General features: G+C 47.1%; 53 protein-coding genes (1 of these 53 cut by a window edge). 26 read left to right on the top strand and 27 right to left on the bottom strand.

The genetic code is table 11. The annotated features are described in order from the left end of the window. The first annotated feature begins 82 nt into the window (after nucleotides 1-82). From FJ444_RS10635 to FJ444_RS10625, 3 genes are all read left to right on the top strand, one after another. The gene (locus tag FJ444_RS10635; RefSeq protein WP_140958264.1) at nucleotides 83-499 is read left to right on the top strand and encodes a LexA family transcriptional regulator; all 417 of its coding nucleotides are present in this window, start codon (nucleotides 83-85) and stop codon (nucleotides 497-499) included. Beyond that, on the top strand, nucleotides 487-1,743 hold the full coding sequence (locus tag FJ444_RS10630; protein WP_140958263.1) for a Y-family DNA polymerase: 1,257 nt from the start codon (nucleotides 487-489) through the stop codon (nucleotides 1,741-1,743). The genes FJ444_RS10635 and FJ444_RS10630 overlap by 13 nt, the downstream gene beginning before the upstream one ends. A 179-nt stretch (nucleotides 1,744-1,922) precedes the next feature. Next, a complete protein-coding gene (locus tag FJ444_RS10625) occupies nucleotides 1,923-2,438 on the top strand; it encodes a hypothetical protein (protein ID WP_140958262.1) in 516 nt (171 codons plus the stop codon). A gap of 122 nt (nucleotides 2,439-2,560) precedes the next feature. On the opposite strand, the gene FJ444_RS10620 is transcribed toward FJ444_RS10625, so the two are convergent. After that, nucleotides 2,561-4,840 (bottom strand): serine/threonine-protein kinase, encoded by a 2,280-nt coding sequence (locus FJ444_RS10620; RefSeq protein WP_140958261.1) that lies wholly within the window; start codon nucleotides 4,838-4,840, stop codon nucleotides 2,561-2,563. A gap of 1,566 nt (nucleotides 4,841-6,406) precedes the next feature. Between FJ444_RS10620 and FJ444_RS10615 the strand changes: the two genes are divergently transcribed. Continuing rightward, on the top strand, nucleotides 6,407-9,424 hold the full coding sequence (locus tag FJ444_RS10615; RefSeq protein WP_181405128.1) for a response regulator: 3,018 nt from the start codon (nucleotides 6,407-6,409) through the stop codon (nucleotides 9,422-9,424). 21 nt (nucleotides 9,425-9,445) lie between these two features. Here the strand turns inward: FJ444_RS10615 and FJ444_RS10610 are convergent, their stop codons facing one another. Further along, a complete protein-coding gene (locus FJ444_RS10610; protein ID WP_140958259.1) occupies nucleotides 9,446-10,168 on the bottom strand; it encodes an ABC transporter substrate-binding protein in 723 nt (240 codons plus the stop codon). A 98-nt stretch (nucleotides 10,169-10,266) separates the two neighbouring features. Then, entirely contained in the window at nucleotides 10,267-10,650 is a 384-nt protein-coding gene (locus FJ444_RS10605) for a hypothetical protein (protein ID WP_140958258.1), read from the bottom strand. A 156-nt stretch (nucleotides 10,651-10,806) separates the two neighbouring features. Here FJ444_RS10605 and FJ444_RS10600 point away from each other — a divergent pair, with 156 nt between their 5' ends. Next, the gene (locus FJ444_RS10600; RefSeq protein WP_140958257.1) at nucleotides 10,807-11,145 is read left to right on the top strand and encodes a P-II family nitrogen regulator; all 339 of its coding nucleotides are present in this window, start codon (nucleotides 10,807-10,809) and stop codon (nucleotides 11,143-11,145) included. A gap of 116 nt (nucleotides 11,146-11,261) precedes the next feature. Continuing rightward, the gene (locus FJ444_RS10595; protein WP_370298040.1) at nucleotides 11,262-11,981 is read left to right on the top strand and encodes a sugar-binding protein; all 720 of its coding nucleotides are present in this window, start codon (nucleotides 11,262-11,264) and stop codon (nucleotides 11,979-11,981) included. Here the strand turns inward: FJ444_RS10595 and FJ444_RS10590 are convergent. Further along, the gene (locus FJ444_RS10590; RefSeq protein WP_140958256.1) at nucleotides 11,971-13,485 is read right to left on the bottom strand and encodes a diguanylate cyclase; all 1,515 of its coding nucleotides are present in this window, start codon (nucleotides 13,483-13,485) and stop codon (nucleotides 11,971-11,973) included. The two genes, FJ444_RS10595 and FJ444_RS10590, sit on opposite strands and share 11 nt — an antisense overlap. Before the next feature lie 156 nt (nucleotides 13,486-13,641). Beyond that, the gene (locus tag FJ444_RS10585; RefSeq protein WP_140958255.1) at nucleotides 13,642-15,861 is read right to left on the bottom strand and encodes a GspE/PulE family protein; all 2,220 of its coding nucleotides are present in this window, start codon (nucleotides 15,859-15,861) and stop codon (nucleotides 13,642-13,644) included. Nucleotides 15,862-16,237: 376 nt separating this feature from the next. Between FJ444_RS10585 and FJ444_RS10580 the strand changes: the two genes are divergently transcribed. Then, complete coding sequence (locus FJ444_RS10580; RefSeq protein WP_140958254.1) at nucleotides 16,238-18,097, top strand: tetratricopeptide repeat-containing diguanylate cyclase; 1,860 nt, start codon at nucleotides 16,238-16,240, stop codon at nucleotides 18,095-18,097. A 329-nt stretch (nucleotides 18,098-18,426) separates the two neighbouring features. Here the strand turns inward: FJ444_RS10580 and FJ444_RS10575 are convergent, their stop codons facing one another. Continuing rightward, nucleotides 18,427-20,187: a DUF4153 domain-containing protein gene (locus FJ444_RS10575; protein ID WP_140958253.1), complete on the bottom strand. Its 1,761-nt coding sequence runs from the start codon at nucleotides 20,185-20,187 to the stop codon at nucleotides 18,427-18,429. Nucleotides 20,188-20,298: 111 nt separating this feature from the next. Here FJ444_RS10575 and FJ444_RS10570 point away from each other — a divergent pair, with 111 nt between their 5' ends. Continuing rightward, a complete protein-coding gene (locus tag FJ444_RS10570) occupies nucleotides 20,299-20,781 on the top strand; it encodes an acyl-CoA thioesterase (RefSeq protein WP_140958252.1) in 483 nt (160 codons plus the stop codon). Nucleotides 20,782-21,118: 337 nt separating this feature from the next. Here the strand turns inward: FJ444_RS10570 and FJ444_RS10565 are convergent, their stop codons facing one another. The 3 genes from FJ444_RS10565 to FJ444_RS10555 all read right to left on the bottom strand — a co-directional run bounded on the left by FJ444_RS10565 (nucleotide 21,119) and on the right by FJ444_RS10555 (nucleotide 21,778). Then, nucleotides 21,119-21,298, bottom strand: a complete 180-nt coding sequence (locus FJ444_RS10565) for a hypothetical protein (RefSeq protein ID WP_140958251.1) — start codon at nucleotides 21,296-21,298, stop codon at nucleotides 21,119-21,121. A gap of 3 nt (nucleotides 21,299-21,301) precedes the next feature. Then, the gene (locus FJ444_RS10560) at nucleotides 21,302-21,481 is read right to left on the bottom strand and encodes a hypothetical protein (RefSeq protein ID WP_140958250.1); all 180 of its coding nucleotides are present in this window, start codon (nucleotides 21,479-21,481) and stop codon (nucleotides 21,302-21,304) included. Nucleotides 21,482-21,574: 93 nt separating this feature from the next. Then, entirely contained in the window at nucleotides 21,575-21,778 is a 204-nt protein-coding gene (locus tag FJ444_RS10555; protein WP_140958249.1) for a hypothetical protein, read from the bottom strand. Between the two features lie 401 nt (nucleotides 21,779-22,179). Between FJ444_RS10555 and rpsJ the strand changes: the two genes are divergently transcribed. Genes rpsJ through rpsQ form a run of 11 tightly spaced genes read left to right on the top strand, consistent with a single transcriptional unit; the run spans nucleotide 22,180 to nucleotide 27,119 of the window. After that, nucleotides 22,180-22,491, top strand: coding sequence for a 30S ribosomal protein S10 (gene rpsJ / locus FJ444_RS10550; RefSeq protein ID WP_010179497.1), 312 nt, complete (start codon nucleotides 22,180-22,182; stop codon nucleotides 22,489-22,491). 18 nt (nucleotides 22,492-22,509) lie between these two features. Continuing rightward, nucleotides 22,510-23,148 (top strand): 50S ribosomal protein L3, encoded by a 639-nt coding sequence (gene rplC, locus FJ444_RS10545; protein WP_140958248.1) that lies wholly within the window; start codon nucleotides 22,510-22,512, stop codon nucleotides 23,146-23,148. Nucleotides 23,149-23,166: 18 nt separating this feature from the next. Next, nucleotides 23,167-23,772, top strand: a complete 606-nt coding sequence (gene rplD, locus FJ444_RS10540; protein ID WP_140958247.1) for a 50S ribosomal protein L4 — start codon at nucleotides 23,167-23,169, stop codon at nucleotides 23,770-23,772. After that, entirely contained in the window at nucleotides 23,769-24,068 is a 300-nt protein-coding gene (rplW, locus tag FJ444_RS10535; protein ID WP_073324251.1) for a 50S ribosomal protein L23, read from the top strand. Before rplD ends, rplW begins: the two co-directional genes overlap by 4 nt. A gap of 14 nt (nucleotides 24,069-24,082) precedes the next feature. Then, a complete protein-coding gene (gene rplB, locus FJ444_RS10530; protein ID WP_140958246.1) occupies nucleotides 24,083-24,907 on the top strand; it encodes a 50S ribosomal protein L2 in 825 nt (274 codons plus the stop codon). 15 nt (nucleotides 24,908-24,922) lie between these two features. Beyond that, nucleotides 24,923-25,198 carry a 30S ribosomal protein S19 gene (gene rpsS, locus FJ444_RS10525; protein WP_119499832.1) on the top strand — a complete coding sequence of 92 codons (276 nt, stop codon included), beginning with the start codon at nucleotides 24,923-24,925 and terminating at the stop codon, nucleotides 25,196-25,198. A 10-nt stretch (nucleotides 25,199-25,208) separates the two neighbouring features. Then, on the top strand, nucleotides 25,209-25,541 hold the full coding sequence (gene rplV / locus FJ444_RS10520; RefSeq protein WP_140958245.1) for a 50S ribosomal protein L22: 333 nt from the start codon (nucleotides 25,209-25,211) through the stop codon (nucleotides 25,539-25,541). A 9-nt stretch (nucleotides 25,542-25,550) separates the two neighbouring features. After that, on the top strand, nucleotides 25,551-26,258 hold the full coding sequence (rpsC, locus tag FJ444_RS10515; protein ID WP_140958244.1) for a 30S ribosomal protein S3: 708 nt from the start codon (nucleotides 25,551-25,553) through the stop codon (nucleotides 26,256-26,258). Between the two features lie 2 nt (nucleotides 26,259-26,260). Next, nucleotides 26,261-26,671 (top strand): 50S ribosomal protein L16, encoded by a 411-nt coding sequence (rplP, locus tag FJ444_RS10510; RefSeq protein WP_140958243.1) that lies wholly within the window; start codon nucleotides 26,261-26,263, stop codon nucleotides 26,669-26,671. Then, nucleotides 26,671-26,862 (top strand): 50S ribosomal protein L29, encoded by a 192-nt coding sequence (rpmC, locus tag FJ444_RS10505; RefSeq protein WP_140958242.1) that lies wholly within the window; start codon nucleotides 26,671-26,673, stop codon nucleotides 26,860-26,862. The genes rplP and rpmC overlap by 1 nt, the downstream gene beginning before the upstream one ends. Further along, nucleotides 26,862-27,119, top strand: a complete 258-nt coding sequence (gene rpsQ / locus FJ444_RS10500; protein ID WP_140958241.1) for a 30S ribosomal protein S17 — start codon at nucleotides 26,862-26,864, stop codon at nucleotides 27,117-27,119. The genes rpmC and rpsQ overlap by 1 nt, the downstream gene beginning before the upstream one ends. Before the next feature lie 561 nt (nucleotides 27,120-27,680). Here rpsQ and FJ444_RS10495 read toward each other — a convergent pair. The 3 genes from FJ444_RS10495 to FJ444_RS10485 all read right to left on the bottom strand — a co-directional run bounded on the left by FJ444_RS10495 (nucleotide 27,681) and on the right by FJ444_RS10485 (nucleotide 30,957). Beyond that, nucleotides 27,681-28,736 carry an NAD(P)-dependent alcohol dehydrogenase gene (locus FJ444_RS10495; RefSeq protein WP_140958240.1) on the bottom strand — a complete coding sequence of 352 codons (1,056 nt, stop codon included), beginning with the start codon at nucleotides 28,734-28,736 and terminating at the stop codon, nucleotides 27,681-27,683. A 171-nt stretch (nucleotides 28,737-28,907) separates the two neighbouring features. After that, on the bottom strand, nucleotides 28,908-29,990 hold the full coding sequence (locus tag FJ444_RS10490; RefSeq protein WP_255439123.1) for a glycosyltransferase: 1,083 nt from the start codon (nucleotides 29,988-29,990) through the stop codon (nucleotides 28,908-28,910). Then, the gene (locus FJ444_RS10485; RefSeq protein WP_255439121.1) at nucleotides 29,971-30,957 is read right to left on the bottom strand and encodes a glycosyltransferase family 9 protein; all 987 of its coding nucleotides are present in this window, start codon (nucleotides 30,955-30,957) and stop codon (nucleotides 29,971-29,973) included. The genes FJ444_RS10490 and FJ444_RS10485 overlap by 20 nt, the downstream gene beginning before the upstream one ends. Nucleotides 30,958-31,120: 163 nt before the next feature. Here FJ444_RS10485 and waaA point away from each other — a divergent pair, with 163 nt between their 5' ends. Further along, a complete protein-coding gene (waaA, locus tag FJ444_RS10480; protein ID WP_140958238.1) occupies nucleotides 31,121-32,428 on the top strand; it encodes a lipid IV(A) 3-deoxy-D-manno-octulosonic acid transferase in 1,308 nt (435 codons plus the stop codon). Nucleotides 32,429-32,741: 313 nt separating this feature from the next. Here waaA and FJ444_RS10475 read toward each other — a convergent pair whose 3' ends face one another. Next, nucleotides 32,742-34,568 carry a sodium:proton antiporter gene (locus FJ444_RS10475; RefSeq protein WP_140958237.1) on the bottom strand — a complete coding sequence of 609 codons (1,827 nt, stop codon included), beginning with the start codon at nucleotides 34,566-34,568 and terminating at the stop codon, nucleotides 32,742-32,744. A 271-nt stretch (nucleotides 34,569-34,839) separates the two neighbouring features. Between FJ444_RS10475 and FJ444_RS10470 the strand changes: the two genes are divergently transcribed. Together FJ444_RS10470 and FJ444_RS10465 are read left to right on the top strand one after the other, a co-directional pair. Further along, on the top strand, nucleotides 34,840-35,628 hold the full coding sequence (locus FJ444_RS10470; RefSeq protein ID WP_140958236.1) for a vWA domain-containing protein: 789 nt from the start codon (nucleotides 34,840-34,842) through the stop codon (nucleotides 35,626-35,628). A gap of 154 nt (nucleotides 35,629-35,782) precedes the next feature. Further along, on the top strand, nucleotides 35,783-36,700 hold the full coding sequence (locus FJ444_RS10465) for a hypothetical protein (RefSeq protein WP_140958235.1): 918 nt from the start codon (nucleotides 35,783-35,785) through the stop codon (nucleotides 36,698-36,700). Nucleotides 36,701-36,763: 63 nt separating this feature from the next. Here FJ444_RS10465 and FJ444_RS10460 read toward each other — a convergent pair whose 3' ends face one another. From FJ444_RS10460 to thpR, 6 genes are all read right to left on the bottom strand, one after another. Further along, the gene (locus FJ444_RS10460) at nucleotides 36,764-38,266 is read right to left on the bottom strand and encodes a S41 family peptidase (protein ID WP_140958234.1); all 1,503 of its coding nucleotides are present in this window, start codon (nucleotides 38,264-38,266) and stop codon (nucleotides 36,764-36,766) included. Between the two features lie 185 nt (nucleotides 38,267-38,451). After that, nucleotides 38,452-39,006 (bottom strand): nucleotidyltransferase family protein, encoded by a 555-nt coding sequence (locus FJ444_RS10455; protein WP_219993892.1) that lies wholly within the window; start codon nucleotides 39,004-39,006, stop codon nucleotides 38,452-38,454. Nucleotides 39,007-39,016: 10 nt separating this feature from the next. Next, nucleotides 39,017-39,856 (bottom strand): class II glutamine amidotransferase, encoded by an 840-nt coding sequence (locus FJ444_RS10450; protein WP_140958233.1) that lies wholly within the window; start codon nucleotides 39,854-39,856, stop codon nucleotides 39,017-39,019. Between the two features lie 189 nt (nucleotides 39,857-40,045). After that, nucleotides 40,046-42,220 (bottom strand): M3 family metallopeptidase, encoded by a 2,175-nt coding sequence (locus FJ444_RS10445; protein ID WP_140958232.1) that lies wholly within the window; start codon nucleotides 42,218-42,220, stop codon nucleotides 40,046-40,048. Between the two features lie 172 nt (nucleotides 42,221-42,392). After that, nucleotides 42,393-43,247: a formyltetrahydrofolate deformylase gene (gene purU, locus FJ444_RS10440; RefSeq protein ID WP_140958231.1), complete on the bottom strand. Its 855-nt coding sequence runs from the start codon at nucleotides 43,245-43,247 to the stop codon at nucleotides 42,393-42,395. Nucleotides 43,248-43,316: 69 nt separating this feature from the next. Continuing rightward, complete coding sequence (thpR, locus tag FJ444_RS10435; protein ID WP_255439120.1) at nucleotides 43,317-43,928, bottom strand: RNA 2',3'-cyclic phosphodiesterase; 612 nt, start codon at nucleotides 43,926-43,928, stop codon at nucleotides 43,317-43,319. Nucleotides 43,929-44,089: 161 nt separating this feature from the next. Here thpR and hrpB point away from each other — a divergent pair, with 161 nt between their 5' ends. Together hrpB and phbB are read left to right on the top strand one after the other, a co-directional pair. Further along, nucleotides 44,090-46,558 (top strand): ATP-dependent helicase HrpB, encoded by a 2,469-nt coding sequence (gene hrpB / locus FJ444_RS10430; protein WP_140958230.1) that lies wholly within the window; start codon nucleotides 44,090-44,092, stop codon nucleotides 46,556-46,558. Nucleotides 46,559-46,717: 159 nt separating this feature from the next. Then, a complete protein-coding gene (phbB, locus tag FJ444_RS10425; protein WP_140958229.1) occupies nucleotides 46,718-47,440 on the top strand; it encodes an acetoacetyl-CoA reductase in 723 nt (240 codons plus the stop codon). A gap of 85 nt (nucleotides 47,441-47,525) precedes the next feature. Here phbB and FJ444_RS10420 read toward each other — a convergent pair whose 3' ends face one another. From FJ444_RS10420 to FJ444_RS10390, 7 genes are all read right to left on the bottom strand, one after another. Beyond that, nucleotides 47,526-48,770 carry a lytic murein transglycosylase gene (locus FJ444_RS10420; RefSeq protein WP_140958228.1) on the bottom strand — a complete coding sequence of 415 codons (1,245 nt, stop codon included), beginning with the start codon at nucleotides 48,768-48,770 and terminating at the stop codon, nucleotides 47,526-47,528. A gap of 64 nt (nucleotides 48,771-48,834) precedes the next feature. After that, nucleotides 48,835-50,052 (bottom strand): polyhydroxyalkanoate depolymerase, encoded by a 1,218-nt coding sequence (locus FJ444_RS10415; protein ID WP_140958227.1) that lies wholly within the window; start codon nucleotides 50,050-50,052, stop codon nucleotides 48,835-48,837. Between the two features lie 145 nt (nucleotides 50,053-50,197). Continuing rightward, nucleotides 50,198-50,536 (bottom strand): phasin family protein, encoded by a 339-nt coding sequence (locus FJ444_RS10410; protein ID WP_140958226.1) that lies wholly within the window; start codon nucleotides 50,534-50,536, stop codon nucleotides 50,198-50,200. Between the two features lie 33 nt (nucleotides 50,537-50,569). Continuing rightward, entirely contained in the window at nucleotides 50,570-51,202 is a 633-nt protein-coding gene (locus tag FJ444_RS10405; protein WP_140958225.1) for a phasin family protein, read from the bottom strand. Between the two features lie 177 nt (nucleotides 51,203-51,379). Then, nucleotides 51,380-51,808 (bottom strand): polyhydroxyalkanoate synthesis repressor PhaR, encoded by a 429-nt coding sequence (phaR, locus tag FJ444_RS10400; protein WP_140958224.1) that lies wholly within the window; start codon nucleotides 51,806-51,808, stop codon nucleotides 51,380-51,382. Between the two features lie 106 nt (nucleotides 51,809-51,914). Then, nucleotides 51,915-53,699, bottom strand: coding sequence for an alpha/beta hydrolase (locus FJ444_RS10395; protein ID WP_140958223.1), 1,785 nt, complete (start codon nucleotides 53,697-53,699; stop codon nucleotides 51,915-51,917). Between the two features lie 18 nt (nucleotides 53,700-53,717). Further along, on the bottom strand, nucleotides 53,718-53,960 hold the full coding sequence (locus FJ444_RS10390; RefSeq protein ID WP_140958222.1) for a DUF6489 family protein: 243 nt from the start codon (nucleotides 53,958-53,960) through the stop codon (nucleotides 53,718-53,720). Nucleotides 53,961-54,244: 284 nt separating this feature from the next. Here FJ444_RS10390 and mrcB point away from each other — a divergent pair, with 284 nt between their 5' ends. Both mrcB and azu read left to right on the top strand, forming a co-directional pair. Next, on the top strand, nucleotides 54,245-56,575 hold the full coding sequence (mrcB, locus tag FJ444_RS10385) for a penicillin-binding protein 1B (protein WP_255439119.1): 2,331 nt from the start codon (nucleotides 54,245-54,247) through the stop codon (nucleotides 56,573-56,575). Between the two features lie 550 nt (nucleotides 56,576-57,125). Continuing rightward, on the top strand, nucleotides 57,126-57,623 hold the full coding sequence (azu, locus tag FJ444_RS10380) for an azurin (protein WP_219993891.1): 498 nt from the start codon (nucleotides 57,126-57,128) through the stop codon (nucleotides 57,621-57,623). Here azu and FJ444_RS10375 read toward each other — a convergent pair. Next, nucleotides 57,610-57,671, bottom strand: the 3' portion of a protein-coding gene (locus tag FJ444_RS10375) for a DUF808 domain-containing protein (RefSeq protein WP_140958220.1). 856 nt of this gene lie beyond the right edge of the window; only the last 62 of its 918 coding nucleotides appear in the window; its start codon lies off the right edge, out of view — the gene reads right to left on this strand; its stop codon occupies nucleotides 57,610-57,612. The two genes, azu and FJ444_RS10375, sit on opposite strands and share 14 nt — an antisense overlap.

The raw sequence follows: 57,671 nt of genomic DNA, 5'->3' as shown, positions 1-57,671 counted from the left end.
TTGTTGTAAAATTCCTTGTCACTTTATCGCAATTTACTGTATAAATAAACAGTATTTTAAAACATTGTGATGGTGTGCATTCATGCTTCAAATTATTCCCGTTGCAGCGCAGGCAGGGATCAGCGGTTTTGAGTCGCCGGCAGTAGAATACCGGCAACTGGCTTTGGATTTGGATGAACTGTTAATTGAACACCCAAATGCTACCTTTATCGGGCAAGCGAAGGGTGATTCTATGACCGGAGTTGGCATTTTCGATGGCGATCTGCTTATTGTGGATCGCGCCGCTTCGGCAACCTCACTGGATGTGATAGTGGCAAATCTGAATGGCAGCTTTGTGTGCAAACTGTACGACAGAAAATCGCAGGTATTGTTATCTGCCGGTCTTGATCATCAGCCCTACGCCTTAGGCGAAGGCGATGTTTTTGAGGTTGAAGGTATTGTGGTGCGCTCAGTGCGAATGCACCGGTATGTAAGGTATTTGAGCCAATGTATGCGTTAGTGGATGCAAACAGCTTTTATGCGTCAGCTGAAAAAGTATTCGACCCGGCCATACGCCACAGGCCGGTTGTTGTGCTCACTAACAACGACGGTTGTATATGCGCGTTATGTGAATACGCTAAGGCGCTTGGCGTAAAGAAATTCGGGCCTTACTACAAAGTAAAAGGGCTGCTAGCAAAGCACAACGCCGTGATCCGCTCATCAAACTATGAGCTTTACGATTATCTGTCTAACAAGATGATGCAGGTAATTGGCGAATTTGCGCCCGACCAGCATATTTACTCTATTGATGAGTGCTTCTTGTACTTTGATAACTGGCAGCCGCCGAGTGGTTGGTTGTCGCATGCATTAGCGATTCAGCAAGCCGTATGGCAACAACTTCGTTTGCCGGTTGGTGTTGGCATGGCGAGCACACCTACGTTGGCTAAAGCAGCCAGCTTTGCGGGTAAGCGTTTGGGCGATAAGCAAGGTATCGCAGTGCTTGACTCACCCGAAAAAACACAAGCAGTGCTGCAGGCTATGCATGTGCAGGACGTATGGGGAGTGGGTAAGCGCATTGCCGCAAGATTAGAAGCCCAGGGAATTCATACTGCCTGGGCGCTGGCAAATACCTGTCCTAAAGCGCTGCGAAAACAGTTTTCAGTAGAATTAGAGCGCACTGTGCGAGAACTCAACGGCACAACATGCATTGAGTGGGACGCCGAGCGCGCCAACAAGAAGCAAATCTATTCAACCAGAGCATTTGGTAAAGCGGTTACAACGCAACAAGCGCTGCGTGAAAGTTTGTGCTGGCATGCCGAAAAAGTGGCAGAAAAGCTCAGGCGTCAAGGCAGTAAGGCCTGCCTGTTAACCCTGTTTACACACGCCAACCCGTTTGCCAATACGCGGCAGTATCACAAGGCAGTGCAACATCGCTTTGCCCAGCCAACTAATGACACCAGGGCGTTAGTGGAAGCAGCGAGTAGGGCGTCGGTGGTTTTATACAAAGCCGGTATTCTGCTGCATAAGTGCGGTGTGGGCGCTATTGAAATAATTGATACCGAGCAGGAGCAACAGGATATGTTTGCACAACTCACACATAACCCCAAAGTTATGCAGTGCATGGATGCCATCAACGCACGGTACGGCAGCCAGACTATTGGCGCTGCGGCTAAGGGGATACATCCGCAATGGTCCATGAAACGCGAGTATCTGTCGCCCCAATACACAACGAATTGGCGGCACCTACCTAAGATTGAGTGTTGAGGGCCGATAGTAAGCTCAATTGTAATTGACTCTACCACTGCATGTTTAACTGGATGCTTAGTGAATTTAACAGTACAAATAATTTCAAGTGCGCGATTTACTTGTCAATCATTTGTATCAAACGTAGTGTAGAGCATTGCAGTGCTAAATTGCCTCCAACATTCAACGAGTAAAACACAATGCGATTTGTTCAAACCTGGCGATCTTCAGGCACGCGCTCAGTGCTTCTGATTTTAGTAATCTGTTTATTCACTTCAGTGTGTTGGGCTGAGTCTCCAAACACAATTATTGCGCTGCATACTGTTGAGCTGAATAACAAGGGCAAACCGATAACTCGAACTTACGCGGAACGCTATAACAGAGTAGTACTTACAAATCAGGAAAGTGATGACGAGAGGGTAGTCGAATATGGGGGACTGGCTACGCAGATTTATTTGGAACCAGGCGTTTATTGTTTTAAGTCTGTCTACATTAATTCGTCTCAGTTTCTGGGTATAGTAAATCCACTGTGTTTTTTGGTAGAAGCTGAAGGCATAACAAATGCTGGTACATGGGTTATTGGGACTAAAGTTACCGGTAGTAACTGGTATGCAGCCATGGTTGATGTAAAAGCGAATTATGACGAATTGGCCGGAATATTGGGCGTCCAGCCAGGTGCGGCTGCCACTGTACTAAAGCCAAAACCAGTACAATAGTCTTCGCCATAAGTGGTTTAAGCGCTTGCCTTATACAATTATCAAAAGCCATTTTGGCTGGGTTAAAAAAGCAAAGGTGTAAGTAGAAAGACGTTCAGACTTCACACTCATATAAGGAGTAATCACTTCAACAGATTTTGTGCGTCGTTAAAAAATCGTTGGTACATTGCTCCTGCTTCGCCCATAGCGTCAAGATCCTGTTTAAATCGCTGTAAACGTTCTCTGGCCGCATCTTTGTCATGATCAACCAGATAGCGAATGGTGAGCGCATGCAACTTAACGTTTACCAATGGGGGTAACGACATATTTTCCAGTTTATTACTGAGAGCGGTAAACACTTGTGTTTGATCCTTGCCCTGTTTTAGCCTTATTTCAATCAATCCAATTTCACTGGAGAGGCTAAGCACGCCATTCTCGCCCTCGGTTTTCTGTGCCATAGATAGCGCATGCTGCATACCCGTTTCTGCTTCATCCAACTGGCCTAATTTCGCCAGTAACGTTGCATGATTGGCAAAACTTGCAGCAGTGGCCGTCCCTTCGCCAACCAACATTAGCTTTAATTGCGCTATTTCACCGATTTCTTTGGCGGCAAGAGCAATATCGCCCTGTTGCAGACGAATAGCAGCTAAAGCCTCCCGGCAGTTGAGCACATCCAGACTCACGCCTAATCCAATTGCATCTGCGGTGGCGATTGCCTCTGTATAGGCCTGCTCTGCTTCAGGCAGCTGGTCAAACTGCCGATAGGCATGCCCCAGAGAGGCTTGTAGCAGCATACGTGTGCGACTTGGATTTGACCAACTGCGACCAAGCTCATCTAAGGTATCCTCCAGTAATCGGACAGACTGCCTGGGATCCTCACCAACGCGAAGTAAACGCGCTTCCAAATCGCGACTGCGTATCAATTCAAGCGCGTACTGTGGATGCTGAGACCAAAAATCCTGAGCCTGTTTGAGGTATTCTGATGCGTCAGATTGTTTGCCTGACAATTGCGATAGCGTGGCAATGCCAAATGCGGCCATTGCACGAATATCCGCAGGCACAGTGTTGCTGTTTAACAGTGCTTCATACATTCGTAAAGCGCCGTTGATGTCTTTTATCAGGTTATAAATTTCGCCTACCTGAAGCACGATAGGTCCAGCTGTATCGGGGTGCTGTTGCAGATTGGTCAGAAGCCTGTCTTCATGGGCAAGCAGTAATTCCCTTGGGTTTAGTTTGGCGTCGGGCTGGCTGGCAAACAGCGTTAACAGAAATTCCGTTACGCCTGCTTGTTTTTGCTCCTCTATAAGTAATCGATCGCGTTCAAGTGCAGCCTGATAACCCTGATGTAATCCCATTACTAAAAACACCAGCGTTAACGCCGCCAGGCCGCTCGAGAACGGATTGCGTTTGAGAAAACACCTGCACCGATAAATCAATCCTCCATAACCACTAACAGGTCGGTCTTCCAGCACAGCCGTGATCTCTGCTCTTAGGGCGTGAACCGAAGGGTAACGAAGCTCTGGGGAGGGATTACTGGCCCGTTGAATGATGGCGCGCAATTCTCCGGGTAACCCGCTGAGTTCGCAAAGTTTAAATGGTGGTTGCTGGAACATGGTACCAACCAGTAAACCAAGATTGGATTGCTGCGCGCCTAAGCATTTACCAGTGAGCAAACTAAACAGTATAAGCCCCAGGCTATATACGTCCTGTGCCGCGCAGGGTGACGCGCCTTGCCATATTTCGGGCGCTGCATAGGCTGGGGTGCCGCCCTCATTGATGTGAGCCTGGCCTAATTCTGCACTTATGCCAAAATCAATTAGCTTCAGGTGCCCGTTGTCTGACACCACCATGTTCTGCGGTTTAATATCCCGGTGCATTAAACCAAAACTATGCAGGTACGCAACAGCATCACAAAGTTGCAGAAATAGCATAAGTTTCGCGCGCACCGACAAAGCATTTTGGTTCACATAGCTAATAGGGTCGGTACCTTTTAAGTACTCAACCACCATATACAAACTGCCATCGGGGGCCTTACCACCGTCAATGAGCCGGGCAATATTGGTATGATTCAGTTTAGCAAGACGACGGCGTTCGAGAGAAAACCCCTGATCAATGCCCTCACTGTTCAGCCGCACCAATTTGAGCGCTGCGGTTTCGTGATGCACCTCGTCATCCCGCTTTACCAGGTAAACCTGCCCGCTGCCGCCTTTGCCTAGCAATGACAACAGCCGCCACACACCCAATACACTGAAAGGCAAGTCGGGAGAGGATTGTTCAGTTCGCAGATCATTCACGGCTAACATGCGTCGCACTTTAGCCAGCGTTTCTGGTGAAACATTGCATTGTGCTATCCAGGCCTCACGTTCCTCATGAGGCATATCCCAGAGCATGTCATGTATTTCCAAAATACTGCTTGATTGCATGGTACATTCCGTTGCTGTTGCATTTTTATGAGCAATAGATTAGCGCTAACTCGCTAAGTTTTCATACAAATAAATGGCAATGACAATCTGTATAGTTGAAATTGTTAATACAACCACAGGTGCCTTCCGCTTTCAGGTTTGTCTAGATTGTGTTAGGGACTTATTTGCAGATAGGTCAGTAAGATTGATACGGAGTTGGAGCAGCAGTGAACCGTTGATAAGAAGTTCAATTGCTCTCAGTTCGAATTGGTAAGGCCTGCACCATACAAACTACGCATTAACGGATATTAGCGTTACAAAATGGTGCTTGTTAGAGTTAGATGTCCACAGGCATTCCAGAAGTGGGTTTCTCCACTTCGTTGGATCTTTGTTCTTTATTTAATGAAAGCAAAAGAAGTAACTCTGTTGAGGGTGAGTAATTTCCCCCCTGTACTAAAAGACAGTCTTGCTCACTAATCTCGAACTTGTTTAAATTGTGTTCTATATTCATACGCATAACCTTTATTTTCGTTTGGATTTCGAAAATAAATGTACAACGAATAAATCAGAGAAGGATCTATGATGGGGACAAGGATGTGCAAATTTGGGACATGGATGATATTTGTCCTAATTGGATTACTTACACATGGAAAATGTACTGCGATAGAGTCGTCATGGCTTGGTAAAGGTACTTTTAGCGACGAGCCTAGTGGAGTGATTCGATCGTTAGTGCTGGAGGATGACCATATTTATGTAGGGGCTGAAAACGGATTTATAGATATCGTTGGTGATTCATCTCTAGTATTCAGTAGAGACAACTCAATTCTTGGTGATGGCTATATTTCAAATTTGACGTTGGCTCCAAATGGGGACATTTGGATGACACAATATGGCACGGGCATTTTCATATATTCTCGATATGAAAAGGTACTTCACAAGCTAGACATACCGCCTAAGATCTCAAAATTCGCTTGGTCTATCGCGGTAAACGAAAAAATTGCAGTTGTTAGCCTGATTTCGCAGTTACTTATATATGACATTGAAACCAAAAAAATCTCCCGCGTTAAAGGACCAGGAGAAGATAGAAATTTTAATCAGCTTTATAGTGTAGAATTTTCAGAAAAATATGGATTTGTAATTTCTGATAAGGATGCTGTGTATTTCTATGACCATGTTACTAAGTCATTTAGTGGTGTATCCAGAGAAGTCCTGTTTCCTCAACTTAAAAAAATTACCTATATAAAACTATATGAGGAAGAAATACTTGTCGGCGGCGTAGGTGGAGTATATCGCTGGAAGCGAGTCAATAATGAACTCGACTTTATTCAGCTAGCCTATCCGAAAGCTTCAAGCCGTGACGTGGACCGAGCACTTCGAGATTCTGACGGTACATTATGGATCGCTGCTGGAGGTCTTTTTCAAGCGAAACCAGGAATGACGACATTTGAATTGGTTCAAATTGGGCAGCCTAGGTATTCCTTTGAGCAAATAAGAACGGTCGGAGATATTCAGGAAACTGATAGCGGACGGATTCTTGTAGCATCGAGTCAACTCGGCCTAACAAGTATCAATCCTGCTGATATGGCAATGGATTACGTTCACGAAACCGACTTTCCTTTTCGCAAAGACATTTATGCAATAGTACCAATAGGCGCTGGGCAGTACTTAGCCAAAACGGCGGAGAGCTGGCGGCTCTTCAACGGTGAATCCGGCAAGCTTAGTTCGCTTTCTGGCGGAGCCTTTGACACGGAGCCTGTTCCTCTGGAATCAGGATTACTGCTCGACCCCGCTACGTGTGCAACCTACGAATACAAAAATGAACGCCTTCAATTACGCGCAAAACTCGAAGATCCCAACAACTACTGCCCGTCTATCCAACCCCTGTCGTTTAAGTTAAATAATCACACTTATTTCTATTATCAAAAAAGCAGCCATGCGGGCTTTATAACCATTCACAATAATTCGCTGGTGTCTTATGCCAATGCCCCAAAAAACGTGAAATACGTTACGGTTAACAGCGAAGACAAAATCATTCTGCTGGATAAGAACAACGTTATTTACGAGAGCGACACAAGGGGCGTTTGGATAAAGCATGAATCAGATTCACTGCAGGGTATATTTGTTTACTGCCTGTATGAAGATAGCCGTTCTAAGTTGTTGTATTTGTGTACTTCTGGTGCGGGTCTGAAGCAGTTTTCTCTGGTCAGCAATACGCTGTCTGAAGCCTTTCCCAGTAGTGGGATTCCGCGATTTATTCGTGACGCGCATATCGATAAGGATGGCAATCACTGGCTAGCAACAAACAAAGGCCTAATGTTGGTAAATCAGGATTTTGCATTTGTTTTTGATAGCAGTGACGGGGTTATTGATACCGACTTTAACTACCAGGGAATGTTGTCGGTAGACGAAGACAAAGTTCTCATTGTAGGTGATCAGTTAAGTTACCTCATTGATACACCAAAAATGGTGAAGTATGTAACCGGTCGGCGCGCTCATCAGTCTTATGCCAAGGTAGTGGATTTACAGAGCCGCACAGCCAGAGGCAAGCTGGTAAACCTGCAAAGTGAAACCTTGTCTGTCGAATTCGAAGATGCGCCCGAAGAACTCACGTTTGCTTTTGCTTCTTCCGATTTTCACTACGCGCATTTACAGCATTTAGAGTACCGGCTTGCGGGCTTTCACAACGAGTGGAGTGCGTTGCCCACCAATTACGGCACCATTACTTACTCAGGTTTACCGTATGGGCAGTACCAATTTGAAATCAGAGTGGCAGAAAAAAAAAGTGTGGCGCAGCAGCCGGTTACGTCGTTTGCGCTTACTATTGCAATGCCCATTTGGCTAACCTGGCAAGCGATATGTTGTTACATCGTTTTGGCATTATTGTGCATAGCGGGCATTGTGTACCTCGCTAAACGGTATGCCGATGAGAAAACTCGCATGCTGGCAGAAATTATACGTCAGAAGCAGTCTTCATTACGTGAGATAAATGCGTCCATCACGGAACTACTCAACAAAAAAGACAAACTCGTTCGCAATCTGGTTCACGAGCTCAGAACGCCGGTTATGTTATTGATGGGGCCATTGCTGGATCTGAAACAAAGGGCAACAAACAAGACAGAGCAGGAAACCTTAGATTCACTTTATCAACAAACCAGTCGAATTCGTTCGATTGTAGAGCAGCTGTCTGAAGTTGAGCGAGTGGAATCCATCTCTCAACATCAGCGTATTGAATACAATTTGGACAAGTCAATTCAATATGTTATTGAATCACTTCGTTCCAGCGCAACTGCCAAGCAGCAGGTATTGTCTTTCGAAAACAGGGTGAAACAACCGGTACTCTTGGTAGAAGATTCGCTGGAAAGTATTGCCCACCAGTTAATAGAAAATGCCATTGCGTATACGCAGGAAGGCGGGTTTATTAAAGTGTTGGCTACTGAAGCAGAAAGCCAAATACACCTTGCTGTCACCGATAATGGCATGGGGCTAACACCTGAAGAGCTTCAGATAGTAACGGAGCGCTTTAGTGAGGGGACCAATAGCCGCGGTAAGCCGCATATGGGTATTGGACTCAATTTGGTAAGTGAATTGGTGCTGGCCAATGATGGCTGGTTTGAAATTCACAGCGAACCGTCCATTGGTACTACCTGCACAGCGCATATACCAGTGGAGCGCGTTACCCCCGAAGATACCGTCTGCACGGAAGACCAAGCCTACGAACATATTCACGCCGAATCTGCGGATTCAGCGTTAGAAACCAGTATTACCGAGCCAGGAGCGGAATATAGCTCAGGGAATCTGCCGCTAATATTGATTGTAGATGGCAACTCAGTGGCAACTGAATACTTAACCGGTGCGCTAAGCGACGCGTTTAGATGCTACGACGTACACAGTGCAAAACAAGCGCTGGCTATGTTGCCCTTACTCAAACCTGACATCATTCTCAGTGATTTAAAAATTCCCGGTATGAATGGGATTGAACTGACTCGTGAGATCCGTCTCATGGCCGACTTTGCTGATATTCCCATTGTTCTGCTTACTGCGGAAACCGATCTCGCTTTTAAGAGAGAGGGCTTCCAGGCAACCGTCAATGATTATCTCATTAAGCCGGTTGAACGACAGGACCTTGTATTGCGGCTTCAGAATCAACTGGCGATTTCAGCGTTAGCTCAACCTAAACAAGTGCCGTCCAGCAAAGCCTTATCAGAGATCCAGTATGACTATGTAAAATCAATTCTGCCTGAATCGCCTTCTGAAAAAGAACGTGTATTTCTGCTGAAGTTGTTGCAAGTAGTTGAAAATAATTATCAAAATGACAGCTTTAGCCGACGCGATGCCGCTTCTGCGTTGGCGGTAAGCGAAAGACAACTAAATCGTACTATGGCTAAACTCATGCCAGATAACTTTACCCAGTTTTTAAAGCGCTTCCGATTAGAAAAGAGCCTGCCAATGTTGGCCGATGGTCAATCGGTTATTCAAATTGCGATGGAAGTGGGGTTTGTGTCAGCGGGTTATTTTAGCAGGTGTTTTAAAACTGAATACGGTTGTTTGCCCAGCCAAATGGAATTCAGCCCCGCTGGGGAAAATACAAAGGACCGACAAGGTTAGTGGGCTAAACTCATCGCGCTGTTATTGAGTTTTAGATGCGTTTTCTGCGATATAGAACTGGTGGCGAATATGAGCAAAGTCGCCGTTGACAACGCCGTCGCGGATGATTTTTTCAAGCTCATCTTTGCGTGTGTACAACCAGGAGTTTTTGTTTATGATCACATGTTGCTCATATTCCTTGGGCGGCTGAAACGTTGCCAGACGAATTTTAGTGTATAAGCCCTGCGAGACCAGCGTGGTAAGGGTACTCTCTTTTACGTGCATAAATGAGTCAATTCTGCCTTTTAGCAGCAAATCTATTTTTTGTTCGATGGATTCAACTGACACGATGCGGCTTTCAGGCACATTCTCTAATACCGACTGACGGCTGGAACTGCGGGTTACTCCTACAATATGTTGCTGAAAACTATTGATGGAATCGATAGAAGACTCATTACCCGCCAACACAAATATAGCGACACTCAGTGATTCATATGCTGGATCAAGACGCAAGGTGTTGTCGCCAATCGGAGCGGTATTCGATACGCCAACCATTATATCTAAGGTACCGTTGTCTACCGATAGCAGTCGTCTTGCGTAAGGCATTGTGCCAATTTCAGACTCTACATCGAGTTTGTTGGCAAGGTAAGCCAAATAGTAGGTATGCAAACCGTCGGGGAAATTGTCTGACACAGCAGAGCGCAACACTTCCTTGCCATACGCGCTCCAAGATAACAACAATAGCAGTAACACCCAGCATCGCATGCGGCTTAAGTCCCTTTGCAAACGAGAGGTTCATAATACGGTAGTCTCATCCACTTGCAAGTAGCACAGCAGAAGGAATTACCTTGTTTGTTATGCCTTTAATCGCAAAGCGGTTTACCCCACCAGGTGCCATCTTCGACATATTTTACGACCAGACCATTGTTGATAAGCAATGCATGGGCGTTATAGCCCGTGTCTTTACCTACCATGTTGCGGTAATTTACGGTCGCACACACCAGATAACCGTAGTAAACGCTATCCAGTTCGTTACCTAGCCAATAGCGACGTGGCTTGCTGATTTTTGCATAGTCAATTGAGTCGGGGTGAGTGAGGTGATAACTGTAGTAGGTTTTTACAATATTCTCGTAGTCAGTGGGATAGCTGCCGTAATCAGCCTCATCAATTTCTTTGTCGGTTGGTAATGTGGTGCATCCACTTAACAGGGCTGCAATCCCTGCTAAACACAACAGCGCTTTGTTCATGATTGTCCTCTAACTGGATTGATTGATTTCGTAAAGCCGATATGGCGATGAATAATAACATTCACAAGCACCAAGCGTGCCGTTTAGGTAAATTCGTTGGTAAATCAGAGATAAATAGTACAGACTGAGCATGTTTAGTACCAGTATTATCCTGTTATGAAAAAAGTCACAGCAATTATAAAACCCTTCCGGCTGGAAGAAGTGCGAGAAGCGCTTGGTCAGGTTGGTATAAACGGGCTAACCATTAGCGAAGTGAATGGTTTTGGACGACAAAAAGGGCACAGCGAATTGTACCGGGGTGCAGAATACGAAGTGGCCTATGTACCTAAATTGAGACTGGAAATTGTTATAGCAGATAACTTACTCGACCAGGTATGTGAAGCCATCATCAATACTGCCCGTACGGGTAAAGTGGGCGATGGGAAGATATTTGTGGCGGATGTAGAAAAAGCCATTCGCATCCGAACCGGTGAAAAAGGCCTGGACGCCCTATAGGGTGAGCATAACAAAAAAAGGAGCACAATCAGGTGTTGAACAACCCATTTTATAGTTTAAGCAAGTTAGGACACACAGTTAAAGCAATATCGGAAACCCTGGTAAAGAGTGTAGCAATAACTGCACTGGCAACATCAGCACTGTACGCAAAAGACATCGAAGTGTCTAAAGCCGTATCGGCAGTGGTTATTGATGGCGTGGCCAATGAATCTGCCTGGGCACAAGCTGAATGGTTGCCAATGACAGAGTTAATGGTGGGTGACATGCCAGCGCCTGAGGATTTTTCAGGCCGCTATAAATTGTTGTGGAACAACGGGCAGCTCTTCCTGATGGCTGAAATTATTGATGACGTGTTGTGGGATAATCATCCCGATCCAATCGATAAATACTGGGATGACGATTGTCTGGAAATCTTTATTGATGCCGATGCGTCAGGTGGCAATCACTTAACCAGTTACAATGCCTTTGCCTATCACATTGCACTGGACGGCAATGTGCTGGACATCGGCCCAAACAAGGGCGATAAGCAGAATTACGTTATTCTGAATGATCATGCATACAGCCGCTGGACTCGTTCAGACAAAGCACCGTTTGCGATTACCTGGGAAATAAGTATTAAAATATTCCCTGATACGTTTACCGAAGATAATCCAGGTGAGCCACTAACATTAAGCGCAGATCAGGTGATCGGTTTTATGCTGGCGTATTGCGACAATGACGGTAGCGAAGAACGCGAACACTTTGTGGGTTCACACGCTGTTGAAGCGGTTAACGGCAGCAAAAACCTGGGATATATCGACGCATCGGTATTCGGCAAAATTGTACTTAAACCATAAGTTTTTGCTGCTTTTGTTCGTACATTAGCATGTCGGTTTGATGCAGGAGTATCGATAAATCGGTGTGGGGCAGGTCGATGATCTGCGCCCCAATACTGGCGGAAACCGGCAAATTGATATCGTCTATGCGCAGTTCCAGGCTAGCCAGCCTGGTTCTTATACGTTCAATCATGCGTTCACCAATATTGCGGCTGTGGCAATGACTCATGATGACAAATTCATCGCCGCCAAGTCGCCCAACAATATCCTGTGGTCGGCATTGCGCATTGAGGATTTTGGCTAAAATAATCAGTGCGTTGTCGCCAACATTGTGTCCATATTTATCGTTAATCTGTTTAAAGTCGTTCATGTCTATAAACAGCATTACCAAAAATCCGCCATCCTTACGGTGTTGCTTTAGCAAGCGGTTGGCCGCTTCTTCCCAGCCTCGCCTGTTTAATACCGGGCAAAGGGTATCACTGGCGGCATTCATATACGCGGTGATTTTATCTTTCTGTAATCGCTTTACTTTTTCAGAGGCGGCGATGGCCAGTAGAAAAGCCTCAATGGTAACGGCAATAATAAGTGCATATCGATGCAGGAACTCACTCACGTGAGGGAAATACACCCTAAAGGCCATTGCAGCCAGCAATAAGAACAGGGCAAGCAGCACCAGGCCAGCACAATGAATCTTGCGTACCATGGCATATACAGTAGCTACCACCAGGGTCAGCATTACAACAATAGTCAGGCTTCCCATCAGCAGGCTGGCGTATTGGTTTAGTGGCGAAGGCACAACCGCGGCCATTCCCCCCAGTGCTAAAACAGCTAGTGCCGCAAATTGAATTATTGCGTATTCCCAGTTCCTAAGTAACAACTTAAACTCCAGCAGCCGGCTAATAAAGCGCTGTGCGGTGTATACGGTTAAGCCTGCAAATACGAGTTTCAAGCCGATGCTGTGTAACCATGCTGCTAGTGGGAAAAGTACTTTGAGCACACCTTCCTGCAACACAAAAAAGAATCCGGCGCTTAGAATGTAAGCACTATAAGCGTAAAAGCCCTCGTTTCGCAGGCTTCTGCCTAAAATGCCCACGTATAAACTCAGTGCAATACAAAGTCCGGCAAAGCCACTAATGGAAAGTAAGTGAAGGCTGTTATGTTGTTGAAACTGAGCGACGGGCTCCAATCGCAATGGCAATTGCCTCGGGCGCACTACGTCCAGTGTTAGCGTAAATGTATAGTCACCGCTTGGAAGTAAGTAGGCAGCTCTTGCGCTACTGAGTGGCACAATGGAGACATCAGGCGGGGTATAAATTCTGGGGCGACTTACAATATCCAGCGGAAAACTCAGCGCCTGGGGCGTATTCAGATTACATTGCAACTGAATGTCCAGTACCCCGAGACTCAGCGAAACCGGCGTGGTGAGAGCTTGCTGAACTGGCTTTTCAATGATGCACTGGGCCAGCACACTACCTGGTAGCCAACAAAGCAAACACATTATGAGTCGCAGCGACATCCTGCACATCTTACATCCGTGAATAGCACTATAAATATAAAACTATAGTACGATTTGCGGATGACTGCGAAAAGAGCCGGCAGATGTATTTGTCGTATTTTACGACTAATATCTTACTGATGCGTAATCAACACAGTTTTTTAAGTTATGCAGTAAGGGGGTGAGTTAGTCACCACCTACAATCTGCACTTGCGCTAAGTCGGTATCCCCTTTTACCACTTTGAAAATGGCGTCCTGTACCAGTGTTCGCATGCCGTCTTTCATCGCTTGTGCCTTCATGTCGGCTACGGAGGCTTCTTTGTACACCATCGAACGCAGCGCCGGGGTCATGCCCAGTAACTCATGCACACCTGTTCGGCCACGATAGCCGGTATCACCGCACTCTTCACAGCCTTTCGCCCGATATAACTCCAAAGGTTCAGGTAGATTTAGTTCACCAATGAGCTCTTCACCATACTGGCGTTTAATAAAGGCGATATCTGTGTCAGTGGCGAGGTATTTTTCCTTACAGTTTGAACAAAGCGTTCTGATTAAGCGCTGCGCCAGAATGCCAACGCAGGCGTCAGAGAAGTTCACCGGATCTAAACCCAAATCCAATAAACGGGTGATGGTTTCAGGTGCCGAGTTGGTGTGAAGCGTAGACAATACAAGGTGCCCAGTGAGCGAAGCTTCGATACCAGCGTGCGCGGTTTCTTTATCACGCATTTCACCAATCAGAATGATATCCGGGTCGGCCCGCAGAAACGCCCGAAGGGCATTCGCAAAGGTAAACCCAATCTTGGGGCTAACCTGAACTTGTTGCAGGCCGGGTTGGGTAATCTCTACCGGGTCTTCGGCAGTCCAGATTTTCTTTTCTGGTGTATTCAAATAACCCAGAATGGCGTGCAGGGTGGTGGTTTTTCCCGACCCCGTTGGTCCCACCACCAGTAAAATACCGTGAGGTTTTTTAATCATTTCCTCTATACGCTGCATATTCGCAGGTGCCAGGTTCATTTTACCTATTGGCATAGCGCCACCTGAGGCCAGAATACGCATTACTACACCTTCACCAGCTACAGTTGGAATGGTAGCTACCCGCACCTCCACTAACTGACCGCTCATGCGAAATGCCAGTTTACCATCTTGCGGTACGCGCTTTTCAGCGATGTTCAGGTTAGACATGATCTTAATGCGGGCAATTACTGCGTTGTGGTGCGATGCCGGAACCTGGTTGATGTCCCGGCACACACCGTCTACACGCATTCGCACGCGCGTCGGAGCGTTCTTTTCCGGGTCAATGTGTATATCTGAGGCATTAAGACGTTTAGCGTCGTGTAGAATTCGGCTCACCAGACGCACAACAGCCGGTGCATCGTCGGATAACTCGTCAAAGTGCTCGTCTGACTCTTCTGCTGACGTGCCTATTTCATCGAGGATTTCGCTCATTTCGCCTGGTGCGCCGCCGCCAACAGAGTCGCCAAGATACTGTAGGATATGATTAGGTAAACCCACTGCTATTTCGTAGCTGTCTATACCCAGGGCACTTTCGATTTCCATTAACAGTGATGCATTATTCGGCTCAGCCATTAACACAGTGGGCTTGTCCCGGGCATCTGCTATTACTGCCACAAAGTTGCGCTTCAGGTAGGAACTGTTTAGCTTGCTTTCGCTCTGAAATAAGTGAAATTTATCAGGATCAAAGGGGATAAAGGGAACCTGATAGTGTATCGACAGCGAGTTACCCAGTTTGGCTTCATTTATGCGGTATTCCGACATGAGACGTTGTACCGTCTGACGCATATCTGTGCTGGATTCCTGTAAATCACTGAGCGCCTTTTCGCTGATCAGTTGTTCGTGCAGCAGTAAGTCGAATGGATTTTTTGTACCGCCCAATTCATAACGGAATTTATTGCCAAGGATCTCGGAAAGCTCCTTGGCAATTGCCATATCGCGGTTGGTGAATGGCCCGTGTTGCTTGTTGATGATTTGCATCACCCCCATCATTACACCCGCGTTGAGAATGGGTACGCAGAGAATATTACGCGTTTTAAAGTCGCTGCTTTTATCGAATCTATCAGCAAAACGCAGGCGTGGGTGAATAGCCGACAATTCTTCAGTGTCATAGGGATTAGAGATGATCAGCGAGCGCTGCGACAGAGCAACATAACCAGCAATCGACAATGGACTGATGGGTACTTTAATTTCGAGAGTTTCTTTGCCGGTTTTAAAACGGGCAACCAAATCCTGATGCTGACGCCGCCGTTGGAAAATACTCATACGCTGGGCGTCGAACAGTCCTAAAATCAGCGGTTCGAGATCTTTGTATGCATCCATTAGCGTAGGGTTGTTCGCCAGGATGGTGTTTATTTCTTCAAATACCCGCGGATTTTTATTTTCTTCTATCATAGTTAGCAACTGCAAGTAGGCCTTAGGCTTTTGTTACACCCTTATATATTCAGGACAAAGAAGGAGAGTAGCACTTTAAATAACGCTTAAAATAACAAAGCACAATTATGGTACCGCGCATTAAAGCTTAATAAACCATAGACACCATATACCGATACTCAGTTCACAGCAATACTACCAAAAGTGTAGCCTAATATTGCATCAGCCTGTGGGTTCAGCTTATTGTTACAGTTAAATATGTGTCATTGTACTAAGTGCTGTCTTGCGGGTCCTGATTCAGATAAATATGGAAATGCGAACTGAACAGTAAAATTTATTCAGATACAGTTTATTTGGAGTATTTAATATTAAATCTGCGATTCCGTACGTAATCGGCTTGCTTACTTATGTTGCCATTGCTTGCCTTACCCTGAGTGCAAATGCAATTGAATTCGACGATGATTTGGCTTCCTTGCGCGCAGATATCAATCAATCCCCAACGGCTGTCATCAAACAAATAACCTCGTTACTGGAGCAAGGCAGATTGCCGTCTGAGCAAATCGAGGCGCAGTACCGATATGTACTAAGTGAGGCGTATTACGCGGCCATTCTGGGTGGGCAGGCGCTGGAACAAAGTCTGCTGGTGGTTTCATTAGCCGAAAAAGCGAAAGATACGCAACTTTTGCAGTGGGCTAATGCTCAAGTGTGCGCAAGTTATGAAATGCAAGGCGATGCCGAAGCAGGTATAACTTATGGATTGAGAGCCCTTGAGTGGGCACAACAGAACAATGATGAAGCGTTGCTGGCTAACAGCCGACTTTCACTGGGGTCGGCGTATATCACGCTGGCGCAATTCGACAAGGCGCTTACCGTGTTGCAAGACGCCTATCTGCAAGCGCAGCGCGACCCTGTTGGCACTAAAATGGACCCTGCCCATGTGGCGTCCTTTATTGCGCTAGTGTATGAATACAAGCACGCCCCCGCACTGACTATTCCTTATTTTATCGAGTCTGTCGACTATTACAGACAGACTCAGAATCAGGTGGAGCTATCTAATTCTCTGTTTGGATTAGGGAAAGCCTATCTGGATTTAAAACAGCCAGAGACGGCCCTCGATTATTTCAACGAAAGTATGGCTATATCACTGTCGCTAGGAGATAAGCAGGGCGAAGCTTACACAGCAGTAGAATTGGTTCGCTTACATATGGATAACCCACAAGTGGCGTCCAAATCAGATACTGAATTGTTGGATTCACTCAATAATGTGCTTAGCGTGTTCGAGTCATCACAAAACCGCTACATGCAATTTAGTACCAATATCATGATTTTGCGATTACTGGAAAGACAGCACAGGCTGGAAGAGGCGCTTGTTGTTGCAGAACGAGCACGGCAACTGGCAGTGAACGAATCCATGCTGAACCAGCGTTATGATGCGCTGATTAAAAAATCTGACATTCTCGCCGGGCTCGGGCGCTTTGAACAGGCTTATCAAGTGCTCTATGAAGCCCACAAGGCATATGAAAGCTACATTAAGCAAACCAATGCCGAGCGGTATCAGCAATCGCGTGCTGAGTTTCAATTGGAACAGGCTGAACTAAACAATCAGGTGCTGGCAGAGAAAAATGCGCGTCAAACTGCTGAATTAACGGTGGCGTCGCGGGAAAAGACCATCGTCTGGCTGGTGGTTGCTGTACTGGCAATTGCGTTCATTGCCATACTGCTGGTGCTTTGGCTGGTGAGAGGGCAGCGCGACTATATGTCCAAACTGGCGCATACCGACGAATTAACCGGAGTGTTTAATCGTCGCCAAACACTGGCGTTACTTTCCAGAGAGCACAAGCTGGCTTTACGATCACAAAAAGCATTACCCGTTGCAGTTGCCGACCTGGACAACTTCAAGCTGATCAACGACAAGTTGGGCCATCACGTTGGTGATATGGTGTTGAAGTTTGTGGCAGACAAGGCAAGGGCGTCGTTGCGCTCAACGGATATTTTTGGGCGCATTGGCGGTGAAGAGTTTTTAATTATTCTACCGGATACCACGGTTGATAATGCACAAGTCGCCATCGGGAAATTGCTGCAAGCGTGTGAAGCTTTACCCAAAGAGTTGCGACAACTCGGATGCAGCAAGGTGACGTTTTCAGTTGGTTTGGTGGACGGGGCGGCCTGTGCAGATGAACATCTGGTGCTCATTGAAGCCGACAAACAAATGTATCAGGCAAAGGCCGCCGGTAAGGCTCGTATTCAGCGTGGCTGAACAGGCAACTTACCGGCCGGTAATATATACCAATTCGCATAGAAGTTTGCTCTCTCAGAGTGATCCCTGAGGGCTAGTCGAAAACGACTTAGATCACGACGCGCACTCTGAGGCATAGTCATTCTATGTCCAGAGGGCGCAACAAAGATATAAGTCGTTTTGGCCACTCCCTTTGGGCAACTCCCTAAGGGCGAACTGGCCGACTTTTTAGCGTTGTTACGCTTGCTTGATTTGGAACCACCAAACCTGTGCAATCAAGCCTAGCTAAAAAGCCTGCTAGTTCACCCTCAGGGGGTTGCTGAGAAGGTAAACTTCTATGTGAATTGGTATTATTGTTCCTCAGCTTGTTTTGAAGTCTGACTGTGGTTGTCATCCAGGTGGGTGCCAATAATCAGGTCGCCAATGCGGATGTGTTTATATTTCGGGGCTTCGTAAAGCACAGTGGCGTTTTCCAGTAGTTTAAGTATGTCACCTTCTGGCGAGTCACCCTTGGTATTTACTGAGTTTACGATCAGCTTTTGCCACTGCTGTTGCCAGGCATACAAATAAAAGGTTGTTCCGCCATACACAGTTTCCTGAATAAGCAGGTACTCGGTTTCGCCGTCTTCATTGGGGTCAACCTGCAGTAAGTACAGATGTTTTATATCTCTCATGACCCAACGGTTAGCGCTCAAATCAATATAAATCTGTTCGAGTAATTCACTGGGAGCAGCACAATCGCGTATGCACTTAACGTTACTCATGAGTAGTGTTTTATCATTTTCACTGTTTATCTCATCCCAATTCATATACAGCTGATTGAGGCGCATCACAAATTCAGGGTGAGTATCGCGGTAAGTTGTCTTCCACTTTTCGATGGCGTCAAATCCGGGCTTTGCCAGGTGGCGCTCAAAATACTGAATGTCGATGTCATCGATTGCGATTTTACCTTCAGCGATGCGGTTCAACTGGTCATTAACCGTGCGCTTTCGCAGGTCTAGCAAAGGGCTGTTTACCGCAACGAGTGTAAGCATAAGTACAACACCCATACCTACATTCACTTTGCCCAGGGTGGCAATCCACGCATCGCGTTTACGCACTATGGCAAGCACGTAGCCAATGGAGAACAAGGCCAACAGAGCCCACACAATGATTCCCCAGAAACGACTCACCGACCAACCATACTGTTCTATGCGCAATGCCAATCCATAAAATACCAGGGCGCTGTAACACGGCAGAAGTGCAATGCCACCATAGATAAATCGGTGAACCGGCAGCGCATAGGGGCGTTCGTTAGCATTGCTCTGGTAAACACTGTTTAACGCAAACAGAATACAGGCTTGCATCCACAGCATTAAATAGCTGCCAGGGCCATTTTCCCAAATGGGTTCCAGGCCAGTAAACGGCAGGGTGACTAAAAAGAGCAGCGACACAAAAATCAGCAATACCAGCAGGTATTTGAGTAACACTTGCTGAAGTCGCTTGATGGTATCCACAATAACAGTAAGGCTGCGGATTAAGATGATGCCAAAGGCAAGGGCCATAGTGAGTATGGGATAATAAAACCACTCTTCGGTAAACAGGTCGTAAAAGAAATCAATGTTGATTACCTTAAACAAGCCTGCCCAAAGCATGAGCACGCCCCAGGTTACCAGAGTAAACGCCAGCCCGAGCCCCAGGGTTAACAGGTTTCGCCAGGAGTAACTGAACAACTTGGGGTAGTCCAGCGGCTCGTCGTCTGCCCACACTTGCAGGTACATCAGCGCTTTAAACGTGAGCAGGCTAATGGCAAAGCAAAACGGGAACAACAGTTCTTCAACATCGGCATGAGGTAGCGGTATTACTTGCAGGCCGGTGTAATAGGCCAGTGCAGCACAAAGCAAGGCAAACCCTACTGCACCGGTGCCTAAGCGAAGGGTGTTGGCATTATTCGCTGCCAGCAAAAACATTGTGGGGCACACTAATACAAACGCATATAAGGTATAGAGCCAGCTCGGCGACGTTGCCGGCCAGAATTCAAATTCGATTGATTCGTGCAGGATTAACAAACAGAAGCCCTGAACCAGGGCAACCAACAACATAAGCAGAGTGGGGTAGCGTGATGTATCCATACAATAACATCCTGAATTGTAATACGCTTCAATGTACAGTACTTTGAATAGACAAATAAAGTCTGTTGCATTGCAGGCTGATAACCACAATAAAAATACGGGACCCTACCTATGCCAGGAACTGAACGTTCGTTAACGCTGCGATTTTTAGCGGAGCCTGCCGATGTGAACTTTGGAGGCAAAGTTCACGGTGGTGCGGTAATGAAATGGATTGACCTGTGTGCTTATGGCTGCGCTGCGGGATGGAGCGGCAGGTATTGCATTACCGCGTATGTAGGCGGTATGCACTTTGTTAAACCCATTCTGGTTGGCAGTATGGTAGAAGTAGACGCCAAAGTAATTTATACCGGCCGAACCTCTATGCATTTACGTATACATGTTCGGGCCGGCGATCCGAAGAACGCAGAGCGCGAATTATGCACCCATTGCATTGCCGTAATGGTGGCCATGGACGAAAACGGCAAACCTGCTCTGGTACCAGAGTGGGAACCTCTAACCGAGCAGGACAGACGACAGCGCGAATCGGCCATTAAGCTGATGGAAATGCGCAACAGCATTCACGAGGAAATGACCACGTATCTGGATGCCGATTAACGCTTGGTGTTTGCTGCATACTTGCGGTAAATACGAATGCTGGTAAACAGCATGGGGATCGGCGCTATCAACAACAGCGCACTTCCGGGCGCAGACCAATCTGCAGTATGGCTACTCGCAAAGGTAATGAGTGAGGCGCTGAGCCAGAGTAGCCAGCATGCTACTGTAGACCCAAGCCAGCAGTATATCCGAGGCATATGCATCAAAAAGCTATTTGCTATCACAGAATTTCTCTTAAATTAACTTAAGAAGAGTTATGAAGCCGGAGAAAGTATCCGGCATAAAATAGGAGTAATTAATATTTGTTCAAACGTTAGTTCAAAGCAAATTCGGCAGTTTATTGATGCAATCCATCATAAAAACCATTACCAAGTCCTGCGCCAAAATTTTCTGCCCAGGTAACCATCATAATATATGTGCCTATATAGCCTGTAACGCCGACAAAAGAACTAAGCGATCCACCTGAAACTAATTCTAGTTCCGAGTCATTAAGTAAAATTTTAGTATCGTTGGTCATAGACTATTCTCCGAGTGTATTGGCAAAGTCATCAATCACGCCATTACTTATCATGACATTGTTGTAAAAATAACCTGCGGCATAACCGACACCGTAACCAACGTCATAAAATAGTTCATTAATAAATTCTGAGAATCCAGCGCCACCAATCTCGTTCATCTGTTCATTTGTTAGTTCATACATAATAATTTCCTTCTAGTTTTTAAATTGACGCAAATTTTGCGCAAAATCAGATTAGAAAATTAATAAGTATTCAGAAACTGAACGAATGAATGTTTATTGGTCAGTATTATCACTGGCTAACATTTTACCCAGTACCATGAAAAGTAAGATCGTATTGGTAATAGGGTTCTCTAGAATTGACACATCGTATACAAACTGAGAGTAAACGATATTCAACATACCTCCACCTACAGCGCAAACAAACATAGTCTTTATAAACAGGTCGAGTTTGCGCTTGTCGCTTTCAGACATCTTCATGGATTTTTCCTTATTTAAGTAACCGTGCTGTGCTAACCGTAAAGCAACCTTGCTGACAAAGTAATGTACTAAGGTACAGTTTGAGTGCAGCGCAGCAGGCAGAAACCAGACCCGGTAAAAAACTAGGGTTAAATCGCAATCAGCAGTTGCATTGGTTTTGTTAATCTGTATAATTCGCGCCCACTTGTCTCCTATATCCTTTATAGATGACATGGTTTCGGCCGCTGCCACACTGCTTTTAGGGTGGACGCCAAAGCAGCATCTTGTCGATGTCGCGGGTGTGTCAGAAACAAAGAACAAGATTCCGATTGGGAATCACTGGTTTATAAGCACATCTTTTCATCCCGTACGAAGGGGAGTGAGAAGATGATTTTTTTGTTCTTTCGATTGGAGCTTAATCGATGCCAAATCAAAGAATTCGTATTCGTTTAAAAGCGTTTGATCACAAGTTGATCGATCAGTCTACGGCTGAAATCGTTGAAACGGCGAAACGTACTGGTGCTCAGGTCAGCGGTCCAATTCCACTGCCTACTCGCAAAGAACGCTATACAGTTCTGATTTCTCCGCACGTTAACAAAGACGCGCGTGATCAATATGAAATCCGTACTCATAAGCGTTTGGTAGACATCATCGAGCCAACTGACAAAACCGTTGATGCTCTGATGCGTCTGGACTTGGCAGCCGGCGTTGATGTTCAAATCAGCCTGGGCTAATAGAAGAGGGTTATAACAATGGCGATTGGTCTAATCGGTCGTAAAGTGGGTATGACTCGCATCTTCACTGAAGATGGCACGTCGATCCCTGTGACTGTTATTGAAGCGACCCCAAACCGTGTTACTCAGTTACGCACTGAAGAAACCGACGGTTATCGCGCACTGCAAGTTACTGCAGGCACCAAAAAAGCGAACCGCGTAAACAAAGCTGCTGCAGGTCACTTTGCAAAAGCTGGCGTTGAAGCTGGTCGTGGTCTTTGGGAATTCCGCCTGGAAGATAACGAAGGTGCAGACATTGAAGTTGGCAGTGAAATCACTGTAGAAATTTTCAATGACACCAAAAGAATTGACGTAACTGGTACGTCTAAAGGTAAAGGTTTTGCTGGTGCTATTAAGCGTTGGAATTTTAATTCTCAACGTAATACACACGGTAACTCTTTGTCTCACCGTGCACCTGGTTCAATTGGTCAGAACCAAACTCCAGGTAAAGTATTCAAAGGCAAGAAAATGGCTGGTCAGCTTGGTAACAAGCAAGTGACTACTCAGTCTTTGGAAGTTGTACGTGTAGACGTAGAGAACAACCTGTTACTGGTTAAAGGTGCCGTACCTGGCGCAACTGGCGGCGACGTGATCGTTAAGCCAGCTGTTAAAGCGTAACGTCTGGGAGTTGAACTGATGGAATTAACATTGAAAGACGCGCAAAGCGCTCTTGAAGTATCCGAAGCGACCTTTGGACGTGAATTCAACGAAGCCCTGGTACACCAGGTAGTTGTTGCTTATGGTAACGCTGCTCGTCAGGGTTCTAAAGCGCAGAAGACACGTGCAGAAGTAAGCGGTGGTGGTAAGAAGCCATGGCGTCAAAAAGGTACTGGCCGTGCTCGTGCTGGTACAATCCGTAGCCCGATTTGGGTTGGCGGTGGCCGTGCATTTGCTGCTAAGCCTCGTAGCTTCGAACAAAAAGTAAACAAGAAAATGTATCGCGGCGCGATCAAGAGCATCCTGTCTGAACTGGTTCGCCAAGACCGTCTGGTTGTGGTTGAGAAGTTCGGTGTTGATACACCTAAGACTAAAGCTCTGCTTGCTAAGCTTAACGAACTGGAACTGAACGATGTATTAATCGTGACTCCAGAGGTTGAAGAAAACCTGTTCCTGGCGGCGCGCAACTTGTACAAAGTTGACGTACGTGACGTTGCAGGTATCGACCCGGTAAGCCTTATCGCGTTTGAAAAAGTGCTGATTACTGCTGAAGCAGTTAAACAGCTTGAGGAGGCGTTAGCATGAACGAAGAACGTCTACTGAAGGTGCTTCGTGCACCTCACGTTTCAGAAAAGTCTACTATGGCTGCTGAAGCGAACAACACTGTAGTATTCAAAGTAGCTAAAGACGCGAACAAAGCTGAAATCAAAGCAGCAGTTGAGAAACTGTTTGAAGTTGAGGTTGAAGGTGTTCGTACTGTAAACGTTAAGGGTAAAACCAAGCGTCACGGTATGTCTTTCGGTAAACGCAGCGACTGGAAAAAAGCCTACGTAGTGCTTAAAGAAGGTCAGGACATCGACTTTGTCGGTGGCGCTGAGTAAGCAGGGGATTAGAAATGCCATTATTGAAAGCTAAGCCAACTTCTGCCGGTCGTCGTCACGTTGTTCAGGTAGTTAACCCTGACCTGCACAAAGGTGCACCTTATGCACCTCTGTTAGAAAAGAACAGCAAAAACGGTGGCCGTAACAACAATGGTCGTATTACTGTTCGTCACATCGGTGGTGGTCACAAGCATCACTATCGTTTGGTTGACTTCAAACGTAATAAAGACGGCATTCCAGCGAAAGTTGAGCGTTTAGAATATGATCCTAACCGTTCTGCAAACATTGCTCTGGTACTGTATGCAGATGGTGAGCGTAAGTACATCCTGGCGCCTAAAGGCATCCAGGCTGGTGACGTCGTTCAATCTGGTTCAAACGCACCAATTAAAGCGGGTAACGCAATGCCTATGCGCAACATGCCAGTAGGTACTGTTGTTCACGCTATCGAAATGAAACCTGGCAAAGGTGCACAAATTGCACGTTCTGCCGGTGCTAACGCTCAGATCCTGGCACGCGACGGTAACTACGTTACTTTACGTCTGCGTTCTGGCGAAATGCGTAAAGTATTGTCTGATTGCCGCGCCACCATTGGTGAAGTAGGCAATGCAGAGCATATGCTGCGTTCACTGGGTAAAGCAGGTGCCAGCCGTTGGCGCGGTGTTCGTCCTACTGTTCGTGGTGTTGCCATGAACCCGGTAGACCACCCGCACGGTGGTGGTGAAGGTCGTACTTCTGGTGGCCGTCACCCAGTAACTCCTTGGGGTGTTCCTACTAAAGGTAAGAAAACCCGAAGCAACAAGCGTACTGATAAGCTTATCGTACGTCGTCGTAACAAGTAATAGCGAGGATTCACCATGCCACGTTCTCTCAAGAAAGGTCCTTTTATTGACCTGCACTTGTTGAAGAAGGTAGAGGCTGCAGTGGAAGCGAACGACCGTAAACCAATTAAAACTTGGTCACGTCGTTCGATGATCATCCCAGATATGATTGGGTTGACCATTGCGGTCCATAACGGTCGCCAACATGTACCTGTCATCGTAAGTGACGAAATGGTCGGCCACAAGTTGGGCGAATTTGCGCCAACGCGTACTTACCGCGGCCATGTCGCGGATAAGAAAGCTAAACGTTAAGGGGTAGGAAATGGAAGCATTAGCTAAACATCGCTTTGCCCGCACGTCGGCTCAAAAAGCACGCTTGGTTGCGGATCAAGTTCGCGGATTGCACGTTGAAAAAGCGCTTGAGCTTTTAACGTACAGCCCGAAGAAAAGCGCTGCGCTGATTAAGAAAGTATTAGAATCAGCCATCGCCAACGCAGAGCATAACGAAGGCGCAGACATTGATGAATTGCGCGTCGCTAAGATCTTCGTTGATGAAGGTCCAACGATGAAACGTATCAAGCCACGTGCCAAAGGCCGTGCTGATCGTATCTTTAAGCGTAGCAGTCACATCACCGTGGTTGTAGCGGATAACTAGGAGTAGATAATGGGACAGAAGGTACATCCTAATGGCATACGCCTGGGTATCAGCAAACCATGGACTTCTACCTGGTACGCTAATACTGCAGACTATGCAAATAACCTGTTTAATGATCATCAGGTACGTCAGTATCTGACTAAACAACTGAAAAACGCTTCACTGTCTAAGATCGTGATCGAGCGTCCTGCTAAGAGCATTCGTGTGACTATTCACACTGCTCGTCCAGGCGTAGTAATCGGTAAGAAAGGTGAAGACGTAGAAAAGCTGCGTAACTATGTGTCTAAGCTGGCCGGTGTGCCTGCTCAGATTAACATTGCAGAAGTACGTAAGCCTGAGTTGGATGCACAGCTAGTAGCTGACAGCATTTCCAGCCAGCTGGAACGTCGTGTTATGTTCCGTCGTGCTATGAAACGCGCAGTACAAAACGCAATGCGTCTCGGCGCCAAAGGTATCAAAGTTGAAGTTAGCGGCCGTTTGGGCGGTGCAGAGATTGCACGTTCTGAATGGTACCGTGAAGGTCGCGTACCTCTGCACACTTTCCGTGCGGACATCGATTACGCAACCTCTGAAGCGTCAACTACTTACGGTATCATCGGCGTTAAAGTATGGATCTTCAAAGGTGAAGTTCTAGGTGGTTTACCTACAACTCAAGAAGCAGCAGCTCCTGCCGCTCAACCTAAGAAGAAAGGCCGCAACGCGAAGCGAGAGGGCTAATCATGTTACAACCAAAACGCATGAAGTTCCGTAAGATGCACAAAGGCCGTAACCGTGGTTTAGCCACTGGTAACACGGTTGCTTTTGGTACTTACGGTCTAAAAGCGATTGGCCGTGGTCGTATGACTGCGCGTCAAATCGAAGCAGCGCGTCGTGCTATGACTCGTCACGTTAAGCGTCAAGGTAAAATCTGGATTCGGGTTTTCCCTGACAAGCCAATTACTGAGAAGCCTCTTGAAGTGCGTCAAGGTAAAGGTAAAGGTAACGTTGAGTACTGGGTATGCCAGATTCAACCGGGTCGCGTACTGTATGAGATGGAAGGTGTTCCTGAGTCTCTGGCACGCGAAGCGTTTGCATTGGCTGCGGCTAAACTGCCATTTAAAACAACCTTTGTAACTCGGACGGTGATGTAATGAAAGCAGCTGAACTGAAAGACAAAAGCGTAGAAGAGCTGAACGCAGAGTTGTTAAACCTGCTACGCGAACAGTTCAACTTACGCATGCAGCATTCAACTGGCCAGCTTGAAAAAACCGACCAGCTGAAGAAAGTGCGTCGTACCATCGCGCGTGTTAAAACCATTTTGACTCAAAAGGCTGATGCGTAATGTCTGAACAAAAAATTCGTACAGTACAAGGTCGTGTGGTTAGCAACAAAATGGATAAAACCATTACTGTTGCAGTAGAGCGTTTCGTAAAACACCCAATCTATGGGAAGTTCATCAAGCGTACTACTAAACTGCACGCTCACGACGAAAGCAACGTGTGCAACGAAGGCGATACAGTAACTGTACGCGAATGTGCACCAATCTCTAAGAGCAAAACTTGGGTATTGGTTGACGTTGTTGAGAAAGCTGGCGTTTAATCGCTGACTTTTGTCAAAGCTAAAAAAGGCCGCTCTTTGAGCGGCCTTTTTGTTTTTAGCGTTTACGAGATTGAGTCTCACGCATCACATTTCAAATTCATATTTTTTGCATGTCTGTATGTAATATAAATGCCATTACCTAAATAATACGTGTTTTATATATTGTTATCGAAAGTTTTTATTCATAACTCACTGATAAAAATTAAAAAACATAAATTATAATTTTGCATAAGATAAGTAATATGTGAGTGATTATAAGCTTTATACTGCTATTTATATTGTGTTTGGTATCCAAATTGGATTGGCTTTGTCTTTTGTATGGTTAAGTAAATGTAATTACATGGGGGTTACGTACTGATGAAATGTAACTTTATGATAATAAATATTTATTTGCTAATATAAACAGTATTTATGGATTGGTTCAAAAATAAACAGCTGTTCAATTTACTTATTTAGCTAAAGATGACTCTGGTAAGGATACTATCTGTTTAATTAAGCGGGAAATGAGGTAAATACAGTAGAAAGATTAGCCAGTGAAGACGTCACTGGCTATTGTAGAGATTAACTTGCTTTGAGAGTCGCCATGTCGATAACAAAGCGATACTTAACATCACCTTTTTTCATTCTTTCGTAAGCTGCGTTGATATCCTGCATATCAAGCATTTCAATGTCACAGGTAATATCGTGTTTTGCACAAAAATCCAACACTTCCTGTGTTTCAGCCAGTCCACCAATCAGAGAACCCATTACAGAGCGACGCTTTAACACCAGAGCAGCTGTGTTCAAGGCAGGTTCCAGCGGCGTAAGCTGACCCACTACGATGTGCACACCATTGTACTTCAGGCAATTTAAGTAAGGATTAAAATCATGCTCTACTGGAATGGTATCCAACAAATAATCGAACTGCTCACTTGCTGCCGCCATCTGAGATTCATCAGTTGAAATGATGACATGATCAGCGCCTTGGCTAATGGCTTCGTCCACTTTGCTAACAGAACGGGTGAAAATGGTCACTTCTGCACCCATTGCTTTCGCAAATTTCACGCCCATGTGACCCAAGCCACCCATACCAAGCACGCCCACTTTATCGCCCTTCTTCACACCCACGTGTTTCAAAGGCGAGTAGGTAGTAATGCCAGCACAAAGAATGGGGGCCGCAGCGGCAGGATCCAGGTTGTCCGGAATAGAGAGTACAAAAGACTCTTTTACAACAATGGCTTCGGAGTAGCCACCGTGATTCGGTGTACCGTCTAGGCGATCTACGCCACCATAGGTGCCGTGTAAACCTTCTGCGCAGAATTGCTCTTCGTCATGTTCGCATGCACCGCAATGACCACATGAATCAACCAGGCAACCCACACCTACGCGATCGCCTACTTTATATTTGGTTACATTCGGACCAATAGCCGTTACGGTACCCACAATTTCATGGCCTGGAACGATAGGGTAAGTTGTGCCGCCCCAATCGTTTTCTACTGTATGCAGGTCGGAATGACATACACCGCAGTAATCAATGGAAATTGCCACATCAGTATCCCGTAAAGCACGGCGTTCAATATTCAATGGATGAACCCCGGAATCTGGTGCCGTTGCACCATATGCTTTTACTGTCGTCATATTACCTCCTTCTTTGAGTTGATATATTTTGACCTAAATAAACAACCAATACAGGTACGATACTCTTCACTATTTGCACGATTCTACTTTTATCAAGCCGCTTACCAAGCGAAATGGATGGTTACCAGCACATTTACACCCAACCTTGATACCGCCCAATACAACATAGGATCACTTAAAGGTTAGAGACTGATAAATATCGGCGTATGCCAAAGTCATACTTTCAATAGAGAATTGGCGTTTTATATGTTCATATAACGCGAGGCCAGTTTGTCTGGTGAGGGAAGGGTTTTCTAAAGCTACACATATTTGTGAAGCAAGATCATTGGGGCTGTTTACCGGTACCAGAAAGCCTGTTTTGTGGTGTTGGATGATTTCTGGTATGCCGCCTGATGGGCAACTAATAACCGGTATTCCGCATGCGCCAGCTTGCAATAAAATTACACCGAGTCCTTCAGCATGTGCAGGATGAACCATTAGATCAATATTGGGTAACAGCCGAGGCACGTCATGTCGGAATCCACATAACCGAACATGTGATGCTAATCCTAGTGAAATAATACGCTCACGATAGGCGTCCAATTGCTTACCTTTGCCAAATAACAAACAGGTAACCTTTGGAAACTGATCCAATACTTGTGGCATAGCGTCAATTAAATCCTGCTGTCCTTTGCGTGGTATTAACTGGGCGAAATTAGCGATGACAGTATGGTCCAACGGAATATTGAATTCGGCATGAAATCGCGCTTTGTCGGGGACGCAGGCGTATTCCTTAAGATCCACAGCTGAATGAATTACATTCTGTAATTGACCCGATTTACATAACGGGGCAATTACGCGTTGAACGCCTTCAGAGATACTGATTACTGCTTTGAAAGGGGCATATTTAAATCGGTTTAATCGGTGTTCCGGATTATCTACTCGCCGAGTGCACACTGTGGGTATACCGGTTCGGATAGCTGCCATGGAACCCCACACATCCGCACCTCTGCGACTGTGAATATGAAGAACATCAGGTTGCAATACTCTTAGCAGTTTAACTAGCCGGAACACAAACGTTATATCCAGTTCCCCTGAATAAGGTAACGCATGTATAGCGCAACCAGGTAAATGCGCACTGGCTATTTCACTGCCTGCAGCACAAATAAGATGTTGTTCGAACCCCTCAAGATTAGCAAGCCCCTCAACCAAATACGTTACTTGTTTGGCACCGCCATACAAGTGTCTGCCTAACTCAACGTGACATATTTTCATGTACATTCCACTGTTTGACCTTCTCGAATACCCGTTCGGGAAGTAAATCTTTCATGCAATCAAAATGTTGGTTACAGCTAGGTCTTCGTTTACACGGTGAGCATGGCTTTGCTTCGAACAAAACCTGCGTGCGTGATGAATCGGTTTGTGTATACGGTATCGTTGAACCGAAAAGAGCGATTGTGTTGGTTAACAGTGCTGTACCCATGTGGGTTAAGCCAGTATCCACACCTATTAGGCCACGTGACAATAGGATAGCAGCCGCACTTTGTCGCATAGACAGTTCACCCGCCAGTACATAGCAATTGGCAATGCCGTTAACTAAATCTGCGGCAAGTAACCGCTCAGCGGGTCCCCCCAGCACCACAATCGATTTACCCTCAGAGGCTATTGAGGTAAGTAGTGCTTTCCAATGTTCAACTGGCCAGTGCTTTTGAGGACGGGTCGTAAACGGCGCAACTGCAATGTAATCTGTTGGAATAGAATGTTGTTGCAAGAGAGAATTAACGTAATCAATATCTTCAGGCAGGATACCCAGTGTCAGTGAGTAATCAGTTGCACCCAGCCATTGTCCGAGATGCCGGTATTCACTGCTGATCTGAGGAGAAAGAGGTTTAACTACGCTTTCGGTAAGCAGCCAGTGACTGCGCTCTTTACTTACAAAACCAATGCGTTGTTTGGCGCCACTTAACCAGGTAAAGAGTGCACTTTTAAGTAACCCCTGAGCGTCTATAGCGATATCAAATTGCTGTATACGCAGAGTGTTTATAAAACGGCGAATGGCGCTAAACAATTGCCAGTATTGGCGGCCTTTCCACAGTGAACGCCAGTGCTGTCTCGGCCATACAATAACGTTATCAATGGCAGGGTGGGTTTCTACCAGTGAAGCGTAGGGTGATTCAACCAACCAGGTTACGTTGGCGTCAGGAAATCGGGATTTTATGTTGGACGGCAGGCCTGAGGCCATTACAATGTCCCCCATTGAACTGAGTCGCACCAATAAAACCGAAGTTGTGGATGAGGGTGGCGAAATCATGGTTGCGGATACTGCCTGAAAATAACGATTCTCCTAATGCGATGGTTGAATAGTTAAGCAACCAAACACGACAATTTGATGACGCAAACAGAATATGACCGAACTCAATAAACCCTATCGCCCGACCTGGTATCAGGATGCCTTTCGCTGGTTCTATTCTTTTATACTGGTGCTGGTGATCCCGTTTGCGTTTATCAATTTAGTACTCCGGGGTTCGACGAGATCGAAAGATTACAATCGCCGGCGATTTGAGCGCTTTGGCTTCGTTGCACACGCACCTAAACAGCAGGGATATTTGTTTCATTGTGTGTCTGTAGGTGAAGTTGTGGCGGCCTCCTGTCTGATTAAGCGCATAATGCAGGAACAGCCTGACGTTCAGATTACCGTCACCACTACTACGCCAACCGGATCAGCAAGAGTCAGAGCTATATTTGGCGATGCGGTGCATCATTTCTATTTACCCTACGATTTACACATGGCGATGGCAGGTATGTTAAAGCGTATCAAGCCGAGCATGGTAATGATCACCGAGGTGGAATTGTGGCCCAATTTGATACATGCCTGTTGGAAACGCAACATCCCGGTTGTCGTTATTAACGCTCGAATGACAGATCGCTCTGCCCGTCGATATAAAAAATTCCCTGCTTTGTTTGAGCCAATGTTACATAAGCTATCCCACGTGTGTGCTCAGGGTGAACGGGACTTCAATAATTACCAGTTTCTGGGTATGGCTGGCGATAAATTAACGCTAACACAAAACATAAAATTTGATCAGGCTGCTGCATTAACATCATCCAAAGCCAATTTTTTGGAGCTTGAGCAGCAAAAGCGGCAAATTCTTATTGGCGGTAGCACGCATGATCCGGAAGAGTCAGTATTGCTTGATGCATATCGAGAGCTTAAAACCCAATATCCAAAGTTGTTGTTAATTCTGGTCCCGCGACATCCGGAGCGATTTGAGCTGGTTGCGAAAATGGTTGTTAAGAGCGGACTACAATTGTTGCGTAGTGCTGATTCTCCGACAATCAACGCGCAATGTGATGTCGTGCTGGTTAACGAAATGGGGCGTTTAAATGCAGCCTACGATGTAGCGGATATCGCCTTTGTGGGCGGCAGTATTGCCGAGCGGGGCGGCCATAACGCTCTGGAGCCTGCGGCGAAGAAATTGCCGATTCTGATGGGCATGAGCACGCATAATAATCCGGAAATATGTAGCAAGCTGGTTGAAGCTGGTGCACTCACTCTGATTGAAGATGGATTCGGGTTACAGGCAAAAATAAAGCATTGGTTGGATGATCCTGAATCAGCACATCGCGCGGGCATGGCTGGCTTTCATGAGCTCGTTAGAAATAGCGGCGCACTGGACAAAACCCTTAACGTTGTCAATTCGCTACAGAGGTAAGATTTTTTCCTTACCTGAATAAGACCCGAGTGATCAAATAATAGTCACCAAAATTGGGCGTGAATGTCGGTGCACGCCCTGTTTTGGGTAAAATTGTATAATATAAAATGTTTTACCTTACGTAGTTTATTTGTAAGCTTTTGAAATTTAATGTAAATTGATTTTATGGCATGTTGGCCCATGTATTGCTATCAACAGTCGACGTTGTAATTGAGTAAATCAAAAACACTAACGGTTGCACCTAACGCACCACTTAATTGCTCGTTTTTTCCAGGGAGAGGCACCCTGTCGCAAGACAGGGTGCTATTCTTAACTACTTCTCCTGGGTAATCGCCGCTACTTCTTCCTTCGGCAAAGCCTCCGGCTCCACCAGACTAATAAGCTTCCATCCTGCTCTAGGACTCATTTCATTCGAACTTAACATAACGTGTAATCGCTTGTTTTCATCAACGGCAATTAACGGTGTAGCCTTATCTGAATACTTGCGCAGGTAATCCTGATAAGTAAATTCTGGCGTGATGGACGTGGTTTTTATCTTTCCGCCGCGACTGACTGTGCTGGCCAGATAGCCATAGGTAACGCCTTCGCCGAATAGCGATAGTTTTTTCGCGTAATCTTCCGACACCTGATGGCTTGGTCTGGTGCTGATTAAATTATTGGTTAGTCCCCACACTTTGTTTTCGCCAAGAGAGTGCTCAAAATGATAAGACACCAGCGGATTTAACTGTTTGTAAGGCGACAAGATCAGCACAGTACCTATGCTGCTCAAATCCAGATGCAATGACGCATGTTCCGATATGGGATTGCCAAAATACACCGGAATATCCTGCATCCGTGCTTCACGAATGGCATCCCAGTTGGTGTCGGCTACTCTCACTGGTACTTTGTGCTTGATAAGTTCCGAGGCCAGCAGGCGGCTAAAGTGACTTGCACCAAATAACAGGAAGCCATTGGGTACAGGCGCTCTTACGCCCAGAAAACCTGCCACCGCTTTGGCCGTAAGTCCTTGTAATACAACGGTAGTAATAATGACTAAAAAGACTAACGGTACAATAACTTCTACGCCGTCGTAACCGAGCGCTTCTAGTTTCAGTGAGAATAAAGCAGACACTGCTGCGGCAACAATGCCACGTGGCGCTATCCAGCTGAGTAGTGCCAGCTCACGCCAGGTTAAACCAGTGCCATAAGAAGAAATAAACACCGACAAAGGGCGGGCAATAAAAATGATCGAAACCAGTACGATGGCTGCCGCCCAGCCCACCTGTGCAATGGCACCCAGGTCGAGACGCGTCGCCAGTAAAATGAACAACCCGGAAATTAGCAGTACACTGAGTGTTTCTTTGAATTCAAGAATATCAGCTACGTCAACATCGCGCATATTGGCTAGCATAATGCCCGCAATGGTAACGGTTAACAGGCCGGATTCGTGGGCAACAAAGTTGGAACCGGCGAAAGCGCCTAATATTATGGTTAACACCGCTGTATTGCGTAAGTAGTGCGGTACCCAATGATTACGCAATGTAATGCCAAGAAAGTAGCCTACCGCCAGGCCCGTTACCAAACCTACGGCAATTGTTTTGCTAAAGGCAAAAATGGTATGCGACATCGCACCCTGAGCCGAAATAATGTACTCATATACAATTACAGCCAGCAGGGCGCCGATGGGATCTATGATGATTCCTTCCCAGCGAAGAATATTACCAATATTGGCTTTAGGGCGAACGGTGCGCAGCATTGGTACTATTACAGTGGGTCCTGTTACCGTTACTATGGCACCAAAAAGAGCTGATAGCTGCCAGGTTACCTGTAGCGCAAAATGCGCTACCACAGTGGCAATTACCCAGGTAACTAACACACCAATAGAACACAGGTTTCTTACCATGTTTCCGTGTCCGGCGATGTCCTGATATTTCAGGGTAAGCGCGCCCTCAAACAGTATGATGGCAACTGAGAGCGACACTACCGGAAACAACAGGTCACCGAATAAATTGTCCGCATTCAATACACCAAACACCGGCCCAACCAGAATACCAATAACCAGTAATGGCAATATAGCGGGCAAACGGATGCGGTAGGCAAAGTACTGACAACCAATGGAAAGTAAACCAACGGTAACCAGAGCTAAAGTGGGATCTGTCACAACATATTCCTATCATTACTATTCACAGCACACCGCGAATCAGGCTTCGCTTCACCGTGTAGCTGCGGTAAACCTATTAGGTAAAATTACCGTCACAATACCGAAAATACGTCTGTTAGCATAGCAGTAATAGTGTCAGCTAATTTTACACTGCCGTTATAGGGCTGTGATCACCAAACTGCTAACCTAATGATCTTCAGCCTTTTTTATAAGTGGAATGTTTTTTGCATTTTTCTTTGATTAACAAAGCATTATCGCGGTGGTAGTAGACATGAAAAAATTAATCAGCCGACGTTTCAAAGCGATACTTTGCGTGCTTGTGGTTGTTTTGGCAGGGATGTCAGTACCGGCACAGGCTGGCATTGTAAAAACTGACATTGTTATGATTGTTGATGAAAGTGGCTCCATGAGCAACATTCATTCTAACCTGGGCAACAGTATTGGTTTGTTTGCCAGTATTTTGCAAGCAGGCGGACTCGATGCGCAGTTTGCCCTGATTGGTTATGGTTTTGCTGGCGATAGCATTCGTTTATTAACCGACTTTGTTGACGCTACCACCTTCGCAGGTTTCACCAATGATTTGTATTCCATTGGCTCTAATGAACCTGCTTATGATGCAACGGCATACGCGCTGGATGCATTGGCGTCCGAGAGTGCGGGGCTAACCTACCGCGATGACGCAGTAAAAAACCTGATTTTGTTTGCAGACGAAGCCAGTAACAGCGATACCGAATACGACGCAGCGTCACTGGATGCATTACTGCAGCAAAGCTCGGCGTTATTTAACGTAGTACTTGGTGGCGACTTTACTGATTTGTTAACCCTTGCTGCTAATAACGGTGGTCATGGATTTGATCTGGAAGAACTGAATACCTCAGACACTAATGCATTAACGGCGTTTGTGACTAACTTTGCAGAGGTGAAGCTCCAGGAAACGCTGGATTATTGTGTGGCAAATCCAAATGACCCCGCGTGTAGTGGTGGCTCTGATCCGGTGCCCGCGCCATTCGGGCTAGGATTAATGATTCTGGCATTAGCTGTTATGCGGATACGTAAATAATCCAAATAAATACGTCTTACGTATTTTACATAGGTAATTAACTGGTTCGGTGTTGTAAACGGACTCAAACTAACGTTGATAGCGTAATACATTGGAATGTTAAACGTCGAATTAAAGCGAAAATACCGTTTGCAGTGGGTGGGGGCGAGCCGCTATGCTTGACCGCTTTCACACGCCTGTTCGTACGGAGTTTTCTAAGTTGTCGCGTCGCATGTCCCGCTCGTTTGCGCTGTTTGTTTTATTGTTTCCCATGGCTTGCAGTACCACCACTACCGCCAATTCAGGTCAGTTAACGGTTATAGCAGAACATGGCCTGATGGCGGAGTTAGGTGAGACCTCAGGGTTAATTTGTAGCGCTGATGCGCAGTACACAATTGCCGATTCGGGTAATAGCCCTACTTTGTATCGCATTGATGATGACGGTGTGATTATTGAAAGCGTTGACGTTGCCAACAAGAATCACGATTGGGAGTCAGTTACCGCGGATGATAAGTACTTTTACATCGGCGATTTTGGTAATAACGCAGGTAAACGCAAAGAATTACTTATTCACAAAGTAAATCGGGGTGATTTAACCCATGACTCCCTAATAACGTTCACCTACGATAATTACGACCCCAAGAACAACCAGTTATATGCTCACGACTTTGATGCAGAGGCCATGGTTGCGCGTAGCGACAAATTGGTACTGTTTTCAAAAAGCTGGCTCACCAAAACGCTGCATGTTTACCATTTGGATAAACAGGCAGCAGAGCAGCAAATTGCGCCGGTAATTGCTATTGAAGGTCTGCCCGGTATCGTAACCGGGGCCGATTGGGATCCGTTTCACAATCGTTATGTAGTAGTGGGATACAACAGCAGTGCTTTTGGTATTGTTGATCCATTTATCGCGTTTTTATCTGAAGATTACAACCTGATGGACAGTTTTACGTTAACTGGTTACGGACAGGTTGAAGGGTTGTGCGTAAAAAGTGAAGACGAGATCTGGCTTACCCAGGAGAACTCGCCATTCAGCATTGCCAAGCTTATTAAAATCAAGATAGCGTCGCTGGCAAAGAGCGAAGCTCAATAACGCCGAGAGATGCTGGTGGTACGCGCACTTACCACCAGCATCAACGTGTGTTTAAATTTGCTGTTAGTTCAGCACACCCAATGCAGTTTCAATTCCGGGATCCACAGTATTGTCTCGGTCTTCGCGAGAAAAATACGGCACCTCGATATCCACCGGGATCCCACTTCCTTCGTACCACTCATCGTTAGCAGACAGATACACTTCGTTAGACAAGCCCAGTGTGTGCCCGCCAGGTAGTACCCATTCGAGAATATCGGAGAATATACCTTGTGTGGCAGTACCAATAATGGTGACTTGCCCATGCGGCTGCATTGCGAGAGTGAATACTTCTGCTGCGGAAGCCGTATCTGCGCTTACCAATAGTGCTAACGGCTTGTTGGTATAACTAACGTGTGATGATGGTTCAATTAACGCTTGTTGTGTTTGCGTTACACTGTTGCCGTCGCGGGCGTACTTCTGATAACCCAAATATTCTGTATCGGTGAAGCGGCTGGCAATAGCCAGACTAATATAATCATTCCCGCCGCCGTTTGCGCGAATGTCGATAATCAGGCCGTTTGTGTTACTTAACTCCGAGAGGGCCTGATCGATGGCAATGTTCAGGTTGTTTAATGCAGACGTCGTGTGTGCCAAGTCGTCCTCGTCGTCCGATACCGAACTGTAACCCGTCATAGATTCGATACGCAAATAGCCAATGTCATCAATACGGAACCAGGTGATCTGTTCAGTGCTATCCTGTTCAACGTCACTGGTTGCATATTTCAGTACAATGGCCTGCTCGGTGTGCAATGCATTGTCCAGATACGCTTCTATGGCGGCAATCCTGCTTGCCGTCATTTCGTTGGCTCTGAGAGGGTAATGCAGGTTGTGGTTAAGCGCATATTCCTCAATTAAATCCATGGTGTGTGTTTGTTTACCCAGCACTTTGATCAGGGTACCGTCTGCCGCTTTAAATGAGTTGTGCCCATCCTGCAGTGCGGTAAATGTGTTATACACAGATTCATAGAGCGTATTGATGTCAGTGGTAACCGTTAAACTCTGGTTATAGGCGAGTTGAGGCCAATCAATGCCCATACGCTCAAAATCAACGTAATATTCCTGCATGATCTGAGTATACAGCGCAAATAAGTCCTGGTTACTCAGTGTCGATTCGGCGGTTAACACATTATCCTCGCAGGCTGCTGGCAGACTACTCTCTTTATTGAGCGTACGTGGCGGCGCGCCAAAAGTGTCGGTTCCATAGCCTGCGGTCCAAATCAGTGATGATTCGTCGCTACTCAGTGCTACGCTTCGGTTTAATTCCGCCGTGGTTAATCCATTAAAGCTTGCTTGTAAAACGCAGTAATCACTGGAGAACTTATAGTAGTTTACGCTGTTGCTTTTCACTTGCAGCGCATCGGCATAGCCACTGGCTACCCACACGCCCTGATAAGCCGTGTCGATGGTTGCTCCGCCTGGGTTGCCACCGTTGTGTTGATTTACCTGTTCTTTGCCGTTGTTACTGCCACAAGCGGTGAGTAACAATACACTCAATACCGCACAGGCGATGGGAGTGATGCTTCGCATAATAGACCTCCGTGTTTAAGCCTATAAATAAAAATCAAGATGGATGTGTTCCTGAACCGTCAGGGCCCGGTAACATGGGTAGTAATGGCTACCGGTGAATCAATGCCTCAGCAGGAATGATTGAAGTGTGCAATGCGGCGGGTGAAACAAGGGTCAAAAAACCAGTAGGAATAAAAGTGTTGCGTTTATGCGGTAACAACCTGCAGTGCGGGCCACTTTACCAGCCACTGCTTTTGCTCAACTCTGGAAAGAAAAACGGACATCTCGCGCGCAGGATTCCAGGTGATATGTTTTGCAAACAGCGATTCAAAACCAAATCCGGAAATAAAGGTGAATTGGCCGTTGTGCAGTTGCACGGCAACCGCGGTTTCCTTTTCCGGCCAATGCCGCATGGCGTCAATTACACTGGTGTAAGGCCTGTCGTTATTGCGGATATGCATTGTGGCCTGATTCTTAACCTGCCAGCCAATGCCAGGCATTAACGCTTCAAGTTGAGTCTCATAACCCCGGCAATTCGACGGGCAACAATGGTGGTTGTCAAAGTAAATCACATCCACATCATTCAGTGGTGTCATTGAACTAACGGCGTGTATGTGATCCCAAACCAGATTCCGCAAGAAACCGGCAGCAATAAACGCAGATGACAACTGAAGTTGCGCCACTGCTTGCAATGCTTTCATCCTGAGCGGGTCGGCGTTGATTAGCCTGGTCATGATGGCCTGGTATTGCAAATCCGCCATTGGGGGTGGGTTACTCGCAGTCTCTTGGCATATTCGCAGGGCTAACCATGCTGGTTTCCGTTTTGTGTACCGGCACATCTACCTTCCCGCTGGCAATCACTTCACCCAACTGCCACAACTTCCACTCTCCCCGCTCATAGATATCCCATTCTTCATCATGGGTAAGCGGGTCGGTTGCAATAATGCTCACCACATCATTGGTGGTGGTTTCGGCGGAAAAGTCGACTTCTACTTCCACATCTTTTAGGCAGGCGGGTCCGAACGGCGCGCGACGGGTAATGCTGGCCATTTTGGTACTGCAAAAACTGAATAACCAGTCTCCGTTGCTAAGCAGGCAGTTGAATACACCTTGTTGCGCATATTCCTGCGCCAGCGATACCAGCGCTGAGGCTAACTGCTGTGGCATGGCATCGCGGGGCAGGTTCTGACGAATACTGTTCATCAGGTCACAAAACAACTCTTCGCTGTCGGTGTCGCCTACCGCTTCATAAGTACCTACCCGGCGGGTAAAGCCCGGGATCTGGCCATTGTGTGCAAATACCCAATAGCGCCCCCATAACTCGCGGGTAAACGGATGTGTGTTAGACAGGTTTATGTTACCCACATTGGCCTGGCGAATATGACAAATAGCGGTTTTGCTTTTAATTGGAACTTTGCCTACAAACTCGGCAATTTTAGAGGTAGCACAGGACTCCGCATCATGGAACAGTCGTACCCCTTTACCCTGATAAAAAGCAACGCCCCAGCCATCTTTGTGGGGGCCGGTCTCGCCACCGCGACGCGTGAGTCCGGTAAAGCTAAAACACAAATCGGTGGGGGTGTTGGCGCTCATGCCCAAAAGCTCGCACATGCTACTTCTCTCTATGCCCTAAAATCTTGGTTACTTGCTTGCTCGCCCGTTCATCCATCTGGTGGTTTGGGTGAGATGCTCAATATGAGTATACATCAATAAAGACACTGAAATACGCACTTCTACGAAGATTGGCATAATGCCGCAGACGTAAAAAAGCCCTCGGGTGAGGGCTTTTAAACAAGAGGATTATTTCTCTGAGGTTACCGGGAAACCGCGATCACGCATCAGGGCTTCGACTTTTGCGTCGCGTCCGCGGAATTTGCGGTACGCTTCGGCCGGATCCATTGCGTTGCGGATGGAGAACAGGTACTTCACCAAACGATCCGATACGGCTTTATCGTAATAGCCACCTGGTGCTTCTTCAAACGCTTCAGCGGCATCTGCGGTGAGCACTTCTGCCCACATGTAGCCATAGTAGCCAGAAGAATACCCTTCACCAGAGAAGATGTGTCCAAAATGCGTGGTACGGTGACGCATTACCACTTCTTCCGGCATGCCGATTGCGGCTAACTGCTCGCGTTCAAACGTATCGGGGTCAATATTTGCTGGATCCGTTGTATGATACAGCAGGTCCATAATCGCTGACGCCATATACTCGGTAGTCTTGAAACCTTCATTGAACGTGGCGGCATTGTTGATTTTTTCAATCAGGCTGGCCGGGATGGGTTCGCCGGTCTGGTAATGTACCAGGAACTGATCAACAACTTCGTCGGTGGTTAACCAGCGCTCCAGCAACTGCGACTGGAATTCGGTGTAATCACGCACACCTGAGTGTGATGTGGGGTATTTTACCGTTGCGGATAAGAAGTGCAGCGCATGGCCAAACTCGTGGAAGTAAGTTTCTGCATCATCCCAGGAAATCAGTGTAGGTTCACCTTCAGGGCCTTTTACAAAGTTCGAGTTGTTTGACGACAACACAGTTTTTGCACCATCAAACGTGGTGTGGCTGCGGTAGGTGGTTGCCCACGCGCCTGAGCGTTTGCCCTTGCGTGCAAACGGATCCAGATACCACAAACCAACCAGCTTACCCGAGTCTTTGTCGGTTACTTCCCATACTTTTACGTCGGGGTGAAAAACGGGTACTGAGCCTTCGGGTACCGGCGTAAAGTTAAAGTTAAATAAACGGCCGGCAACGTAGAACATGGCCTCGCGCAGCTTGTCCAGTTGCAGGTATTGTTTTACTTCATTGGAATCCAGATCGTATTTGGCTTTACGCACTTTTTCGGCGTAATAACGGTAATCCCATGGTTTGATGGTGATGTTATCGCCCAATTCGTCAGCAATCGCCTGCATATCGGCAACTTCTTCCTTCACGCGTGCAATGGCAGCTGGCCATACCTTCATCATCAAATCCATCGCGTTTTCCGGATTCTTCGCCATGCGGTCTTCCAGGCGCCACTGGGCGTAATTCTCGTAGCCCAGCAGTTTAATGCGCTCATGGCGTAATTCTAAAATCCGCTTTACTAACGCGTTGTTGTCAAATTCATCGCCGTTATCACCACGGCTGTAGTAGGTGGTCCACACCTGCTCACGCAAATCGCGGTGCGTTGAATAAGTAAGGAACGGATCCATTGATGAACGGGTATTCGTAATCGCATACTGACCGGCTTTACCGCGCTCTTCGGCGGCCGCGGCGGCGGCTTTAACAAACGATTCTGGCAAGCCATCCAGTTGTTCGGCGGTAATATAGGTTACATAGTTTTCTTCGTCTGCCAGTACGTTGTTAGAAAACTTGGTATGCAAGCTGGCCAGCTCTTCGTTAATGGCAGCATAGCGGGCTTTCGCATCACCATCCAGCGTAGCGCCGTTACGGGCAAAGCCATTGTAGGTTAACCAGGTAATGCGCTGTTCTTCTTCAGTAAGGGTGGCGAGTTCGTCACTTTCATAAACGGCTTTTACACGACTAAACAGTTTTTCATTCTGGTTGATCTTAGAGCGATAGGCTGACAGTTTAGGTGATAATTCACGCTGAATGTCACGAAATTCCGGACTGGATTGATTCGAACTCCAAATCCCGTAATAAGTATATACATTGCCAATTGCGTTACCGGCCCGTTCCAGTGCAACAATGGTGTTGTCGAAGGTTGGGGCTTCAGTGTTATTGGCAATGGCGTCAATTTCTGCCAGGTTTGCGGCCATGGCCGCTTCCATTGCTGGCATCAGATCGCTGAGTGACATTTTGTCAAACGCGGGTACGCCACCGTAGGGGCCCTGATAGTCTTGCAGGAGAATGTTGTCACTCGTTGCAACTTGTGCCTGCGCCGGGGCGGCAGAAGACGATTCAGTTACCGGTGCCTGCGAGCAACCAGCAAGTGCCAGCAGCAACGCCGTGGCGGTAAGGGTATGAGTTAGTTTTATCATTGGATTTACTTCAACTTATCTGTCGTTCTTATGTTAATGAGAGCCGATGTAATAACTCGGTATGCATCAACTAACCAGTTTATGTGCAGAGAACAGATTGTGAAAGGTATTTTACCGCGATGGTTTGCACCAGAACGCTTATGAGCAGACTCTGGTGCAAAATAAAAACGGATTAGGCAAATACAACCGTTTTGTTGCGATGAATGATTACGCGGTCTTCCAGGTGATAACGCACGCCATGTGCAAGTGCGTTTACTTCGCAGTCCTTGCCCTTGCGAACCATATCGTTGGCTGAGTCACTGTGGCTGATCCGCTTAACGCTTTGCTCAATGATGGGGCCTTCGTCCAAATCGCTGGTGACATAATGACAAGTCGCGCCAATCAGTTTTACGCCTCGTTCGTAAGCCTGCTGATAGGGCTTTGCACCAGCAAACGACGGCAGGAAGCTGTGATGAATATTGATCACTTTGCCAGCCAGTTTCTTGCATAAATGATCTGGCAGAATTTGCATAAATCGGGCAAGTACGGTGAGGTCGATTTTGTATTCTTCCAAAAGTACTTCGATTTGCTTGAACGCCGTTTCTTTTCCTAGGGTCTTAAAGTCTACCCAGTGGAATGGCACCTTGTACCAATCGGCAAACTGCTTGAGTTGCGGGTGGTTACCAATAATGCACGGAATGTCGCAATGCAGTTCGCCGGTGTGCCAGCGGTGTAAAATATCCACCAGACAATGAGACTCCAGACTGGCTAGTAAAGCTACACGCTGTTTTTTACTGGAATCGGTGAGTTTCCATTCCATTTGAAAGTGATTGGCAAGCGGTGTAAAGGCTTCAATAAACCGGTCATAAGACAGGTTAATGGAGTCGGTACTGATTTCGTGGCGCATAAAAAAGCGACCGGTTTGTAAATCGGTGTGATGACTGGCTTCCAGAATGGACGCATTGTGGTCGGCAAGGAATTGAGACACGCCTGCTACCAGACCAACCTGGTCGGGGCAATCAATAATAAGTCTAAAGGTGTGATGCATGGTTTTATATGGTGATAAATAGTCCCCCCTTTTTACCGAGCGACAGCCTCGCTGTAAAGGGGAAAAGCCTTAAAATTGACCTCTTTGCAGTTTTTCCCGCACTGAAGACGGGTTGAGCAATGGCCAGCTGTGCCTTACAGGGTAGCGGACCCCACTGGGAGTCGATACCGATTCGAACAAATGAAAATGACTAAACTGGCAGGTTATCTGGGGTGCAACCAACGGCGGAGGATAGTCTGCTTTAGTATTGCGGATCAGCGTAACGTGCGGGCGGTAATCCCTTCGCTCAACCTCAATGTCAGCTTGTCTGGCAGCAGTGTTCACACTGGCTGCCAGTTCCATAAGGCCGGCTGGTGGCGCTGAAGGTGCGGCTAACAGGATATTCGGCCCCTGCCAGTAAGCAGTGGTGTCCAGGGTAACCTCAAAAGGAGCGGCTGCTATATTGCCCAGTGCGGTAATAATGGCTTCGTGCTGTCGGCTGTTGATATTGCCTAAAAAGCACAAGGTAATGTGAAAATTGGCGGCCGGCACACTCTTCGGCTGACGTACGGGCACTTTAGGCTGATTGGCATTTCTCATGTGAGAAGCGGGCTGTGCGGGCAGGCTTTTTTCCCGCCAGTGTTCCAGCGCCAGCTTACTTTGAGCCGATAAATCTAAACCGATAAAACTTCGCATTGTCATCTGGCCTGCCGTTTTAGTATTCGTTATAAATGAACTGCAACAGTGCGCAATGTTACTATAGTTGCTTATTTTAGTATAAGTGCGGTGTGTGATTTGGCCTGAAGGGTTAACATACAGTGCATCTGTAGTATGAACATTGATGTTGTGAGAACCATTCAGGTATGACGCTCCCTGTAGAATCCTTACTGGCACAGTTGTGCGAATCACTCAAAGCCCGGGATGTACTGCTAAGTGCCCCGCCTGGCGCAGGTAAATCCACCGCTATTCCACTGGCCTTATTAGCGAACAGCAACAAGCACATTGTGATGTTGCAGCCCCGGCGTGTGGTAGTTAAGCAACTGGCCAGTTATCTGGCATCGCGATTAGGTGAATCAGTAGGCCACACAGTGGGTTATCGCATTAAGGGTGAGCAAGCGGTGAGTAAACATACGCGGCTCGAAATAATTACCGAGGGCATATTGAGCCGCCGGATCCAGCAGGACCCGGAACTCAATGGCGTTGATATCATTATTTTTGATGAGTTTCACGAGCGCAACCTGCACAGTGATTTTGGATTGGCTTTGGCCATTGAGGTAAGGCAGGCGTTGCGAGACGACCTCCGGCTGTTGGTGATGTCGGCAACGCTGGATGTATCACCTATTCATGTGCTGTTACCTGATGCAGAAGTGCTGCACAGCGATGGCCGCCAATTTCCGGTAGACGTGACTTATTTGGGCCAGTGTCAACATGTTGAACTGGTGAACAGCCTGTTCAGTCATCTACAGACGATCATTTCATCGGAGCCGGGCGACATACTGGTTTTCCTTCCTACTGTGAAGCACATTTTGCAGCTTCAGCAGCGCCTGAACACACAGTTGTCTGACACTGCAGAGATATTGCCACTGTATGGAAATTTACCTCTAACAGAGCAACAACGCGCGCTTAAACCAACATCCGATGGCCGACGAAAAATTATTCTGGCCACCAATATTGCCGAAACCAGTTTAACGATTGATGGCATAATGGTAGTGGTAGACAGTGGTCGTGAGTTGATTGCCGAGTATCATCCCAAAAGTCAGATGACCGAGTTATCACTGCAGATGATATCCCAGGCGTCGGCGGAACAACGAAAAGGCCGTGCCGGACGACTTTCGGCAGGGAAGTGTTTTCGGCTATGGAATGAAGAAACACATGGGCGGTTACGCAAGTTCAGTCAGCCTGATATCCATACGCAGGACATTACGGGCCTCGTGCTACAAGCAGCGGCCTGGGGTACCCCTGTAAAAGACCTCGCACTACTTGACATGCCGTCTGACGCGCAACGGCAATCTGCCACGCATGCCCTGATACAACTGGGTGCATTTAATGACAGTACAGAGATCACTGCACTAGGGCGCGACGCGGCACAGTTACCGGTGCAACCGCGCACCGCCTGTATGTTACTGGCGGCGAGTCGGCTGACAACAGAAACAGGCGACAAAGACTGGTTAGTGGCAGGGAGCGTGATTGCCGCGCTATCTGAAGATCCGCCCAAAATGCCAGATTGGGACCTACAGACTGGGCTCAGGCAACTGCCGGACGGTACCAGACAACGTTTGGCAGATCAGGCTATTCGACTCATTAAACTGTTAGGTGGTCAGGCCGACAAGTCGGCCCTGTTTTACGTATCGGCTGACAAACTGGCTGTTGCGGTAGCATTAATCAATCCAGACTGGGTGGCACGCATGCAACCTAACGGCACGCTTAAGCTGGCCTCTGGCGTAGGCGCAGAGCTGCCAGAGGATGCCCATGTTAGCGGGGAATGGCTAGCGGTACTTAACGGTCAGCGCCGCGGTGCAGTGATGCAAATACGCTCGGCGCTGGCAATTGATATCGCTTTGTTGAAGACGCATTTTGGCGGGTTGTTTTTCAACAAGGAAGTGCTGTACTACGATGCTGCTGCGGATACGTTGCGGGCGGAAAAGCAATTGCGATTTGGCGATATTGTGCTGAGCAGTGTGCCGCTAGCCAAAGCAGACGTTACTTCCCGAGGCGATTTTTGGCGTGATTGGCTTGCCGCAAGACCCATAAAGGATTGGCCAAATTCCGCGCTGTTGATACCCGTTTTACATCGATTGTCGATGGCAAGAATGCTTAATCTTGAATATAAAAGCTACGGTGAACCTTGCTCCTGGCCTGATCCTACGGATAGCTGGGTACTTGCCAGTGACACTGTGCACAGCGCGCTTCAGGCGTGTCAGTCGGTTGCGCAGTTAAAGCAATTAGCGTGGGATAAGCTAGTGGTTCAATCGTTGCCCTGGGCACTTCAGGAAGCGCTGAATATGCAACTTCCAGAGGCGATCACGGTGCCAAGTGGCACTAGTCGGTCATTGCGGTATGAGAACGCTACCCGGGTGGTGTTGGCGGTGAAAATTCAGGAAGTGTATGGCAGTAGCGAGCCGGTTTGCGTGGCGAATGGCCGACAAACGGTGACGGTTGAATTGCTCTCGCCGGCCAACCGGCCAATACAGACCACTGACGACTTACCGGGCTTCTGGAAAGGGAGTTATGCCGAGGTGCGCAAAGAGATGAAAGGCCGCTATCCCAAACACAACTGGCCGGAAGATCCGACCACTGCTCAGGCAAGTGCGCGTACAACTAAGCCTAAGTAACTGATTCGTCATATTTAATTGCTACTTTGTTCTTTTGACTAATTGACATCGATCAATGAAACCCCGACCAAGGTCTGATTTTCCCATTGTCAGATTAGGTTTATAGATGGTTATATAGTAAACGGTTATTTAGTAAGCGATAGCAAAAGAGGAAACAGCATGAGCAGAGTAGCACTTGTCACAGGTGGGACACGAGGGATTGGTGAAGCAATTTGTACTACGTTAAAAGCCGCAGGCTATACGGTGGTTGCTAACTATGGTGGGAACGATCAAGCCGCGCAGGAGTTTACTCAGCGTACGGGGATCGCAGCAATGAAGTTTGACGTATCAGACTTTGATAAAACCAAGCAGGCAATTTCACAAATTGAAGCAGATTACGGACCAGTGGATGTGCTAGTAAACAACGCGGGTATTACCCGTGATGGCACCATGCATCGAATGACCTTTGAACAATGGAATGCAGTTATCCAGACTAACCTGGCGTCATGTTTTAATACATGCCGTGCGGTAATCGAAGGGATGCGTGAGCGCAGCTTTGGGCGTATTGTGAACATTGGTTCAATCAACGGCCAGGCAGGACAGTATGGTCAGGTGAACTACGCGGCAGCAAAATCCGGTATTCACGGATTTACTAAAGCATTGGCACAGGAAGGTGCAGGTAAAGGGATTACTGTTAACGCCATCGCACCAGGCTATATCGATACCGATATGGTTCGCGCTGTTCCTGAGGATGTACTGGCTAAAATTGTGGCAAAAATCCCGGTTGGCCGTTTAGGCAAGCCTGAAGATATTGCTGACGGGGTATTATTCCTGGTGAAGGATGAATCCAGTTTTATTACCGGCTCAACGCTGTCGATTAACGGCGGCCAACACATGTATTAACCGGCTTACAATAACAACATACATGAGTTAACGGAGGTTCAAGTGCCTGATTTTTGCTGTTCTCAGGCACTTTGTAATCCGCGCTTTACGTGTTTGGCGTAATCGTTACACCAAGTGCTTGCATAACAGATAACGACGGAAACCCGTCTGCTACCATGTCCCGACTCAATTGAAACTGGCGAATCCCCTCGCGGGTGGCTGGTCCAAGAATACCGTCGGCACCACCCACATTGATACCGTGTTCATTCAAGCTGCGTTGTAACGCAATAATGTGATCGCGGCTGTAAGCCGGAAGATCCGGAAGCGGTGCAACCAATCCACCATCACCGGCAATTTGATCGGCCAGTCGGCCTACAGCGATGGCGTAAAACTCAGAATTATTCCAGCGCATGATTACCCTGAAATTGGGATAGGCCAGAAAGGTTGGCCCTTCGTGACCTGCAGGCATAACCAGGTAGCTGTTAAGATCGCTGTTGCCCAGGGCATTGCCCTGCGCATTCGTTATCCCTAGCGCGTCCCAATCTGTAACTGTGCGGCGGTTACTGTATCCTAATAAACGATAGTCAAAATCGTTGGGTAACATAACTTCACGCCCCCAGCGAAATCCGGGTTGCCAGCCAAGTTGTGCTAAAAAGTTTGCCGCCGACGTTAAGGCATCGGCTTCACTGTCCCACAAATTGATTTGGCCGTCGTTGTCGCCATCTACAGCGTAAGCGGCATAGGCTGACGGCATAAACTGGGTATGGCCCATCGCGCCGGCCCATGAGCCTACCATACGTTCCTGTTCTAACGACTGAGCCTCTAACAGCTTAACGGCAGTGATCAGTTCTTTGCTGAAGAATGTGCTGCGACGTGGATCACAAGCCAGAGTAGCCAGCGAATCCAGTACTGGCATAGTGCCTTTATAACCACCAAAATTCGTTTCCAGGCCCCAGAATGCCAGTAAGTAATGAGCAGGCACGCCGTATTGTTTTGCCAGTTTAGCCAACAGGGCTTTGTGTTTGGCGGCCAGCTCGCGGCCTTTGTTAATGCGCCAGTCGTTTACGCGTTTACTGAAATAACCGGGGAAGGTTTGAACAAACTCAGGCTGGCTTCTGTCGAGTTCAATGACCCGCGGTTGATAAGCGATTTTTGCAAATACCTGCTGAGCTACAGACTCGCTGACGCCGCTCTCAATGGCGCGCTGCTGTAAATCGGCTTTACAGCTTACAAAGTCGGTTGATTCCGTTTGAGAATAGGCGCTTTGGCTAATGGCCAGGCTACCAAAAACCAGCCCTGCAACGGAGGTACGAAACAGAAGACGAAAATGGCCAGAAAGGAAATGGCGCATGTAATACTCCCTGAGAAAATGAGCACCCATGCTAACGCAAAGCGCTGGCATGGGCGAGTCTGTATCAGGCGTATTTGTGAATAAAGTCGGTAATTAACGGACGAATGTGCTGACGGAACTTAGAGCCACTGAAAATACCATAGTGACCAGCTCCGGGCTGTACGTGATGTTTACGCATCGACTTGGGAATATTCTTACATAGTGTTTGGGCTGCTTCGGTTTGGCCTAGTCCACAAATATCATCTTCAGCGCCTTCTACTGTCATCAAAGGAGTTTTGTCGATAGCCTCAAAATTCACTGGCTCCCCCTGATAAGTAATAGCACCGCGAGCTAGCTCATTGTTTTTGAATACCCGCTCAATGGTTTCCAGATAAAACTCGGCAGGCATATCCAATACCGCCAGGTATTCATCATAAAATGCGCGGAAACGGTCGGCATCCTCTTCTTCACCAAACACAAGGTTCTGGTAGAAGTTCATGTACTTTTTCATATGGGTTTTCTGATTCATGCTAATGAACCCACCCAGTTGCATAAAGCCTGGGTAAACCTTTCTGCCTTCACCCGGATAGCCATGCGGTACTGACATAATCGCCACATTGCGGAACCACGACATCGGGTGTTTCATTGAAAATTCATTTACCCGTGTTGGGTTTTTGCTGGTGTCAATCGGCCCCGCCATGAGCGTGAGCGAGCGCGGCACACAGGCGTTATTCTTTTCTGCCATAACGGCAGTAGCAATGAGTGCCTGCACGGTTGGCTGACAGATTGCGATAACATGGGTACCGGGTCCAAGATACTCTAAGAACTCAATGAGATAACCAACATAGCAATCAAAACTAAAAGGGCCTTCTTCCAGCGGGACTTCCCGCGCATCTGCCCAGTCGGTAATATAGACTTCGTGATCGGGCAGTAATGCTTCTACTGTGCCTTTTAATAACGTTGCAAAATGCCCCGACAATGGTGCAACCAGCAATACCTTGTGGTCATCCCTTACGCCAACACGGTTAAAATGAATCAGATCACAAAACGGCTTGCTGTAAGCCACCTCTTCTTTCACCTGGTGGTACTTACCGTCGATAGTGATTTCGTCGATATTAAACCCCAGCTTTTCGTAGCGACGAGTCAGGCGCATTGCTGTTTCCAGAGAGGCCTTGGTCATTCGGCCTGGAAACGTGTGGGAAAATGGGTTCGACGGATGACTCGCAATATCATTCATCAAGCTAAAGCCTTCGTGCATAATTTGTGCACCCCGGGCCATATAATCGTAGGCTTGGTAGTTCATTCGGTCACTCCTAACAATACAACTAGAACGAGCGCTGAGTAGGACAACAAGGGATTACATCAGTTCATTTTTTGTAAAAAAAATGTAACATAAGACGCAAAAGAGGGCCATAGTTCCCTACAGCCCTCTTTCTCATTCTTTAGTCTTACTTAGCTGCGAATTTAGCAGTAAATTCTTCGCTCATGCCTTTCAGCATTTCACCAGCTTTGGTTTGTGCTGCGGTAATCAGGCTGTAGCTGCTCTTCGCAGATTCAGTCATTTTTTCCTGTAAACCTTCCAGGTACGCCTTTTGCGCTTCTGCCAGGCTCATCAGATCTTTCTGTTGGCTGGCGGTTTCAACGAATGACATGCCGTCAGATAACAGAGTAGAAAACAGGCTGTTTTGCTTCTCTGCTAATTCTTGCATGGTGCTCATATTCAGCGCCGCTAAATCGGTAACAGGTTTCATTGCAGTTTGGAACTTCTCTGTCATTTGTTCGATCATGGTGTCTCTCCTTAAAAGAGTCGTAAGTTAACTTTAAGATTTGGTTGAAGGCGCTGCTTTGGCTGGCGCTTTTCTGGTAGTCGTGGTTTTACGTGTACTGGCTGCTTTCTTTACTGCAGGCTTTGAGGGCTCTGCAGGTTTTGCTTCGACAACTGGCGTTGACACTGGTGCCGGAGTTTCAACCACTTCAGCGACCACTTCTGGTACCTGAGTTGGTTCAGGAGCTTCCGTTTTCACTGGGGCAGGCGCTACCGGCTCAGCGACTGCTTTAGCTGCTGCCTTTGGCGCTGCTTTTTTCGCAACCGGTGCCGATTTGGTGGCGTCTTTCACTGCCTTTTTTGCCGCATCTACGCCGTCTTCCAAAGACGATTTCATTACGTCCTTCAGTTCGGCTTGCATGTGGCTAAACGTTGAATAAGCGCCCTTCGAAGCTAAAGCAAAGCGGTCGCGCATGGATTCAGCGTATTCTGATCCGGCTGCTACTACGCCCTTCACTTCAGTTTGTACGGTAATGCTTTCAATAAACTTTACGCTGTCGGTTAGTAAGCCGGTAAATAACTCAGTTTGATTTTGCGACAGGTCTTCCATTGCCTTTGCATTCATCGCCATTAACGAATTAATTGGCTTGGATGATTTTTTTAACTGTTCTGTAAATTTGCCAAACATATAACACTCCCATCCGAAGTTTATGCTTGCTGCGTTGCAGCATTTGTTGGTTATATATTAGGCAGTCACGCTAGGGATGGTCAAGGGTAATTTTGTTGCAATGCAGCAAAGTGCTAGAACATTATAGAATATATATGTAATTTTTTATGCTGCATTGCAGCAGTAATGAATGAAAAGCTATTTCTTGGACGACTTTTGTGATTTAGTCCATACGTCCAGATTCTGCTCCATCATTTTGCTGAATAAACCCAGTGGTGAGGTATCCACCATGTTCTTCATCATGCCCTGTAGCTGATCTTGTTGTTCCATAAAGCTCACCAGACTTTGTTCCAGGTACTCACGCAAAAAAATCTGCATATCGGAATCGTAAAATCGAATCAACTGCATGAGTAGCTTGTTGGTAAGAATAGACTGGTGCTCGTTGGTTTCTGACTCACTGATAATTTGCAGCAAGATCGTTTTTGTTACGTCTTCACCGGTTTTGGAGTCCACTACATTAAATTCGGTGCGTGCCTTAACCAGTGATTTAATATAATCCATGTTCACATACTGACTCTGTGCAGTGTCGTAGAGTCGGCGATTGGGATACTTCTTAATCGTGATCATGGCAATTACTCTTTGCGGTTTAAGTGCGCAATGTAGCGTAAAAGCGGGCAACAGCGCAAATGTATGCCGCTACCTTTTAAAGATAGCGGCTGTATTCGCAACTGAATCAGTCGAGTCGTTTTTTAACGTAGGAACCCGGTGCGGCTTCTAGCGCTGGGTAGGATTTGTGTTTGCCGGGCTTAGGTGCAGTTACTTTTGCATTGTTGTGCGTTGCCAGCCACTGATGCCAGTCTGGCCACCAGGAGCCTTCTACCTGTTGAGCCCCGTCAAACCAGTTAGCGGCAGTAGGGGGTAACTCCGTGTTGATCCAATGTGGGTATTTGCCGGTTTCTGGTGGGTTAATCACACCTGCCAGATGTCCTGAGCCAGCCAGGATAAAACGCGTGTCGCCGCCCACCAATTGCGTACCCTGATAGGCCGCCTGCCACAACACAATGTGATCCGCGATGGTAGACAGGAAGTACACCGGCATATCAATATTGCCTAAATCAATCGGAACGCCATCTATTACAATTGCGCCCGGTGTTTTCAGCTTATTTTCCCAGTACATAGTGCGCACATACTGCTTAAAGCAGGCGGCAGTGATGTTTGTGGCGTCGCTGTTCCAGTAAAGAATGTCGAATGCGGCAGGATCTTCGCCTTTCAGATAGTTATTAATAAAGTACGACCAAAACAGGTTGTTCTCTCTTAATAAACTGAAGCTCAGCCCCAGAATGCGGCCATCGTACACACCTTTTATGTCGGCATTTTGTTCCATGGCGTTCAGGCTTTCCTCAGTGAGGTAGTTGCCGATTTCACCTGGTTCACTGAAATCCAGCAGGGTGGTGAGCAACGTTAGCGATAATATCCGCTCGTCGCCCTGCGCACGTAAATAGGCCGAGGTCATGGCCGACAATGTACCACCCACGCAGAAACCAACCATGTTTACCTTGGGTTGACCGGTGATATCGCATACCACATCCAGCGCAGCAATCGGTCCGTGCTTCATGTAACTTACGAAGTCATGTTTTGCGAGAGATTTGTCCGGATTTACCCAGGAAATCATAAACACGCTAAACCCTGATTCCAGTAACCCTTTTACGACCGACTTGGTTTCATCCAAATCCAATATGTAGTACTTGTTGATAAACGGCGGTACAAACAGAATCGGCGGCGCATAGGTTTTCGCTTTTTTGGGCGTGTAGTGAATCAGCTGAATTAACTCGTTCTGATACACGATATCGCCGGGTGTAGTAGCCAGATTACCACCCAGATCAAAGGCCGACATATCAGTTTGGGTAATCTTGAACGCTTCAAGCGGGCTCTGCTCAAGGTCGCGCATAAAGTTCTCTATGCCTTTAAGCATGCTTTGCCCTTTGGTTTTCAGCAATTCTTCGCATACTTCGGGGTTCGAGAACAGATAATTGGTTGGCGCAACAGAGTTAATGTACTGGCGCGTGTAGAACTTTACCTGCTCGGCTGATTTGGGGTCGGCAAATGTCATCGAGTCCATCATGCCCTGAAGCATTTTAGAATTAATTAAGTATGCCTGCTTTAAATAACTGAATACCGGGTTTTCCGACCAATCGCTGTGACTAAAGCGGCGGTCGCCGCGCTCTTCTGAGGCCACGTTTTGCGCTTTTTCTCCAAACATGGCCTTAGTGGCTTGTTGCCACAGCTCGGTTTGCTGTCGCATGAACGCCATTTGGTTTTCGATAAGCTTTGACGTGTCCACCTGCACGTTTTCAGCAAGTTTGCTGGTGAGCAAAGCCTGCAAGTGTTCGGGATTAAACATGGCGGCGGTATCGGCACTGCCAGCCTGTCGGGTCAGAATTTTCTGAACCATGCTGTTAAATTGCTCAGCGTATTGATTCAGCGTGTCCAAAATTTCGGTGTGATCCTGTTGCTGCACAAGTACTCCTTGTATGAGCTATTTCTTTGTTGTGACGGTGCCGGAGGCAATGCCTTCCATCATCTTCTGATAAAAGCTAAAGGCCTGCTGACTACCGTCCAGGTAGGGTTTTAGCATGCTCATCATGGCTTCCTGATTACCGTTTTTCATTTGTTCGGTAAACATGGCAATGGAGGCTTCGTGAATTTTGGTCATGTCGGGCCAGCCCAATAATTCGCGTGCTTCAGACGGCGACAGATCAATGTCGATAGAGATTTTCATGGTACACTCCTGTTTCTGGCTGGCTATTGCGTTTGCGCTGCAAATCGCAATGACACAGTCTTTTAACTACCGCTGAGCTGTTAAAAGATTGCGGATAACCGGGCAAAACGAAAACGCGTCCCGTAATGCCAGATTGCTTACAGAGTAAAAATTGTCCATACACTTGTCTAGTCTGATGAGCCAAAAGTATGATACAGAACACAATTAAACGTCATTTACGTCTGTAAGTTCGCCCCAATAACCTCAGTTAGCACTGCTTAACGTTCAGAATTAGTGGAAGATTTGTGACAACCCGATCAAAAAAAGCCGCAGAACCCTCCGTAAAGAAACGCCGCTGGTGGGGCATTACCTGGAAATTACTTTTACTGTTCAGTGTGTTATTGGGTGCATACGTGTTTTACCTCGATGCCCAAATTAAGCATCACTTTACCGGTAACAAATGGCAGGTACCCGCGCAAATTTATGCGCGTCCACTGAATATTGAAGTAGGCGAAGAAATCACCCGCAAGGAAGTGACCGACGAATTAACGCTGCTTGGTTATCGCAAAGTGGCAAGCCCATCCGGCAGTGGTGAGTACAGTGTTGGCGGCAAAAGTATTGAATTGTTCAGAAGAGCGTTTCACTTTCCTGAGGGCTTTCAGCCATTAAAGCGGTTATTGATCCGCTGGGACGGGGCAAGGATTGCTGATATTCGCGATGTGGATACCGGCCAGTCACTACCCTCAATGCAACTGGAATCGTGGCTGGTAACACGCCTCGCCAGTGGCAGCAGTGAAGACCGTATGCTGGTAAAGCTGGAAGACGTGCCGCCGTTGCTGGTGAAAGCACTTACGCTGGTAGAAGACCGGGATTTTTATCATCACCATGGTGTGGCACCCTTATCAATTCTGCGTGCGTTGGTAGCTAACATAGCTGCAGGCAGAACGGTGCAAGGGGGTAGTACCCTTACTCAACAGCTGGTAAAGAACCTGTATTTGAGTCGTGAGCGCTCAATTGAACGCAAAGTAAAAGAAGCGTTGATGGCGATCATCATTGACGCCCGATACAGCAAAGATGACATTATTCAGGCCTACTTAAATGAAGTGTTTCTGGGGCAAAGTGGAGGCATGGCTGTGCATGGATTTGGATTGGCCAGCTACTTTTTCTTCGACCGGCCAATCAATGAATTAGACGAAACAGAAATTGCCTTAATGGTAGCGATGATAAAAGGCCCATCGTTTTACAACCCCAGAAAGTATCCCGAGCGCGCATTAGAGCGACGAAATTTAGTTTTGCGCCTGCTCATGGAAGCCAATGATATTACCCCGCAAGAATACGAAATGGCCGCATCAAGGCCATTGGGGATAGCAACGGGTGACAGTCTGGCAACGGGTAAGCACCCGGCTTTTATGTCGCAAGTAAAACGGGAACTACAACTTATTCTGGCCGATCCCAACATTCGCGAATCCGGGGTGAAGGTATTTACCACACTGGACATTCATGCCCAGCGGCGGGCGGAAAAAGCCTTAACGGACACGTTAAGCAAGTTGCAGAGCGGGCGCGAAGCACCTCTGGAGGGGGCGATGCTGGTGGCCGACATTGCTTCTGGCCAGTTACGCGCCATTATTGGTGGTAAAGAAGTGGAATTTGCCGGTTTTAACCGAGCGCTGGATGCGGTAAGACCTATCGGTTCGCTGGCAAAGCCTGCAGTCTATCTGGCCGCGTTGTCGGAACCATCCCGCTATCACCTTGCTACGCCACTGGAAGACAATCCGCTAACCATTGAAGATGAGTATGGCAAACCCTGGCAGCCACAAAACTTCGATAAAACCTTCAGCGGTTCAGTGCCTTTATTGTTCGCACTGGCAAAGTCGCTCAATGTGCCCACGGTAAATCTGGGCCTGGATTTGGGGCTTGATAAAGTGGCAGAAATGTTTCGGGCGCTGGGTGTTAAGCGGGACTTTCCGCTGGTCCCTTCATTAACCTTGGGAGCCGTTGCACTTACCCCGTTTGAAACTACGCAAATGTATCAAACGCTGTCTAATAACGGTGCATATCGACCACTGCATGCTGTGAGTGCCATTGTGAGTGCTAACGATCACCTGATGTGGCGTCAGGCCGAATACGGTGAGCAGCGGGTGGAAGAAGAAGCGACCTATTTGCTGAATTACGCGTTGTATAAAGTCACTACCGATGGCACTGCCAAGGGCCTTGGACGGGCATTTCCCAACGTGAACATGGCGGGTAAAACCGGCACTACTGATGATTACCGCGATAGCTGGTTTGCCGGATTCGACCGCAATAATCTGTCTGTCGTATGGGTAGGCAACGATGACAATGCCTCTACCGGATTAACCGGGGCAAGTGGCGCGTTGCCGGTGTTTATTGCCTATCAGCAATTACAGGAACCGAAATCTTTATCTCGCCGCTTCCCTGATGGTCTGGGGATTGCGCATTTTGATCCGAATACCGGCGAAGTCGTGGTGGCGGGATGCCCAAACAGTATGAGTGTGCCTGCTGTGCTCGACGTACTTCCACCTGCCCAACGAGATTGCTTTGGCAAGCCGGTAACAACACAAAAATCAGAGAAGAAGGCATCTAAAAAATCCTGGTGGGAACGATTGCTGGGTCTTTAACCGCAGCGTCAGATAATGCCTTTAAGAAAAAACTCAGGAAATTGCAATGTGTTTGCAATTCCTGAGAAGTGGCACTACGGGAGTAGTTTGGTTCTGTAAAATCGGAGGTTAGTGAGCAACGGTATCTGACGTGAATAAGTAACGAATTCCGTTAAAAATACCCAGCGCTACCACATAGGCCAATACCGGGCCCAACACCAACCATAAAATAAAGCTGTAAGTGATCATTTCCTGCACCTCGCTGTTCCATGTCCTGCTAACCTGTAAGTCGCAGTTACTATTGCGATAGTTGTGCCAATGAGTGAAAAAATTTTAATGCATTGATATGTATGAATATTTATTTTTCATGTGAAATGCGTGCGACAGCCTGTTGTGGAAGAATAGGTTAAATACACACATTTTTCGTCAAATGCGCTAACTAAGTAGCTTAGTACTGTTTAAGCTGTGGGGATAATGAGAAAAAGCGATAAGACCGATGTGATCTTCCGGTTAGCGCAACCTGCACAAGGCGTGATTTACTGCTGCCATTGAAGTTAATGTGAGTGAGTCAATGCGAAGTACAGGTCTTTTTTTCGGTATGTTAGTAACGGGTTTGTTGTCGTTTGCAACGACAGCAAATGAAGTTGAGTTCAAAGTGCAAGACACGGACGCGCAAGACACGAATTGCGAGGTGCGCTTAGAGGCAAACGATCGGATGCAGTTTGTGCAAAAGCAGTTGTTTGTAAATAGTACATGCGAAACTGTCACCGTGTTGCTTCAGCATATTGGCAAGTTGCCTGTGACGGCAATGGGACACAATGTAGTAGTGGCGTTAGCGTCGGATATGCAGGGTATCGCGGCAGACAGCTTCAAGGCGGGTGTTGCCAATCACTATGTTACCCCCGGTGACGAACGGGTGATCGCTGTGTCAAAGGTAATTGGTGGTGGTGAAACTACCCGTGTTTCTTTTGCTGTTGCTAAGCTCGACCCGGCGCAACGCTATGTCTTCTTTTGCGCTGCACCAGGGCATTGGGTAATGATGAAGGGTGAACTCGTTATTTCGCGGTAAGTTTACCCCAGGCTTGCACAGCTAAAGCAATAATGGCTCCGGCAATCA

The sequence above is a fragment of the Aestuariibacter sp. GS-14 genome (assembly GCF_006494365.1).
In the GTDB taxonomy this organism is placed as follows: domain Bacteria; phylum Pseudomonadota; class Gammaproteobacteria; order Enterobacterales; family Alteromonadaceae; genus Alteromonas; species Alteromonas mangrovi.
The sequence above is the reverse complement of the archived record's forward strand: the minus strand, read 5'-3'. Positions and strand labels throughout refer to the sequence as shown.

Coding starts and splice junctions, on each gene's coding strand:
- rplB (WP_140958246.1), top strand. CDS start 24,083: ATGCCATTATTGAAAGCTAAGCCAACTTCTGCCGGTCGTCGTCACGTT.
- phaR (WP_140958224.1), bottom strand. CDS start 51,808: ATGATCACGATTAAGAAGTATCCCAATCGCCGACTCTACGACACTGCA.
- rplC (WP_140958248.1), top strand. CDS start 22,510: ATGGCGATTGGTCTAATCGGTCGTAAAGTGGGTATGACTCGCATCTTC.
- FJ444_RS10625 (WP_140958262.1), top strand. CDS start 1,923: ATGCGATTTGTTCAAACCTGGCGATCTTCAGGCACGCGCTCAGTGCTT.
- FJ444_RS10410 (WP_140958226.1), bottom strand. CDS start 50,536: ATGATCGAACAAATGACAGAGAAGTTCCAAACTGCAATGAAACCTGTT.
- FJ444_RS10460 (WP_140958234.1), bottom strand. CDS start 38,266: ATGCGAAGCATCACTCCCATCGCCTGTGCGGTATTGAGTGTATTGTTA.
- FJ444_RS10605 (WP_140958258.1), bottom strand. CDS start 10,650: ATGAACAAAGCGCTGTTGTGTTTAGCAGGGATTGCAGCCCTGTTAAGT.
- FJ444_RS10635 (WP_140958264.1), top strand. CDS start 83: ATGCTTCAAATTATTCCCGTTGCAGCGCAGGCAGGGATCAGCGGTTTT.
- FJ444_RS10485 (WP_255439121.1), bottom strand. CDS start 30,957: ATGGCCTCAGGCCTGCCGTCCAACATAAAATCCCGATTTCCTGACGCC.
- rpsS (WP_119499832.1), top strand. CDS start 24,923: ATGCCACGTTCTCTCAAGAAAGGTCCTTTTATTGACCTGCACTTGTTG.
- FJ444_RS10470 (WP_140958236.1), top strand. CDS start 34,840: ATGAAAAAATTAATCAGCCGACGTTTCAAAGCGATACTTTGCGTGCTT.
- FJ444_RS10615 (WP_181405128.1), top strand. CDS start 6,407: ATGGATTACGTTCACGAAACCGACTTTCCTTTTCGCAAAGACATTTAT.
- rpsJ (WP_010179497.1), top strand. CDS start 22,180: ATGCCAAATCAAAGAATTCGTATTCGTTTAAAAGCGTTTGATCACAAG.
- FJ444_RS10630 (WP_140958263.1), top strand. CDS start 487: ATGTATGCGTTAGTGGATGCAAACAGCTTTTATGCGTCAGCTGAAAAA.
- FJ444_RS10415 (WP_140958227.1), bottom strand. CDS start 50,052: ATGAACTACCAAGCCTACGATTATATGGCCCGGGGTGCACAAATTATG.
- FJ444_RS10585 (WP_140958255.1), bottom strand. CDS start 15,861: ATGATAGAAGAAAATAAAAATCCGCGGGTATTTGAAGAAATAAACACC.
- FJ444_RS10570 (WP_140958252.1), top strand. CDS start 20,299: ATGCCAGGAACTGAACGTTCGTTAACGCTGCGATTTTTAGCGGAGCCT.
- FJ444_RS10565 (WP_140958251.1), bottom strand. CDS start 21,298: ATGACCAACGATACTAAAATTTTACTTAATGACTCGGAACTAGAATTA.
- FJ444_RS10405 (WP_140958225.1), bottom strand. CDS start 51,202: ATGTTTGGCAAATTTACAGAACAGTTAAAAAAATCATCCAAGCCAATT.
- azu (WP_219993891.1), top strand. CDS start 57,126: ATGCGAAGTACAGGTCTTTTTTTCGGTATGTTAGTAACGGGTTTGTTG.
- rplP (WP_140958243.1), top strand. CDS start 26,261: ATGTTACAACCAAAACGCATGAAGTTCCGTAAGATGCACAAAGGCCGT.
- thpR (WP_255439120.1), bottom strand. CDS start 43,928: ATGACAATGCGAAGTTTTATCGGTTTAGATTTATCGGCTCAAAGTAAG.
- waaA (WP_140958238.1), top strand. CDS start 31,121: ATGACCGAACTCAATAAACCCTATCGCCCGACCTGGTATCAGGATGCC.
- FJ444_RS10445 (WP_140958232.1), bottom strand. CDS start 42,220: ATGATAAAACTAACTCATACCCTTACCGCCACGGCGTTGCTGCTGGCA.
- FJ444_RS10390 (WP_140958222.1), bottom strand. CDS start 53,960: ATGAAAATCTCTATCGACATTGATCTGTCGCCGTCTGAAGCACGCGAA.
- FJ444_RS10555 (WP_140958249.1), bottom strand. CDS start 21,778: ATGAAGATGTCTGAAAGCGACAAGCGCAAACTCGACCTGTTTATAAAG.
- rpsQ (WP_140958241.1), top strand. CDS start 26,862: ATGTCTGAACAAAAAATTCGTACAGTACAAGGTCGTGTGGTTAGCAAC.
- FJ444_RS10465 (WP_140958235.1), top strand. CDS start 35,783: ATGCTTGACCGCTTTCACACGCCTGTTCGTACGGAGTTTTCTAAGTTG.
- FJ444_RS10420 (WP_140958228.1), bottom strand. CDS start 48,770: ATGCGCCATTTCCTTTCTGGCCATTTTCGTCTTCTGTTTCGTACCTCC.
- FJ444_RS10590 (WP_140958256.1), bottom strand. CDS start 13,485: ATGTGCAGGATGTCGCTGCGACTCATAATGTGTTTGCTTTGTTGGCTA.
- rplD (WP_140958247.1), top strand. CDS start 23,167: ATGGAATTAACATTGAAAGACGCGCAAAGCGCTCTTGAAGTATCCGAA.
- FJ444_RS10450 (WP_140958233.1), bottom strand. CDS start 39,856: ATGTGCGAGCTTTTGGGCATGAGCGCCAACACCCCCACCGATTTGTGT.
- FJ444_RS10575 (WP_140958253.1), bottom strand. CDS start 20,187: ATGGATACATCACGCTACCCCACTCTGCTTATGTTGTTGGTTGCCCTG.
- FJ444_RS10490 (WP_255439123.1), bottom strand. CDS start 29,990: ATGAAAATATGTCACGTTGAGTTAGGCAGACACTTGTATGGCGGTGCC.
- FJ444_RS10600 (WP_140958257.1), top strand. CDS start 10,807: ATGAAAAAAGTCACAGCAATTATAAAACCCTTCCGGCTGGAAGAAGTG.
- FJ444_RS10495 (WP_140958240.1), bottom strand. CDS start 28,736: ATGACGACAGTAAAAGCATATGGTGCAACGGCACCAGATTCCGGGGTT.
- FJ444_RS10610 (WP_140958259.1), bottom strand. CDS start 10,168: ATGCGATGCTGGGTGTTACTGCTATTGTTGTTATCTTGGAGCGCGTAT.
- rplV (WP_140958245.1), top strand. CDS start 25,209: ATGGAAGCATTAGCTAAACATCGCTTTGCCCGCACGTCGGCTCAAAAA.
- phbB (WP_140958229.1), top strand. CDS start 46,718: ATGAGCAGAGTAGCACTTGTCACAGGTGGGACACGAGGGATTGGTGAA.
- rpmC (WP_140958242.1), top strand. CDS start 26,671: ATGAAAGCAGCTGAACTGAAAGACAAAAGCGTAGAAGAGCTGAACGCA.
- FJ444_RS10455 (WP_219993892.1), bottom strand. CDS start 39,006: ATGGCGGATTTGCAATACCAGGCCATCATGACCAGGCTAATCAACGCC.
- purU (WP_140958231.1), bottom strand. CDS start 43,247: ATGCATCACACCTTTAGACTTATTATTGATTGCCCCGACCAGGTTGGT.
- hrpB (WP_140958230.1), top strand. CDS start 44,090: ATGACGCTCCCTGTAGAATCCTTACTGGCACAGTTGTGCGAATCACTC.
- rplW (WP_073324251.1), top strand. CDS start 23,769: ATGAACGAAGAACGTCTACTGAAGGTGCTTCGTGCACCTCACGTTTCA.
- rpsC (WP_140958244.1), top strand. CDS start 25,551: ATGGGACAGAAGGTACATCCTAATGGCATACGCCTGGGTATCAGCAAA.
- FJ444_RS10620 (WP_140958261.1), bottom strand. CDS start 4,840: ATGCAATCAAGCAGTATTTTGGAAATACATGACATGCTCTGGGATATG.
- FJ444_RS10560 (WP_140958250.1), bottom strand. CDS start 21,481: ATGTATGAACTAACAAATGAACAGATGAACGAGATTGGTGGCGCTGGA.